40 protein-coding genes and 4 tRNA genes (1 of these 44 running past the window's edge) are annotated in these 57,671 nt (G+C 68.4%); 36 read left to right on the top strand and 8 right to left on the bottom strand.

What is annotated here, in order from left to right:
• Positions 1-6: the final stretch of a hypothetical protein gene (locus tag TU34_RS23935; RefSeq protein ID WP_160298532.1), read on the top strand. 1,383 nt of this gene lie to the left of the window's left edge; 6 of the gene's 1,389 nt are visible here — the last part of the coding sequence; its start codon lies off the left edge, out of view; the stop codon is at positions 4-6.
• Positions 3-923 carry a glycosyltransferase family 2 protein gene (locus tag TU34_RS23080; RefSeq protein ID WP_160298531.1) on the top strand — a complete coding sequence of 307 codons (921 nt, stop codon included), beginning with the start codon at positions 3-5 and terminating at the stop codon, positions 921-923. The genes TU34_RS23935 and TU34_RS23080 overlap by 4 nt, the downstream gene beginning before the upstream one ends.
• 12 nt (positions 924-935) lie before the next feature.
• Here TU34_RS23080 and TU34_RS23075 read toward each other — a convergent pair whose 3' ends face one another.
• Complete coding sequence (locus tag TU34_RS23075; protein ID WP_203225478.1) at positions 936-1,364, bottom strand: acyltransferase; 429 nt, start codon at positions 1,362-1,364, stop codon at positions 936-938.
• 1,047 nt (positions 1,365-2,411) lie between these two features.
• Here TU34_RS23075 and TU34_RS15900 point away from each other — a divergent pair.
• From TU34_RS15900 to TU34_RS15885, 4 genes are read left to right on the top strand one after another with little or no spacing between them, the layout of a single operon-like run.
• On the top strand, positions 2,412-3,563 hold the full coding sequence (locus TU34_RS15900; protein WP_045823879.1) for a glycosyltransferase: 1,152 nt from the start codon (positions 2,412-2,414) through the stop codon (positions 3,561-3,563).
• Positions 3,541-5,034, top strand: a complete 1,494-nt coding sequence (locus TU34_RS15895) for a tyrosine-protein kinase domain-containing protein (protein WP_338063008.1) — start codon at positions 3,541-3,543, stop codon at positions 5,032-5,034. Before TU34_RS15900 ends, TU34_RS15895 begins: the two co-directional genes overlap by 23 nt.
• A gap of 11 nt (positions 5,035-5,045) precedes the next feature.
• On the top strand, positions 5,046-22,943 hold the full coding sequence (locus TU34_RS15890) for a non-ribosomal peptide synthetase (RefSeq protein ID WP_045823878.1): 17,898 nt from the start codon (positions 5,046-5,048) through the stop codon (positions 22,941-22,943).
• Positions 22,940-24,724, top strand: coding sequence for a DUF4012 domain-containing protein (locus TU34_RS15885; protein ID WP_045823877.1), 1,785 nt, complete (start codon positions 22,940-22,942; stop codon positions 24,722-24,724). Before TU34_RS15890 ends, TU34_RS15885 begins: the two co-directional genes overlap by 4 nt.
• A 20-nt stretch (positions 24,725-24,744) precedes the next feature.
• Here the strand turns inward: TU34_RS15885 and TU34_RS15880 are convergent, their stop codons facing one another.
• Positions 24,745-25,287, bottom strand: coding sequence for a YdcF family protein (locus tag TU34_RS15880; RefSeq protein WP_052688971.1), 543 nt, complete (start codon positions 25,285-25,287; stop codon positions 24,745-24,747).
• 56 nt (positions 25,288-25,343) lie between these two features.
• On the opposite strand from TU34_RS15880, the gene TU34_RS15875 reads away from it, so the two are divergent.
• The 4 genes from TU34_RS15875 (at position 25,344) to TU34_RS15860 (ending at position 29,336) form a co-directional block, all read left to right on the top strand.
• The gene (locus tag TU34_RS15875; RefSeq protein WP_238981343.1) at positions 25,344-26,321 is read left to right on the top strand and encodes an ABC transporter ATP-binding protein; all 978 of its coding nucleotides are present in this window, start codon (positions 25,344-25,346) and stop codon (positions 26,319-26,321) included.
• On the top strand, positions 26,318-27,163 hold the full coding sequence (locus TU34_RS15870) for an ABC transporter permease (RefSeq protein WP_045823876.1): 846 nt from the start codon (positions 26,318-26,320) through the stop codon (positions 27,161-27,163). The genes TU34_RS15875 and TU34_RS15870 overlap by 4 nt, the downstream gene beginning before the upstream one ends.
• Positions 27,164-27,259: 96 nt before the next feature.
• The gene (locus TU34_RS15865) at positions 27,260-28,789 is read left to right on the top strand and encodes a sugar transferase (RefSeq protein WP_338063007.1); all 1,530 of its coding nucleotides are present in this window, start codon (positions 27,260-27,262) and stop codon (positions 28,787-28,789) included.
• A gap of 28 nt (positions 28,790-28,817) precedes the next feature.
• Positions 28,818-29,336 carry an arsenate-mycothiol transferase ArsC gene (locus TU34_RS15860; RefSeq protein ID WP_045823875.1) on the top strand — a complete coding sequence of 173 codons (519 nt, stop codon included), beginning with the start codon at positions 28,818-28,820 and terminating at the stop codon, positions 29,334-29,336.
• Positions 29,337-29,660: 324 nt separating this feature from the next.
• Here the strand turns inward: TU34_RS15860 and TU34_RS15850 are convergent, their stop codons facing one another.
• A complete protein-coding gene (locus TU34_RS15850; protein WP_045823873.1) occupies positions 29,661-30,596 on the bottom strand; it encodes a 1,4-dihydroxy-2-naphthoyl-CoA synthase in 936 nt (311 codons plus the stop codon).
• 63 nt (positions 30,597-30,659) lie between these two features.
• Here TU34_RS15850 and TU34_RS15845 point away from each other — a divergent pair, with 63 nt between their 5' ends.
• Together TU34_RS15845 and TU34_RS15840 are read left to right on the top strand one after the other, a co-directional pair.
• Complete coding sequence (locus TU34_RS15845; RefSeq protein ID WP_045823872.1) at positions 30,660-31,295, top strand: PaaI family thioesterase; 636 nt, start codon at positions 30,660-30,662, stop codon at positions 31,293-31,295.
• A 209-nt stretch (positions 31,296-31,504) separates the two neighbouring features.
• Entirely contained in the window at positions 31,505-32,932 is a 1,428-nt protein-coding gene (locus tag TU34_RS15840; protein WP_052688985.1) for a sugar transferase, read from the top strand.
• A gap of 15 nt (positions 32,933-32,947) precedes the next feature.
• Here TU34_RS15840 and TU34_RS15835 read toward each other — a convergent pair whose 3' ends face one another.
• Both TU34_RS15835 and TU34_RS15830 read right to left on the bottom strand, forming a co-directional pair.
• On the bottom strand, positions 32,948-34,204 hold the full coding sequence (locus TU34_RS15835) for a saccharopine dehydrogenase family protein (protein WP_045823871.1): 1,257 nt from the start codon (positions 34,202-34,204) through the stop codon (positions 32,948-32,950).
• On the bottom strand, positions 34,201-35,361 hold the full coding sequence (locus tag TU34_RS15830; RefSeq protein WP_082080361.1) for an AbrB family transcriptional regulator: 1,161 nt from the start codon (positions 35,359-35,361) through the stop codon (positions 34,201-34,203). Before TU34_RS15830 ends, TU34_RS15835 begins: the two co-directional genes overlap by 4 nt.
• Before the next feature lie 78 nt (positions 35,362-35,439).
• Between TU34_RS15830 and TU34_RS15825 the strand changes: the two genes are divergently transcribed.
• From TU34_RS15825 to TU34_RS23070, 9 genes are all read left to right on the top strand, one after another.
• Positions 35,440-35,877, top strand: a complete 438-nt coding sequence (locus tag TU34_RS15825) for a MarR family winged helix-turn-helix transcriptional regulator (protein WP_045823870.1) — start codon at positions 35,440-35,442, stop codon at positions 35,875-35,877.
• 77 nt (positions 35,878-35,954) lie between these two features.
• On the top strand, positions 35,955-36,146 hold the full coding sequence (locus tag TU34_RS15820; protein ID WP_045823869.1) for a hypothetical protein: 192 nt from the start codon (positions 35,955-35,957) through the stop codon (positions 36,144-36,146).
• Between the two features lie 7 nt (positions 36,147-36,153).
• On the top strand, positions 36,154-36,855 hold the full coding sequence (locus TU34_RS15815) for a molybdopterin-dependent oxidoreductase (protein ID WP_150116565.1): 702 nt from the start codon (positions 36,154-36,156) through the stop codon (positions 36,853-36,855).
• Positions 36,827-37,465, top strand: a complete 639-nt coding sequence (locus tag TU34_RS15810; RefSeq protein WP_045823867.1) for a cytochrome b/b6 domain-containing protein — start codon at positions 36,827-36,829, stop codon at positions 37,463-37,465. Before TU34_RS15815 ends, TU34_RS15810 begins: the two co-directional genes overlap by 29 nt.
• Positions 37,466-37,600: 135 nt before the next feature.
• Entirely contained in the window at positions 37,601-39,244 is a 1,644-nt protein-coding gene (menD, locus tag TU34_RS15805; protein ID WP_045823866.1) for a 2-succinyl-5-enolpyruvyl-6-hydroxy-3-cyclohexene-1-carboxylic-acid synthase, read from the top strand.
• 57 nt (positions 39,245-39,301) lie between these two features.
• A complete protein-coding gene (locus tag TU34_RS15800) occupies positions 39,302-39,784 on the top strand; it encodes a DUF3592 domain-containing protein (protein WP_045823865.1) in 483 nt (160 codons plus the stop codon).
• An 82-nt stretch (positions 39,785-39,866) separates the two neighbouring features.
• Positions 39,867-41,012 carry a glycosyltransferase family 4 protein gene (locus TU34_RS15795; RefSeq protein ID WP_045823864.1) on the top strand — a complete coding sequence of 382 codons (1,146 nt, stop codon included), beginning with the start codon at positions 39,867-39,869 and terminating at the stop codon, positions 41,010-41,012.
• A gap of 75 nt (positions 41,013-41,087) precedes the next feature.
• Positions 41,088-41,777 carry a demethylmenaquinone methyltransferase gene (locus TU34_RS15790; protein ID WP_045823863.1) on the top strand — a complete coding sequence of 230 codons (690 nt, stop codon included), beginning with the start codon at positions 41,088-41,090 and terminating at the stop codon, positions 41,775-41,777.
• Between the two features lie 537 nt (positions 41,778-42,314).
• Positions 42,315-43,664 carry a glycosyltransferase family 4 protein gene (locus TU34_RS23070; RefSeq protein WP_082080340.1) on the top strand — a complete coding sequence of 450 codons (1,350 nt, stop codon included), beginning with the start codon at positions 42,315-42,317 and terminating at the stop codon, positions 43,662-43,664.
• Positions 43,665-43,875: 211 nt separating this feature from the next.
• Here the strand turns inward: TU34_RS23070 and TU34_RS15780 are convergent, their stop codons facing one another.
• Positions 43,876-45,150 carry a geranylgeranyl reductase family protein gene (locus TU34_RS15780; protein WP_275041760.1) on the bottom strand — a complete coding sequence of 425 codons (1,275 nt, stop codon included), beginning with the start codon at positions 45,148-45,150 and terminating at the stop codon, positions 43,876-43,878.
• 130 nt (positions 45,151-45,280) lie between these two features.
• Here TU34_RS15780 and TU34_RS15775 point away from each other — a divergent pair, with 130 nt between their 5' ends.
• Together TU34_RS15775 and htpX are read left to right on the top strand one after the other, a co-directional pair.
• Positions 45,281-46,297 carry a polyprenyl synthetase family protein gene (locus TU34_RS15775; protein ID WP_045823861.1) on the top strand — a complete coding sequence of 339 codons (1,017 nt, stop codon included), beginning with the start codon at positions 45,281-45,283 and terminating at the stop codon, positions 46,295-46,297.
• A gap of 84 nt (positions 46,298-46,381) precedes the next feature.
• Positions 46,382-47,248: a zinc metalloprotease HtpX gene (gene htpX, locus TU34_RS15770; RefSeq protein ID WP_045823860.1), complete on the top strand. Its 867-nt coding sequence runs from the start codon at positions 46,382-46,384 to the stop codon at positions 47,246-47,248.
• 3 nt (positions 47,249-47,251) lie between these two features.
• Here the strand turns inward: htpX and TU34_RS15765 are convergent, their stop codons facing one another.
• Complete coding sequence (locus TU34_RS15765) at positions 47,252-47,743, bottom strand: YajQ family cyclic di-GMP-binding protein (protein WP_045823859.1); 492 nt, start codon at positions 47,741-47,743, stop codon at positions 47,252-47,254.
• Positions 47,744-47,992: 249 nt separating this feature from the next.
• Between TU34_RS15765 and TU34_RS15760 the strand changes: the two genes are divergently transcribed.
• The 13 genes from TU34_RS15760 (at position 47,993) to TU34_RS15700 (ending at position 55,642) form a co-directional block, all read left to right on the top strand.
• A complete protein-coding gene (locus TU34_RS15760; protein ID WP_150116564.1) occupies positions 47,993-48,847 on the top strand; it encodes a type IV toxin-antitoxin system AbiEi family antitoxin domain-containing protein in 855 nt (284 codons plus the stop codon).
• A 291-nt stretch (positions 48,848-49,138) separates the two neighbouring features.
• Positions 49,139-49,222, top strand: a tRNA-Tyr gene (locus TU34_RS15755).
• 153 nt (positions 49,223-49,375) lie between these two features.
• A tRNA-Thr gene (locus TU34_RS15750) sits at positions 49,376-49,448 on the top strand.
• A 38-nt stretch (positions 49,449-49,486) separates the two neighbouring features.
• Positions 49,487-49,560, top strand: a tRNA-Met gene (locus TU34_RS15745).
• A gap of 83 nt (positions 49,561-49,643) precedes the next feature.
• A complete protein-coding gene (rpmG, locus tag TU34_RS15740; RefSeq protein WP_045823858.1) occupies positions 49,644-49,811 on the top strand; it encodes a 50S ribosomal protein L33 in 168 nt (55 codons plus the stop codon).
• Between the two features lie 165 nt (positions 49,812-49,976).
• The gene (locus TU34_RS15735) at positions 49,977-51,062 is read left to right on the top strand and encodes a fused (3R)-hydroxyacyl-ACP dehydratase subunits HadA/HadB (RefSeq protein ID WP_045823857.1); all 1,086 of its coding nucleotides are present in this window, start codon (positions 49,977-49,979) and stop codon (positions 51,060-51,062) included.
• 227 nt (positions 51,063-51,289) lie between these two features.
• Positions 51,290-51,362, top strand: a tRNA-Trp gene (locus tag TU34_RS15730).
• Positions 51,363-51,459: 97 nt separating this feature from the next.
• On the top strand, positions 51,460-51,906 hold the full coding sequence (gene secE / locus TU34_RS15725; protein ID WP_045823940.1) for a preprotein translocase subunit SecE: 447 nt from the start codon (positions 51,460-51,462) through the stop codon (positions 51,904-51,906).
• 102 nt (positions 51,907-52,008) lie between these two features.
• Positions 52,009-52,833 carry a transcription termination/antitermination protein NusG gene (gene nusG, locus TU34_RS15720; protein WP_045823856.1) on the top strand — a complete coding sequence of 275 codons (825 nt, stop codon included), beginning with the start codon at positions 52,009-52,011 and terminating at the stop codon, positions 52,831-52,833.
• A gap of 102 nt (positions 52,834-52,935) precedes the next feature.
• Positions 52,936-53,367 (top strand): 50S ribosomal protein L11, encoded by a 432-nt coding sequence (gene rplK, locus TU34_RS15715; RefSeq protein ID WP_045823855.1) that lies wholly within the window; start codon positions 52,936-52,938, stop codon positions 53,365-53,367.
• Positions 53,368-53,491: 124 nt separating this feature from the next.
• On the top strand, positions 53,492-54,214 hold the full coding sequence (gene rplA / locus TU34_RS15710) for a 50S ribosomal protein L1 (RefSeq protein WP_045823854.1): 723 nt from the start codon (positions 53,492-53,494) through the stop codon (positions 54,212-54,214).
• A 106-nt stretch (positions 54,215-54,320) separates the two neighbouring features.
• A complete protein-coding gene (locus TU34_RS15705) occupies positions 54,321-55,142 on the top strand; it encodes a DUF2786 domain-containing protein (RefSeq protein ID WP_045823853.1) in 822 nt (273 codons plus the stop codon).
• Positions 55,139-55,642, top strand: coding sequence for a TIGR04338 family metallohydrolase (locus TU34_RS15700; protein ID WP_045823852.1), 504 nt, complete (start codon positions 55,139-55,141; stop codon positions 55,640-55,642). Before TU34_RS15705 ends, TU34_RS15700 begins: the two co-directional genes overlap by 4 nt.
• 84 nt (positions 55,643-55,726) lie before the next feature.
• Here TU34_RS15700 and TU34_RS15695 read toward each other — a convergent pair.
• Positions 55,727-57,671: CocE/NonD family hydrolase (locus TU34_RS15695; protein ID WP_045823851.1), on the bottom strand; the 1,945-nt coding region annotated here is incomplete at its 5' end.

Genomic DNA, 57,671 nt, shown 5'->3' with positions numbered 1-57,671 from the left:
GAGTGAAGGTACTTGCGGCGGTTGTCAACTACAACAGCACCTCTGACCTAATTGAATGCGTCCGGTCGCTCGCGGCGTCGGGTGTCACCTATATCAGGATTCTTGATAATCACTCGGCCGAATGGTTGAAGTGCCCTATTCAAGCTCTCGCTTTTACTGAGGAGATCATCGCAGTCGCGCCAGAAATCATTTCGGTACGTAGCGCTTTAAGGAACATCGGTTTTGGGCCGGGTGTCAATCTTCTGCTGGAAGACACTGAGTCTTATGACTACGTGTGGATCGTCAATCCAGATGTTGTTGTTTCGCGCGCCGCTGTAGATGAGTTGCTGGCGGTGGCGGTGGCTAGCGCTGCCGACCTCATTTCACCAATAATATCAACAAACGACGGCTCGAGTATTTGGTTTGCGGGCGGCAACCTCAAGTCCGTCGTCGGTCTAACGGAACATCTCACCAATATTACCCAAACAGAGAACTCTCAGCTGTCGAAGGTCTCCGGATTTAGTACTTGCACTTTCTTGACCGGGGCGGCGCTGCTGGTTCGCGAAGAATCCTGGAGAAAACTGGGCGGGTTTAGAGAAGACCTTTTTCTCTACTGGGAGGATGCAGATCTGTGTCTTAGAGCGATGGAATTGGGAATGGTGCTAGGTGTCGCAGAGCCAGCGAGGGTCTGGCACCGCGTTGGCGGATCTGCTGGTGGCGAAAAATCTGCCGTTTACTACTTTTATATGAATCGAAACCGACTTGCGGTATGCGGTGGCAAACGTCTTTGGCGTCGAGTCGACATTCTCGCGGTACGCGGTTTAAGATTTACGCTCCGCCTGCTTCGGATGTGCAGTCGCGAGAAACATGACGTCCGGGCAAAGATGACCGCGTCCTTTCGTGGCATTCAGCAGGGCCTAAGAGGTCAGATGCAACAATTTTAGGTCAGAAACTATTTATTGGAACGGCTGATGAAACTTTAGCTTGTACGTTAAATCCCTGGTTCGCTCGCCAATTTTCTTTGCGGGTATACCGCCGACTATCGTGTAGGGTTCAACATTCTTCGACACGACTGCGCCTGCGGCGACGACAGCCCCTTCGCCGATCTCAATCCCGGGTAGAATAGTCGTTCGCGAGGCGAGGTAGACGTAGTCATGGATTGATACTTTTCCGTCCCGTGTTGCGAATGTAGGTGAAGCCGGGTCATGGTCGCGCGTAAATATTTGTACATGTCCGGAAATATTTACGTTGTTCCCGATAGACAGCCCCCCACGCCCATCGAAAAAGGCATCATTACCGATGATGGTGTTTAATCCAATCGTGATTCCTGACGGCTCGAAGAAGGCGGCACGCCAATGGAAAGAAGAGTCCTTTCCAATAGTCATTCGGAGTGCGTGGCGATAAAAGAATAATCGGAATCTATGATTGGGTACGCGTCCTACTAAAAATGCCACGTAGAGACGCATTCCCCGAAGCTGGCGAAGAAGAGGCTTTCCAAGACGGCGCTTCAAATGTATCGGTCCTCTCTGCACACACGTCGATCGCGCTGCTTGTAGCTCGTGGTCGGATCCCGGCTTGCGTCCGCGCCTTGTGGTCGTTCTGTGCGCCGTTCAAAAGCTACCAGCGAGACACGGCGCGCGCGATTCGACGTTAAGCTCTGGTGGTCAGAGTAAACGTACTACCCTGGCAGTGGCTTGATAACTGACATCACTGATAGGTCGGATCGGTGCGTAAAGGCGAACGCGTGGATCAGTGAACATTCTCTGACCACCCGTTGTCTCGAGGGATTGTCTCGGAGCGCCGTGGTGGGTCCCACTGAACGGTCCGCTCGGCGACTTGGCGTGTTTGGATCTCGAATCGCCGTCAACGCTGGCAAATCTGAAATGTAATGACCTCGTTCACTTAAGCAGTTTCGATGAGATTTGAGGATTGCTAATTCATCTGAACGTGCGACTTGCGTTGAGGTTCTCGTCAGAGTAAGTAGCACTTCGTGTTGCGGTGGCGGACCGTTGTGTTAATATCATATATGCGAAGATGCGTTTTAGCGCACAAGCGTGATTTGTTGATTGTTTGATTTAGCAGATTACTGTCCGTCGCGTGTTTCGCCGTTGTGCATTACTGTAGGCGTGGCCGGCTCTCGTTTGGCTGGGGGCATTTCGCAATTTCGGTATACGTCGAGTTCGTCTGCTCGGAGGTCCGATGACTTTGCTGTCTAGTCGTGAGTGCGCGGAGGAAGCAATCCCTCGCTCGGCGTCGCCGCGCAGCTGGTCGGGTTCGCGATTGGTGTTGGCGACCGTGAACATAGACTTGGGTTGCCCCGACGGCGATCCGCCCAGAGCTGGGTGTACTTCGTGAAAGCAGGCAGCGACAAGGCTGCCGGCCCGTCCGTGGCACGAGCAGTTCCGTCCGACAGTGGGCGGAGTGGGCGTGCTGTGATTATCGGCACCCGTGGCTACCCCAGCTATTACGGCGGTTTCGAGACGCTGGTACGGCGGCTAGGTCCCTACCTCGTGGATAATCAATGGGATCTTACTGTTTATGGTCGCCCAGGGGCCATGAGGGCCGACGATCCGGACCGCGACTGGCGAGTAACGGTAAGAACGACTCGCGGGCTCGAGAGCAAGTCGCTGAGTACTATCTCCTATGGTCTGAGTGCCGCGATCGACGCTGCTCTAGCTGGTGTCGATGTCGCGCTCATCATGAATGTCGCAAACGGCTTCTGGTTGCCAATTCTCAAGGCGCGAGGAATTCGTACCGTGGTTAATGTTGACGGGATCGAGTGGGAGCGCGCGAAATGGGGTCGGTCAGCTCGCCGGGTGTTCCGGCTAGGCGCCAAGATGACGGCTCGCTACGCCGATGAGCTGGTGTTCGACGCCGAGGCCATCAAGGATTACTGGATTCGAGAGTTTGGGCGATCGGGCACGTTCATCCCCTACGGTGGCGAGCCTGACTACCCGACGTTGGATGCGCCGAAATTCGAGCCCGGGACCTACGCGCTCATGGTGGCCCGCTTCGTTCCCGAAAATTCGATTCGTGAGTTCATCCACGCGGTGGAGATGCTGGAAGACCAGCCTGTCGTGGTGGTGGGGTCGTCGGGATACGGCGGGGAGTTCGACGAGGCACTCAAGCGGTTGCACGAGAGCCGCGACAATGTGCACTGGCTCGGCCATGTGAAAGACGATGCCTTGTTGTTCTCTCTCTGGGAGAACTGCGGGGTCTACTTTCACGGGCACAGTGTGGGCGGAACCAACCCTGCTCTCGTGCAGGCGATGGCATGTGGAGCTCCCACCATCGCTCGCGACACCTCTTACAATCGCGAAGTCTTGGGCGACGCCGGACGATTTGTGCAACCCTCACCGCGTGCGATTGCAGACTCGATCGCTGAGTTGATTGCAGACCATGCCGCGCAAAGTGCGATGGCCGAAGCATCTCGGGAACGCGCGAAGCGTCACTACAGCTGGGAATCGGTGTGCCGCAGCTACAGCGATCTGATGTTCGGGGTGCCGACTAGTACCCCCGCCCACAACGAAAGTGCAGACAGTCTGCGCACCGGTGACGAGGATGGTTCCATTAGCTATGACTGATTCGGTGGCCTTGTCGGACTCTCGATCATCGACAGCCGAAGGTGAGTCCGTACGGGACGTTCTCGGCGCACTGCGTCGTGGATGGCTCGCAATCGTGGCATGCGCGGTCGTCGTCGGCCTCCTTGCGTTGGGTTATTGCCTTCTGCAGACACCGATCTATCAGGCGACCGCCACGCTGTATGTGACGTCGGGGACGGACGACAACTCCCAGACCGCCTATCAAGGCTCTCTGGCGTCGCAGCAGAGGGTCACCTCGTATACCAAGCTGGTGAACTCGGATGCGGTCGTGCGTCAAGCGCTACAGACCGCGAACCTCGACCTCAGCGTTGGGGACGCCAAGGCTGATGTGTCTGCCACATCGACAACGGAAACAGTTCTCCTCAACATCTCGGCGGTGAACAAGGATCGGGCCGAAGCGGAAAAGCTGGCCAATGCGATTTCGACCGCCATGACGAGCTACGTGTCCCGTCTCGAGACACCCAGTGGGGGTGGCCAGCCGTTGGCCAAGCTCACACTCGTGACGCCGGCCGATGCCAGCGATTCGCCCGTCACACCGAAAACCACTCGTAACGTGTGTGTCGGCGTCGTGGTCGGTTTGCTGCTGGGTGTCTTCGGGGTTTTAGCGCGGGCGCGATTCAGCAACAAGATCCGCGATGAGTCGGATATCGCGGGCGTGAGCGATACCCCTGTCCTGGGCTCGATTCCCACCGATGAGCTGTTGAAGAAGCGCGGGTTGATCGATTTCAAGGGCGGGGCCACGCCATCGGCCGAGGCCTTCCGCAAGATCCGCACGAATCTCGCGTTCGCCAACGTGGACAGTCCGCCGAAGATCATCCTCGTCACGAGCCCGATCGCTGTGGAGGGCAAGACCACCACGGCGATGAATCTCGCGGCAGCCCTGGTGGAGGCCGGCAACCGAGTCGTACTGGTCGACGCGGATCTGCGCCGTCCTCAGGTCGACACCCGCAGCGGGCTTCTCGGCGACATCGGTCTCACGAACGCTCTTCGTGGCGACGGCGATCTCTCCGACCTCGTCCAGCCCAGTGCCGTGGACGGGTTGTGGGTCCTCGCGTCCGGCCCGCGCCCGCCTAACCCGGCAGAACTACTTGCCTCGAAGCGAGCCGGCACGACGCTCTCGGAACTCGCCACCTCGTTCGATTACGTGATCGTCGATTCCGCGCCGGTGCTGCCGGTCACCGATGCCGCCGTTCTCGCCCAATGGGTGGACGGCATCCTGCTTGTCGCCCGTTCGGGGAGCACCAGGTTCGGTGACCTGTCCGACGCCCACGATCAGCTCACCAACAGCGGCACGGCGGTCATCGGTTTCGTCCTCACCGAAGCGCCCACTTCGAAGGGGCGATACGGCTACTACGCCGTGAACCCGGCGCAGAAGAAGTCGCTGTTCGGCAGGAACCGGGAGCCGAAGGCGATCGAGCAGGTTCTCGAACCGAAACGCAAGCCCAAGCACTGAGGAGAACGAGTGTGCCTGGCGCGCAGCGGCAACCGCTGACCCGGGCCCAGCAGGCGCTGTGGGATCTGCAGGGGGCGTTGCCTGACGGGTCGGTCAACGTCGCTTACTACCTCGATCTCGTCGGCCCGTTGGACGCCGGGCTTCTCGATGACGTCGGCCGTGCCTTCGTCGCTCGGGTACCGACGCTGTATCTGCGCTTCGATACCACGGGCGAGTCGGTGGAATCGGTGTACGACCCCACTCTGACCGACGCCAAGGTCGACCTCGATCTCCGTGCCGAACCCGACCCCATTTCCGCCGCGCAGAACTGGATGGCCACCGACGCGGCAACCCCCATCGACCCCGCCCGCGACCGCACCGCCCTGTTCGCGGTCCTGCGGATCGCCGACGACCGCCACCTCATCTACATGCGCGGCCACCACCTCGTCGCCGACGGCGCTGCCGCACTACGACTCCTCGCCGAGTGGGGGCAGTGCTACACCGACGCCGTCGAGGGCCGCACCCCCGACTATCCGCCTGCCGAGGACTTCGGCCCCGCGCTGCGCGCCGACGCCGACTACCTGACATCCACACGGCGCGAGCGTGATCGCAGCTACTGGCTCGACACCCTCGCCGGCGCACCACCACCGCCGACCCTCAGCCGCCGAGCCGGCGCGATGTCGACGCGCACTCATCACCTCACCGAGGTCGTCGCACCCGGTACCTCCGAACTCCTCCGGCAGGTGCAAGCCGCACACACCACCACCATGCCCGCGGTCGTCGGAACCGCACTCGCGATCTACCTCGCCCGGATGACGGGCCACCACGACATCCAGTTCGCGCTCCCGGTCGCCGCCCGCGCCGTCGCGGCGCTCCGACACACCCGTCTTCCGGTCTCGAACGTGGTCCCCATCCGCACCCACCTGACCCGCACCGCGACGGCCCGCGACACACTGCACGCGACACAGTCGGCGATGCTCGGCGCCCTCCGTCACCAGCGCTACCGATACGAGGACATCCGGCGCGACCTCGCCGCCGCCGGCACCCCTGTGCCCACCACCCCCGGTGTCACCGGCCCGGTCCTGAACCTCATGCTCGCCGAGCCGACCATCCGCTTCGGTGACGCCGTCGGCGGCGTGCAGATCGTGAGCGCCGGCCCCGTCGACGATCTCGCGTTCACCGTCTATCCGCGCGTCGCAGCCGACGGCTCGGTCGCCACCCAGATCGACCTCGACGCGAACCCGCACCGCTACACCCTCGCCGAGGCCCGCGACCACCACGCGCGGTTCCTCCGCCTTCTCGACACGGTCTGCCGAGAACTGCTCGACGCCCCCGACACCCTCGTCGGCGACATCCCCCTGCTCACCGACACCGAACACGCCGCTCTCGCATCAGTATCGGGCCCGACGTGGGCGCCCGAGCCTGCGCCCGCCATCGACACCTCGCCACCCCCGGGTGGCGTCGCGCGACTCGGCGAGACCATCGCCATCGAGATCCCACGCGGCGCCGGACTGAGCCGCGCCATCCGCGCGGGCCTGTCGAGCCCGGCGACGATGCTCATCCTCGATCCCGACCTTCCCGCGACCCGGCGACAGCAGATCCTCGACCGGGTTCGCCCGCGGACCATCGTCACCGCGGACGAGATGACACCCTCGGTCGAATCCGGAGTCGGCCCCTCGGCGGCCCCGCTCGACGCACCGGCCTACATCGTGTTCACCTCCGGCACCACGGGTGAGCCGAAAGGCGTGGTGGTGCCGAGGCGGGGGATCGGGGCCCTGAGCGCCGACCTGCGGTCGCGCTTCAGGATCGACACCGCAGCGCGCGTGGCGCAACTCGCTGCCGCATCATTCGACGCGTCGATCTTCGAGCACATCCTCGCCGACGCCATCGGCGGAACGATCGTGCCCGCACCACCCGGCACGCTTGTCGGCGCGCACCTCACCCGATTCCTCAACGACCACAGCATCACCCACGCCGTCATCACCCCGAGCGTGCTCGCGACGATCGATCCCGACCACCTCGAACACGGTGTGCTGGCCACCCTGATGACCGCCGGCGAGCCCCTCCCCGGGGGCCTGGCTGCTCGGTGGGCCACAGGGCGCACCCTGCACAACCTGTACGGCCCGGCCGAGACCACCATCATGGCCACCGCCGCGTGCATCGAGCCCTCCGCCGACACCGCGCTCGCGCCGCCGATCGGTGCGCCCATCACCGGAACCCGCGTGCACGTCCTCGACGCCCGGCTGCGTCCCGTGCCGCCGGGTGCACCCGGCGAGCTGTACGTGTCGGGCCCGTCGCTGGCGCTGGGATACCTCGCCGACACCCCCTCGACCGCCGCGCGATTCGTCGCCGACCCGACCGCGCCCGGCGAACGGATGTACCGCACGGGCGACCTCGTCGCATGGGACCACGACCTGACCGGCCTCACCTACCTCGGTCGCGGCGACGACCAGGTCCAGATCCGCGGCGTCCGTGTCGAACTCGCCGAGATCGAATCGGTGGCGTCGTTGATCGACGCGGTCGACGGAGCGGTCGCCGTCGTCGACGACGGCACGCTCGAGCTCGCGGTGGTCACCTCCGATCCCGTCACCGTGCGACCCGCGCTACGCCGCCTGTTCGCCGAACGCTTGCCACCGGCGATGTGGCCGTCACGGATCTCCATCGTTGATCACCTCCCGCTCACCCCGACCGGCAAGATCGATCGCGACGCCGTCGCCGCCCTTCCGCGGCTCGACCCCGACGTGCCGTACGTCGCGCCCAGTACACCGGCGGAACTCGTGGTGGCCTCCGTGGTCAGCGACGTGCTCGGGGTCGACGCGCCGTCGGTGGCCGCCGACATCGTCGACCTCGGGGCGACATCGCTGAACGCGGTGGAGGTCGCGGCCGCGCTGGTGCAGCGCACGGGTGTGTCGGTGACCGTGCGCGACGTGCTGACGTCGGTGTCGTTGCGGGAGTTGGCTGCCCGCATCGATTCGGCGTTGGCGGCGAGCGATGTGCCCGAGCGGCCCGACCATCCGCCTGCCTCCGCCCAGCAGACGGCGATGGTCGTCTCCGCGCGGCTCGACCCCACCTCGACGGCCGAGGTGCTGGTCGGATCGGTCACGCTGCGCGGCGCCGCCGGCAACGCGGGTGCGGTGCGCGCGGCCATCGCCGATGTGGTGGAGCGCCACGAGATCCTGCGCACCGTGGTGCGGGTCGGGGTGTCCGGTGAGCTCTGGCAGGACGTGCTCCCCACCGACGACGTGATCGCGGGAATCCTGGTGGAGATGGTCCTGCCCGACCCGCGTGCGGTGACCGACCCGACCACGTCTGTGCCGGCACAGATCTCGGTGCGGGAGCACGCGGACGCACTCGTCTTCGCGATCGCGGTCCATCACGCACTGATCGACGATGCGTCGATCGACGTGCTCGCCACCGACCTCGCCACCGCATGCGCAGCGCGACTCCGCGGCGCGGCACCGGACTGGACCGAGAACCCGATCCAGTACGCCGACGCCACGGCGATGATCGCCGCTGCGTTGGGCAGCCCATCCGACCCGGGGTCGACATACGCTGCGCAACTCCAGTTCTGGCGTGATGAGCTGCGTGACCTCCCGCCGCGGCCGCGGCTGCCGTCGCCCTCGGCGAGCCGCGCGACGGGCGCCCGCGAGGTCTCGGCGACGGTGGCGACCACCGACCTCGCGGGGGACACCTACGCCGTCGCGCACACGATCGTCGCCGCGGTGATCGCCCGCTTCACCGGGAGCCTCGACCTCACGCTGGCCACCGTGCACTCCGGCCGCGACCTGTTGCCCGCACGACCTGCCGCCGGGATGTTCGTCAACCCCGTCGCCATCCGTACGCGGCTCGACCCCGGCGCCCCGTTCTCCACCGTGCTCGAGGCAACCGAGACCACGGTCCGGAACGCCCTGCTGCACAGTGACCTCCCCGTCGCCGATGTCGCCCGCATCTGCGAACCCCGGCGTTCGCCGACCATCGCCCCGCTGTCGGATGTGCTGATCAGCTACCGCGCCACCGACCGCGCGCACGGTGCCGCCGAAACATTCGGGCTCGACATCGAGGTGTCCGAGGAGCCGGCACGTCACGCGCGGGTCCCGCTGCAGTGGAACCTCGATCGGACCACCGACGGGCTACGGGTGGCGCTCACCCACGACGCCGCGCTGATCGACGACGAGACCGCCGCCGCCATGGTCGACGCCGTGGTCGGGGCCTTCGGTCGTGCGGCAGCGAACCCGGAGTCGCCTCTGCACGAGCTCGTTCCGGGATCGGGCGCTGGTTTCGAGGTCATACCTGCTTCCGTGGACGAGCGGACCGTCGTCGACGTGGTGGCGGCCACCGCCGACGCGTTCCGCACTGCGCCGGCGCTGATCGACGGCGACACGCGCTACAGCTACGACGAACTGATGACGCAGGCGCGCGCGATCGGTGCAGACCTGGCTTCCCGCGGTGTGCGTGCCGGCGATCGGGTCGCTATCGCTCTCCCGCGCGGCGCCCGCGCAGTGATCGCGCAGCTGGGAACCCAGATGGCCGGTGCGGCCTACATCCCCATCGACATCGCGCTTCCGGCGGCGCGGGTCGCAGCGATTCTCGACACGGCTGTGCCCGCCCTCGTGGTGGTCGACGGCGACACTCCCGACCTCGGTGCGCATACGACGGTGTCGCTCGACGAGCTGGAGGCCGACGGTTCCGCGTGGACTCCGGTACGTGTTCCCGCCGGCGCGGAGGCGTACGTCATTTTCACCTCGGGATCGACCGGCCGACCCAAAGGGGTGTCGGTGAGTCACGGCGCGGTGGTCGCGATGCTCGACGGCGTGGCCGGGAGCTACACGCGCGACGATGTGTTCAGCTGCGTGCACTCGCTCGCCTTCGATTTCTCGGTGTTCGAGATCCTCGCGCCGTGGCGTGTCGGGGCGAGCGTGGTGCTCGCCGACGTCGACACCGTGCGCGACCCGACTGCTCTGTGGCGTTTCGTGCAGGACAGGCGGATCTCTGTGCTGTCGCAGACGCCGGCGGCGTTCGCGGCGCTGGCGGCCGAGGCGATCCGCGTGGGCGAGGGCACGACCGCTCTCGGGCGGGTGGTGTTCGGCGGTTCGGCGCTCTACTTCGACCGTTTCTGGCGCTTCGCCGCGACCGTCGGCAACACCACTGCGTTCACCAACATGTGGGGGATCACCGAAGGGGCAGTGCACGTCACCTCGACACCGGTGGCGGTGACGTCGGAACGTCGCTCGCTGATCGGTGACCCGTTGCCGGGGATGGCGATCAGCGTCCTCGACACCACCCTGGCGCCGGTCCCCACCGGCGTGTGGGGCGAGTTGTACATCGCCGGTGCGCATCTCGCCGACGGCTACCTCGGGCCCGCCGCGCAGACCGCGGAGCGATTCGTGGCGGCGCCCGGCGGCGTGCGGATGTACCGCACCGGAGACATGGTCCGACGCACCCACGACGGCGAGCTCGAGTACCTCGGACGATCCGACGACCAGGTGCAACTGCGGGGGTTCCGGGTGGAGACCGGCGAGGTGGCCGCCGCCCTGCGCGCGGTGCCCGGCGTCACCGACGCCGTCGTGTCCGTGGCCGATCGCGATCGCGTCGATGGCGGCACGCTGGTCGCCCACGTGATCGCGGCAGGCGACGACATCACCCCCGCGTCCCTGCGCGCCGCGGTGTCCGAGACGCTGCCCGCGCACGCGGTGCCGACGCGCGTGGTTCTCGTCGACGCGTGGCCACTGACGCCGTCGGGGAAGATCGACATCGCTGCCCTCCCGCAGCCGACGTCCGGGCAGGCGGTCGACACCGGCCGAGACGTCGACGGATACCTCCCGGCGGTCCGAGCAGTCGTCGCCGGCGTGCTGGGGCTGGCCGAGAGCGACCTCGACACCGGTCTGTCGCTGCTCGACCTGGGCGCACATTCGTTGTCGTACATGCACATCGCGGTCGGGCTCGCCGCGGCAACCGGCCGCCAACCCGCGGTGCGCGACATCGTCGCCGCGCCGACGGTGGCCGCGTTGAGCCGGGTGGTCGCCCGATCACCCGTTGCCCTCTCACCCGTCGCAGCGATCGACGGTGGCGGTGACGATCCGGTCGAGTACATCCCCACTGCGCAACAGCGTGGGCTGTGGTTCCTGCATCGGGTGTCGCCGGCCTCGACGGTCTATCACCTCCCCTTGCGCATCGACCTGAATGCTGCTGTGGGCGTCGATGTTCTGCGTTTTGCGGCCATCGATGTGATCGCCCGGCACGAGATCCTGCGGACCGTTCTCGTCGACTCGGACGGGACGCCGAGGGCTCGTGTGCTGTCGGTCGCCGATGTCACCGCGTTCGTCGACCGAGCGATCAGCGGTTCTCAGCAGGTGTCCGATGTGGACGCCGCCGCGACTCTCGCCGCCCGCAGCCCGTTCGACCTCGGGACCGCGCCCGGCTGGCGCATGCATCTCTTCGATGCGCGTGGGCAGGAGGGTTCGGGCCGTAGAGACGCCGACGAGCCGGACCGGGTCCTGGTGATCGTCGCCCACCACGCCGTCGCCGACGGGTGGTCGGTACAGATCCTCGGGCGTGACGTGCTGACCGCGATCACCGCTCGGATGCAGGGTGTCGCACCGGTGTGGCCGGCGCCGGCCGAACCGTACAGCGTGTTCGCCCGTCGGCGTGCCGCCCGCGGTGCCGTGGCCGACGCGGTGATCGATCACTGGCGCGGGGTGCTCGACGGTGCGCCCACACAGATGTCGCTGCCGGAACCGGCCGTCGGTGTCGACGGATCGGGTCCCGAGCCCGCAGCCCATCTCGAGACCACGTTGTCGCCGACAGTGCGTGATCGGGTGGTCGCGCTCGCCGACGCGTGCGGGGCCACACCGTTCCACGTGGTGCACGTCGCGGTGAACCGGGTGATCGCCTCGATCGCCGGAACAGACGATGTGGTGATCGCGGTGCCCACCGCCGGTCGCGACACCGCCGCCGACCTCGCCGGCGTCGGCATGTACGTCCGGATGGTCGTGCTGCGCAGCCCCGTCGGCACCGACGTGTCGGTGCCGGACGCGGTGTCGGCGAGTGCACGGGCGCTGACCGGGGCGACCGGCGATCTCGCGATCGAGTACGAGGATCTCGTCGCGGCGGTCGCACCCACGAACGGTGGTGACCGGCAACCGTTCCTCGACGTGATCGCGGCCTACGCCGAGGACACCCTCGACGCCGAGTCGCTACCCACCGGCGACAGCGAGATCGTGCACGCACTGACCCCGATCCGGGTGCCGCACGCCCGCGTGCCGCTCGAGTTCACCGTCACCGACCGCCGCGACGGCGGGCTGGAGCTGGTCCTCACCGTCGGTACACGAACCGTGGACACAACGGCCGCGGAGCAGATTCTCGACCGCGTGGCCTCGATGCTCGAGACACTGGCCGAGGGCGGTCCGGATCGCATGGTTCGGGAGGCGCTCCCACCGGCCGATCGCGCCGCGCTCGTCGGGCCGCCGCGTGCACCGCTCCGTGACCCGGGACGCGCCTTCACCGAACACGCACGGCGCTCGCCGGATTCGGTGGCCGTCATCGACGCGGGTCGCTCGGTCACCTACGGCGAGCTGTTCGCCGCGGTGGATCAGCTGACGCGCTCGCTGTCCGACGGTGGTGTCGGTGCCGGGACCCGTGTGGTGGTGACCGCGGGCCGATCGGCGGCGCTGCTCGCGGTGACGGTGGCGCTGCACGACCTGGGCGCGACGTACGTGCCGATCGATCCGTCCTATCCGGCGGAGCGTGCCGCGGCGATCCTCGACGCGGTGTGGCCGGCCGTCCCGATCACCATCGAGCCCGCGACCGACTACGACGGCGACACCATCCTCGGGTCGCGGGTGCTGACCTACACCGCCATCGGTGCGGGCCCGGCTGTGGTGCGGTCGCTGCCCGGTGATCTGCCGGCGTACATCGTGCACACCTCGGGGTCCACCGGGACGCCGAAAGGCGTTGTGGTCACGCGCGACAATCTCGCGTCGATGCTGTCGGCGACGCTTCCGCGGATCGCCCCCCGCCCGGCCGATGTGTGGACGTGGTCGCACTCGCCGGCTTTCGACTTCTCGGTGTGGGAGACGTGGGGGCCGCTGACCACGGGCGGTGCGATCGTCATCGTCGACACCGACACCTCGCGGGATCCGACGGTGCTGGCACGGCTTCTCGACGACACCGGCGTCACGATCCTGAGCCAGACACCGACCGCGTTCGCGCGTATCGCGGACAGCGCCGCCCTGCATCCCGCTCTGCGATGGGTGGTGTTCGGCGGTGAGGCGGTGGCGCCCGCGACCCTGGCGGCCTGGGCTGCACGCCATCCGGCGACGCAGCTGGTGAACCTGTACGGGATCACCGAGACCACCGTGCATCTCACCCAGCAGATCCTCGACGTCGCCGATCAGCGCAGTGTGATCGGCCAACCGCTGCCGGGGATGTCGCTGCGGGTGCTCGACTCGCGCCTGCGGCCCGTGCCCGTCGGCGCACGCGGCGAGGTGTACGTCCTCGGCCCGCAACTCGCGGCCGGGTATCTCGACCAACCGGGCCGCACCGCGGAACGGTTCGTCGCCGCCCCCGACGGCGCCCGTATGTACCGCACCGGCGATCACGTGCGTCGCATCGACGCCGACCGCCTCGTCTACCTGGGACGCACGGATGACCAGGTGCAGATCCGGGGATTCCGTGTCGAACTCGGCGAGGTCGTCTCCGCCCTGCGCGCCCTTCCCGGCGTGCGTGATGCCCGGGTGGTGGTGCGACCTGGACCCCTCGCGGGCGACGAGACGCTGCTCGGCTTCGTGATCGGTGATGACGTGGACACCGACGCACTGCGAACCCGCTGCGCTGCAGTGCTCCCCGCGCAGTCGGTGCCGTCGTCGATCCTGGCGGTACCCGGCTGGCCGCTGACCCCGACCCGCAAGGTCGACACCGCAGCTCTGCTGGCAACCGCGGACACGGCCTCGACGGTGTCGCGGCCGCTGACGCCGCAGGAGCAGGTGGTCGCCGCCGTCGTCGCGGAGGTGACCGGAACCGATAACGCGCGCATCGGCGCGGGCGCGAACTTCTTCGCGCTCGGTGGATCATCCCTGTCGGCAACACGTCTGGCGGCTGCCCTGTCCGACGTCGCCGGCGCGGCCATCACGGTGCGGTCGGTGTTCGACCACCCCACCGTCGCGATGCTGGCCGCGGTGGTCGACGCCGCGCATGACGTGGGTGTGACCGTGCCCGGTCCCGTCGCCATGCCCCGCCCCGACCGACTGCCGCTCACCCCGCAGCAGGAAGAGATCTGGCTCGAGTGGACGCTGCATCCCGAGGACACCGGCTATCACCTCGTGACCGCGGTACCCGTCGACGAGGGTGTCGCAACGATGCTGCGGGATCCCGATTCCCGTGAGCGGATCGCCCGACAGGCCCGGGCACTCATCGAACGCCACGACGCCCTGCGCACCTGCTACCCGGTCGACGACCTCGGACCACGCCAGGAACTCGTCGACCTCGACTCCATCACCATCGATCTGACCCCGGTGGTGGTCGACGATGCGGCAGCGATCGTCGCGGATCTGCTCGCCCCGTTCGATCTCGCCGCGCAGCCACCGTGGCGGGTCCGCGTCGCCGACACCCCGTACGGCATGGTGATCGGCGCCGCCGGGCACCACATCGCCGCCGACGGACGCTCGATCGCGGTACTGGAGAGGGAGATCGCGACGTTCATCGACGGCGCGACGCCTCCGATGGCGCCGTCACTCGACTTCGCCTCGTACACCCAGTGGTACCGCTCGATGCTCACCGCGCGCGATGCGGATCTGCAGAGCTTCTGGCGCGGTGTGTTCGCGGAACCGGTGCAGCCCATCCGGCTTCCCGGTGTCGCGGCGACGGTGGGAGAACGGGCGCCCGAACCCGCGGTGGTGGCCGTCGCGCTCCTGCCCGCCGAGACGGTGACGCGCTTGGCGGCGTGGGTGATCGAGCGGCACACCACGGTGTTCATCACCGTGCACGCCGCGCTCGCCTCGGTGCTCGCGCGGCGCGGCGCCACCCGCGACATCATCGTCGGGACGGCGACGTCGGGCCGCAACGCCGCGGCGCTCGCCGACACCGTGGGGATGTTCGCGCGAACGGTGCCGTTGCGCAACGACATCGACGTGGACGCACCGTTCACCGACGTACTCGCCGCGGTGACCGCCACCGACCTCGACGCCTTCGCCCACGCGGACCTCCCCGCCGCCGCCATCACCGCCATCGCCGATCCCGACCGCACCACCGCCGGGCGTGCACTCACCACGGTCGTGCTGTCGGACCTGCTGACCGATAGGCCGGGCAGCGCCGCGCTCTCCACCGATGTCGACGCGCTCGCGGCATCGGGATTGTTGCGCACCGTCTTCGGGCTCGACTTCTCGGTCTCGCGGCACGGCGACGACCTGCGGATCGCACTGGTGTACCGGCCCTCAACGGTCGACGCGGCCGTCGCGCAGGGGATGGTCGACGACGTCGCCACCGTGATCGACGCGGTTCTCTCGCGGCCCGATGTGGCCGTCGGGGACGTTCTGGTCGACACGTCGGCACGCTCGACGGAAACTGTGGCACGGTCGGCGGGGGAGGGGCGGGGCGAGCCCCGAGTGGCCGACGGCACGGTAGGCGGGATCCTGGCCGTCGCCGCGCGACGGCACGCCGATCGGATCGCGCTGATCGACGGAGACGAGCGGATCACCTACGCCGAGGCCGATGCCCACGCGCGGGCCATCGCCGGTGCGCTCCGGGCGGCCGGGGTCGGGCGCGGCGACATCGTGGTCTCGCATGCGCCGCGGTCGCGGTGGTCGGTCCTCGCGACGTGGGGGATCAGCTATGCCGGTGCGGCGTTCCTCGCGGTGAACCCCACCGATCCACCTACCCGACGCGCCCGCGTCCTCGCCGACGCGGCGCCCGCGGCGATCCTCACCGCACCCGGACACCCGGTCACCGACATCCCCCTGGACGCGCCGGTGCTGGCCCTCACCGACGCGATGACGCACGACCCGATCGTCGCGCCGGTCGCGGTGGGTCTCGACGATCTCGCCTACGTCGTCTTCACCTCGGGATCCACCGGTACGCCGAAAGGTGTTGCCGTGTCGCATCGGGGCGTGGGGCCGATGCTCGCGACACTGCTGAACGGTCTGTCGGTGGACGAGTCGTCGGTGATGCTGCACAACTACGCGCCGTCGTTCGACGCCCACATCCTCGAGGTGATGATGGCCGTCGCCGCCGGCGCGCAGATGGTGATCTGCCCGCCCGAGGTGATCGGCGGAGACGAACTGCGCGACATCATAACCCGCCACGGCGTGAACACCGTCTACAGCACACCCGCGGTGCTGGGGACCATGGATCCGGCTGCTCTGCCACACGTCACGCGGATGACGGTCGGTGGGGAGGCGATACCGCCCGCCATCGCGGCCGCCTGGTCACCGCGACGGCAGCTCGCGAACCTGTACGGGCCCACCGAGACCACGATCGTCGTGACCGCATCACTGCGGATGGACACCGGCCCGGTGCACATCGGGACGGCCGTCGCCGGATCGTCGGTCGCCGTGCTCGACGCGCGGCTGCGGCCAGTCCCCGACGACACCGTCGGCGAGTTGTACATCCGCGGTGAGTCACTCGCCCGCGGATACCTCGGACGCCCCGACCTCACCGCCGAACGCTTCGTCGCCGACCCGAACACCCCGGGCGGACGGATGTACCGCAGCGGAGACCTCGCGCACCGCCGCTCCGACGGCACCGTCGTCACCCACGGCCGCACCGACAGCCAGCTCGCCGTCCGCGGCCTGCGTGTGGAACCGGCCGAGGTCGATGCCGCGCTGGTCGCGATCCCCGGTGTGCGCGACGCGGTCTGCGACCTGTATGCGACGCCATCGGGTGTCGATGTGCTCGCCGCATGGGTGGTCCTCGAGACTGCGGATGACCCGATGGATGCCGACGACCTCCGCCGTGCCACACGAGAGGTGTTGCCGCGTGGCATGGTCCCCGCGCTGATCACCGTGGTCGACGAGCTGCCTCGCACGGCGAACGGCAAACTCGATCGACGCGCACTGCCGGTCCCGGCCACGCCGTCGGGTCGACCCGCGCAGACACCCACCGAGCTCGCGATCGTCGCGGTATGGGCCCAGGTGATCGGCGTCGACGCCGAGACCATCGACACCGCATCGGACTTCTTCTCCCTCGGCGGGACATCGTTCAGCGCCACGCGGGTGGTGGGGCGGCTTCGGGAGTCCACCGGCCGCGACGTCGCCGTGCGACAGCTGTTCGATGCGCGGACCGTCGCCGACCTCGCGGCCGATCTCGACGCGATGCCCGCCACCGACGTACGCGGGGTGCGCCCGGTGCACCTGCCGACGCCGGCGAGCGTCCCGCTGGCCTACCCGCAGCGTCGCATGTGGTTCCTCAACCGACTCGATCCGGAGTCGACGGCCTACACGGTGCCGGTAATCGCGTGGATCTCGGGACCGGTCGACGTCGAACGGATCCGGCGTGCGGTGCGCCGGGTCGCGCAGCGGCACGAGAGCCTGCGCACCGTGTACCCCGACACCCCCGACGGGCCCCGACAGGTGGTGCTGCCGTCCTCCGACGTCGCGGTGCCGGCGCTGATCCGCGTCGACACCGGTGACGCGGAGCACGCGGTCCGCGACTTCGTCACCACCCGGATCGATCTCACCGCCGCGACGGCGTTCCGGGCCGCGGTGTTCGAGGTGGTCACCCCCGACGGTCCGCGATGGTTGTTGGCCGTGGCGATGCACCACGTGGCGGTCGACGGGTGGTCGTTGCGCACGCTGCTCGCCGACCTCGCGACCGCGTACACCTCCGACACCGACCTGCCGGTGCCGGAGCTGACATACATCGACGTGACCCGCTGGCAGCTCGGGCGTCTCGGCGACGCGGGCGATCCACAGTCGGAGTACGCACGCCAGATGGCCTTCTGGGGTGAGGAATTGGCCGGGCTCGGGGAACCGCCGCGTCTGCCCGGCCACGGCTCGGGCTCCATCGGAGGGCGGGTGACCGCGGTGCTGCCGGCCGACCTCGCGGCGTCGGTCACCGCGATCGCCCATGACGCCGGCGCGACCGTCTTCCACGCCGTGCACGCTGTCGTCGCCACGGTGCTGGCCCGGTGGACCGGCCGCACCGACGTCGTGGTCGGGGCACCAGTGCTGGGCCGCCCCGATCCGGCGTTCGAACCGATCGTCGGCATGTTCGTCAACACGGTGGTGCTCCGGACTGCGCTCGACCCTGCAGCGACGGTGCACGATTCGTTGCGCACCGTCCGTGACACCGACCTCGCCGCGATGGCGCACGACGGCGTTCCCTACGACGCGGTGGCCCGCGCGGTGCGCCCCGACCACCGCGGCCGCCACGACCCGCTGGTGTCGGTGCTGGTCGTGACGCAGGAGGCGCGCGCCGTGCTCGATCCGGCGCTCGGCGACCCCGACGATCCCTCGGGTGGGATATCGCTGGGCGACAGCCGAATCGAGCCGATCGGCGACATCGATCACCTGGTGTCCGCGAAGTTCGACCTCGAGGTCGTCATCGCCCCGGCCCCCGGCGGCGCGCTCGAACTGATCGTCCTGCACGCACCGGCGATACCCGGGGCCACCGCACAGGCCATGGCCGATCAGCTCCTGATTCTGCTGACCGCGGCGACAGGCGCCCCGCACGAGCCGTTCCCGCTGATCGACGACGGCCTCCGGGCCGAGACGCCCGCACCCGAGACCACCGCAGAGACCACAGAGACCGCGGCGAACGCGGTCGCCGATCTCGACGTCGACGTCGACGCGGTGCGCACCGTCTTCGCCGAGGTCCTCGACATCGCGGTCGACCACATCGGCGCCGACGACGACTTCTTCGGCCTCGGCGGAACGTCGTTGGCCACCACCCAGGTCGTCGCCGCACTCGCGCGCCGTACCGGCCGCCGGGTACCGGTGGCCGAGGTGTTCGCCCACCCCACCGCCGCGGGACTCGCGACGAGTCTCGGCGCTGTCACCGCATCGACCGCAGATCCGATGACCGACGCGCTGGCCCGCGTGATGGCCGAGGGGCCCGCGGGTACGCGGTCGGCGCGGATCCCTCTGACCACCGCGCAGCGTCGAATCTGGTTCGCCGACCGGCTCTCCCGGGATCGATCGGCGACCGCGATGTACGCCGTGCCGGTGGTGGTGCCGCTCGAAGGCGACGTGTCGGAAACCGCCGTGGCCGCAGCGGTGCGCGCCGTGGTCGATCGCCACGCTCCGCTGCGCACCGTCTATCCCGCCGACGCCGGCCAGCCGTATCAGCACGTGCTGCCGTCATGTCGGCCTTCGGTGTTGGCGGTGGACCTCGGTGACCGATCGTGGGCCGACGCCCTGGCCGACCCGCCTGCGGCGCTCCGGGGCCATCTCGCCGCGCCCGTCGACATCACCACCGAGCCCCCGGTGCGCGCGGTGTCGGTGCGGGGGCGCGACGGACGGTTCCTCCTGCTGCTGGTCCACCACATCTCGCTCGACGGCCAGTCGGTCCCGCTGATCGCCGCCGACCTCACCGCCGCGCTCGCCGGGGACTGGTTGGCGCCGCTCGACGTGACCTACCCGCAGTGGGCGCTGGCCGAGAACGCCGTGCCCGCCGCGCAGTGGGCGACCGAACGCGCCCGCGTCGTCGCCGCGGTCGAGGGATACTCCGGCATCCTCGACATCCCGACCGACCGCGCGCGCACCGCGACGCGATCCCTGGCCACCGGCGCGGTGCCGGTGGCGCCGCCCCCGGTCGTGGTCGCCGCCATCGGTGCCCGGGCCCGTGCGGCCGCGGTGACACCGTTCCATGTGTGGCATGCGGCGCTGGTGCTGGTCCTCGCCGGTGCCGCCGACACCGACGACGTCGCCGTGGGAACGCCGGTGTCGGTGCGGTCGCTCCCGGAGATCGATTCCGTCGCAGGCATGTTCGTCTCGACCGCGGTGCTGCGCACGCACCTGGGTGCGCGCGGCGACGATCCGATGACCATCGACGCGCTGCTGGCGACGGTCCGTGACGTCGACATCGCGGCGATCGGGGCCAGGCTCGTGGGCCTCGACGACGTGATCGCCGCGATCCGCCCGGCGCGCGAGGCCGGACGCCATCCGCTCGTGCAGGTACTGCTGTCGTGGGCGGCCGACACCCTGCCACCCGCGCCGTGGACCGGCGCAGAATCCGCAGAGCATCAGCTCAGTGCGCCATCGGAATTCGATCTGCAGTTCACCGTCTCGCCCGACGGTGCCGCGACGGTGACCTACTCGACCGATCTGTTCGACGCCCACACCCCGCGCGGGCTGGGAGAACGGTGGATCCGCGCGGTGACGGCGCTGGTCACTCTCGACGGCGACACACCGCTGGGCGCACTCGACCTGCGCGACCCGGCCGAGGCGGCACGGGACGCGGTGGAGCGGTCGGTGCTGGCAAGCCGGTCGATGATGACGCTCGGCGAGGTGTTCTCCCGCGCAGCCGGGGTGTTCGCCGACGACGTCGCGATCGACGACGGGACTCAGGTACTCACCTACGCCGAGCTGGATCGGCGATCGGCGCAGGTCGCGACGCGTCTCGTTGACACCGGAGTCCGCCCGGGCGACAGGGTCGCCATGATGCTGCCGAGATCGGTGGAGTCGGTGATCGCGACGTGGGCGATCGTGCGCGTCGGGGCGGTGCTCGTTCCCGTCGATCCGGGCTACCCGGCCGATCGGGTCGCACGCATGTTGGCGATGACCGGCGTGCCCGTGGCGATCGGCGCGGAGAGTGCGCCCGGGGTCACGGTGATCGGGGTGGGGGATCCGAGCGCCGAGGACAGTCCCGACATCGGGTGGGCGACGATGCTGATCGACGCGCCCGCCTACATCATCTTCACCTCGGGGAGCACCGGGACACCGAATGCCGTCACCGTCACCCACCGCGGGGTGTCGTTGTTCGCCGACGCGGTCGCCTCGCGGCTGATGGCCGCCGACCGCGTCGCCCATCACTCCTCGCCGAGCTTCGACGCCTCGATCATGGAGCTCGTGCGCGCAGCCGGGGCGGGCGCACGGTTGGCGGTCATCGCACCCGACCGTGTGGGTGGTGGCGAGGGAACGGCCGAGCTCGCCCGCCTCGGCGTGACGACCCTGTTCACGTCGCCGACGGTGCTCGCGACGTTGGACCCCTCCGCGCTGCCCGCCCTGCGTCTGGTCGAGGTGGGCGGTGAGGCGGTCGCACCGGAAGTGTTGCAGCCCTGGGCGACCGGCCGTGATGTCGCCACGGTCTACGGGCCCACCGAGGCGACGATCATGGTGTGCTGGGCGTGGTTCGACGCCGGCACCGCGGTGGGACCGATGCTGGGTCGGCAGGCCGACAGCGTGGGGGTCGCCGTTCTCGACCGTCGGATGCGGCCCGTTCCCGACGGATGTGTGGGCGAGCTGTACCTCTTCGGCCCGGTTCTCGCGCAGGGCTACGGCGAGGCCGCGCTGACGGCGAGTCGTTTCGTCGCCGCCGACGACGGCGAGCGCATGTACCGCACCGGTGACCTGGTGCGACGAACGCCATCGGGACTCACCTTCGTGGGTCGCGGCGACCGTCAGGTCCAGATTCGCGGTGTGCGCGTGGAGCCCGGCGAGGTCGACGCCGCTGCGCGGGCGGTCGGTGCGGTGCACGCGGCGACGGCGGTGGTAGCCGGGCCGGCCGGCGACACCCTGATCACCTATGCCGTCAGCGACCGGCCGGGCGCCGACATCCGCGCCGCGATGGCCGACCGTCTGCCCGCGCACCTTGTGCCGGCGCAGGTGATCCTGGTCGACGAACTGCCGGTGACGCCGGTCGGCAAGCTCGACATCGCCGCCCTGCCCACCCCCACCTGGGACGGGGCAGGAGACGCCGCGCTGACCCGGATCGAGGAGACCGTTCTCGGCGCGTTCCGTGCCGCGACCGGGCAGACGTCGATCGGGATACACGACGACTTCTTCGCCGTCGGCGGTACCTCGCTGCAGCTGATCCCGCTGGTCACGGCCCTGCGGGAGGAGGCCGGCGTCGACATCGGACTCGCGGTGGTGCTCACCCACCCGACGGCGGGGTCGCTGGCCGCGGTGATCGACGCCGGTGACACGGCGGGCACCACGATCCCGGAGGAGATCGCCGCCCTGCTGACCCACGTCATCGACCTCACCCCCGTCGACCGTGCAGAAAACGCCGTCGATCGTGCAGATAACGCCGTCGATCGTGCAGGTAACGCCGTCGAGCGGGCAGAAACGCCGCTGTGGATGGTGCACCCGGCGAGCGGGGTGGCGTCGATGTACCGACCGCTCGCCGAGGCGCTCACCGGGACCGCGCCGGTGTTCGGACTGCAACTGCCCGACCTGCTCGACACGACGCCCACTTCACCCGGGACGGTGTCGGCGCTCGCCGCGGCGCACCTCGATGCCGTTCGGTCACGACAACCACACGGACCGTACCGATTCGGCGGCTGGTCGGTGGGAGGGCAGATCGCGCACGAGATGGCCCATCTGGCCACCGCGGCCGGCGAGTCCGTCGACATCGTGGTGTTGCTCGACGCGCGCGTCGGTGTCGACGTGGCCGAGGCCGGTGCGGAGGCACTGACCATCGATCCCGACACCGCCGAGGCGTTGCGCGCCGCCGACGCAAGACGGTTCGCCGAGTACACCCGCCGTGTCGAGGAGATCGCCGCCTCGGCGGCAGCATTCGCTCCGCAGCCCGCACCGATCGCCGACCTCGTGATGGTCGCGGCGTCGAACACGACCGACGCGGCGATCGACCGATGGCGCACCGGTCCGGGCCGGGTCACCGTCGAGCGGGTCGACGCCGTACACGCCGATATGGGCAAGCCCGCGACGATGCGCGCCATCGGTGGGATGCTCTCGATGGCCATGTCCGAGATCGCCGCCGCCGCAGATCGCCCGGGCGGACCGACCGACGAACCGACCGCGAACAGGGGACACCGATGACCGCACCAGCTGCCGACGCACCCGCTCGCCCGCGGCGACGGCGCCGCCGGATCCTGTGGGTCATCGCGGTGGTCATCGCGCTGCTCGTGGTCGTGGGTCTCTACCTCGGCTACCTCGCCTACAAGGCCAAGGGCGACCTCGAGACCGCGCGCACGCAGGCGACCGCGGCCCGCGCCGCGGTGCTCGACGGCGACATCACGAAGGCGAAGGCCGCTGCCGCGCAGGCGCAGTCGTCGTCGGCGTCGGCGCGGTCGAAGACACACAACATCGTGTGGTCGGCCGCGGCGGCGATCCCGTGGCTGGGCGATCCGCTCGATTCGGTGTCACAGATCTCCGACGTGGTGGCTGACCTGTCGCGTGAGGTGCTCAGCCCCATCGCCGATCTCGCGACCACGCTCGACCCGACGACTCTGCGCGCGGGCGACAAAGGCATCAACACCATGCTGCTCGCCCAGAACGAGGCGAAGCTGGGCACCATCGCCGACGCCGCCGAACGCATCGACACCCGCGCCGCGGCCATCGATGGCTCGTGGTTCTCCACCGTCTCCGACGCACGTGACCAGCTCGTCGGCCAGACTACCAAGACGAGCCGGTTCATCCGCGGCACCGACACCGCCGCGAAACTGCTGCCGCCGATGCTGGGCAACGACGGCGTCCGCCGCTACTTCTTCGCCTTCCAGACGCCCGCCGAATCCCGTTCCACCGGTGGGCTTCTGGGCGCTTTCGCTGTCATCAGCGCGCGTGATGGCCGGGTGAACGTCGACAATCTCGGTCCCAACTCGACGTTGAAAGCGCCGTCGCGACCGATCGACCTCGGCGCCGAGTTCGACAGCAACTACGCGATCAACCGACCGTATGTCGACGATCGGAACAGCAACGTGAGCCCGCACTTCCCGTACGCGGCGCAGATCTGGATGTCGATGTGGCGCCAGCAGACCGGGGCGCGGCTCGACGGGGCCCTGGCCACCGACCCCATCGCGTTGAGCTACCTGCTGAAGGCGACCGGACCGATCACGCTGGCCGACGGCGAACAGATCACCGGCGACAACGTCGTCGACGTCACGCTGTCGAGTTCGTACAAGCGCTTCGGCGGCGACAACCCCGCCCGCAAGGCCTACCTGCAGGAGATCGCCAGTAGGGCGATCACCACCCTGACGACCGCCCGCGGCAACACCGGCGGCGTGCTGGAGGCGCTGGGTCGCGCGGTCCACGAGCGCCGACTCATGGTGTACAGCACCCGCGCCGACGAGCAGGCACTCCTCGTGAAATCTGGCCTCGCCCACGAGGTGCAGCAGACCGACGCCCCGTACGCCGAGGTGACCGTCGGCAACCTTGCCGGCAACAAGATCGACTACTACCTGCGCCGGGAGGTGCGCTACGAATCGGGAGCGTGCACCGGCGACATGCGCCAGAGCACGCTGACGGTGTCGCTCACCAACACCGCGACCGATCTCTCGCTCCCGGCGTACGTGATCGGCGGACTCGGCAACCCCGACAAGCGGATCAAGCCGGGCACGAACTACGCGAACCTCACCGCCAACCTCACCAATGGTGCGGTGCTGCAGACGATCACGGTCGACGGCGAGGCCCCGCTGTACGGCACGGGCACCGAGCTGGGGCATCTGCACGTGATGACGCAGCTGCGGATCAAGCCCGGTGCCACCGCCGTGGTGAAGTACACCTTCCTGGAGCCGACCTCGGCCCGCGGAGCCGCCGTGGTCCCGGTGCAACCGCTCGTCGATCAACCGGCCGTGACCGTGAACGTGCCCCAGTGCCGTTGATCGGCACGGGAATCACGCCGTCAGCAGCCGTCCTGGGCGACGGCGCGGATGAAACCGCCGGTCTGGTAGAGGTACATGTACGCCCAGTAGAACAGCGGGATGTGCGGTTGGTAGTCGACCATCACCAGGTCGCCGGTGAAGCAGCGCGAGATGATGTAGTCCGATCTCGTGACGTGTGGCGTGAAGGTGATGACCATCGCCGAACGCCACCCGTTGGCTTTCGCCTGATCGCGCAGGAACCGTGCCTCACCCCGCGTGGTCTTGGGCGACGGACGGAAGCAGATCACCCGAACCCGATGCGGCGCATCGCAGATCGCGTCCATGTAGTCATCGGGCTCGTCGTACGGGTTGGACACGAGGACGGTCGAGGCCAAGCCACGCTCGGCCAGCGAGATACCGTAGTCCTCGCGCCCGTCCTGCCGACCGCCCAGGACCATGATGACGTCGACCTTGCGGGGGCTCTGGGCGTCCTGCGGGAAGACGTAGACGGGCAGACCCGCACCGCCGATCACCACCATCAGAACGATCAGGCACAGCACGATCCTGCGCCACCGTCGCCTCATGGGCCGAGCGTATCGACTCCTCCGACCCCTCGCCGCGGGCATGACCGGTGTCACAGGTGAGCACCGACGGCGCCCCGCCGACCGGTTCCGGGGGCATCGAGGTGCGTGACCTCGTGATGCGTTTCGGTGCGGTCGAGGCGTTGCGGTCGATCGATCTCGACGTCGCGCCGGGGACGGTGATGGCCCTGCTCGGCCCCAACGGCGCGGGCAAGACCACCGCTGTCCGGATCATCTCGACCCTGCTGACCCCGACCTCGGGGACGGTGACCGTCGCCGGGGTCGACGCCGCCACTGATCCGCACCGGTTGCGTGGACTCCTCGGGCTCTCCGGTCAGTTCGCCGCCGTCGACCCGGTCCTGACGGGCGTCGAGAACCTCACCATGGTGGCTCGTCTCGCCGGCTACACCCGCCGCGCCGCCCGCCGACGTGCCCTCGACCTGCTCGAACAGTTCGACATCGCCGACGCCGGTGGTCGACGGGTCGCGGGCTACTCCGGCGGGATGCGACGACGCCTCGACCTCGCGGGCGCCCTGGTCGCGAACCCGCCGGTGGTGATCCTCGACGAACCGACCGCCGGGCTCGACCCCACGAGCAGGATCGGGCTGTGGGCCGCGGTGCGTGACCTCGTCGCCGCAGGTAGCACCGTGCTCCTCACGACGCAGTACCTCGAGGAGGCCGATCAGCTCGCCGACGCCGCCACGGTCATCGACCGGGGAACGGTCATCGCGCGCGGCACGCCCACGCAACTGAAGGCCGACTTCGCCACCGCGACGGTGACGGTGGTGCTGGCGAACCCCGCCGAGCGCGACCGTGCGCAACAGGTACTCGCCGACCGCGGGATCGTGCTGCACGGCCCGGAGGCGGACCCGACCTGTGTCACCGTCGCCACCGACGACCCCGGCCCGGTGACGGCGCAGCTCGTCGGTGCGTTGGCGGTCGCGGGTATCGACGTCGTCGACACCCGCACGGCCACCCCGTCGCTGGACGACGTGTTCGTCCACCTCACCGGCGCCGGCGAGCAGGCGGCCTCGTGACCGCCACAGCCCAGGCGCGGCCGCTGCCTCCGCGCGGCCGGGGCCCGATCCCGTTCGCCGTGGACTGCGAGGTGATGATCCGGCGGAACCTGACGACACTGCTGCGCACCCCGCAGATGCTTCTCGGCGCGGTGGTGCAGCCGCTGATGTTCGTCCTGCTGTTCTCGTATGTGTTCGGTGATGCCCTCGGCGGCGACCGCTACCGCGAGTTCCTCATCGGCGGGATCATGGCGCAGACGGTGGTGTTCAACGCGGGCTTCACCGCCCTGGGGCTCAACGCCGACCTCAACTCCGGTATGGCCGAACGCTTTCGAGCTCTGCCGATGTCGCGGCTGGGTCTGATCGTCGGCCGTACCATCTCCGATCTCACCATCAACCTCATCGGCCTGACGGTGATGTCGCTGGCGGGCCTGGTGGTCGGCTGGCGGATCTCCGACGGCGCCTGGTTCGCGCTCGGCTCGTACGCGACCGCGCTGGTGTTCGGGTACGCGTTGTCGTGGGCGGCGGTGATCATCGGCCTGGTCACCACCACCGCCGAGGCGGCCCAGAGTCTGCTCACCACCATCGTGTTCCCGTTGTGCTTCGTGTCGTCGGCGTTCATCCCGTCGCGCCTGCTGCCCGGTCCGCTGGAGGTGATCGCGAGTTGGAACCCGGTGTCGGCGGTGGCGCGAAGCTTCCGGCAGGGGTTCGGCAACCCGATCTCGGTGAACCCCCTCGTCGGGGAGCCGGTCACGTGGGCGTCGCAGCACGCCCAGGCCTACACGCTGATCTGCTCGGCGATGATCGTGGCGGTGATGGTGCCGGTGACCGCCCGACTGCTGCGACGGGCGGCCGCTCGATGAGAGTCCAGCAGCGCGAAAGTCGTTGAAAGCTCTCATCTCGCGCCGCCGGCGGGCCTATCCTGGGCTGACGGATGGGGGCACCGACCGGAGGTACGCGTGTCACAGGGCAGGGTCGAGATCGCGCCCGTCCCCGTGAAGGGCCGCGCCCGCGCACGACGCAACGCCCGGGCGCGTGTCGCCCGCAGCGCCGCCCGTCAGACGCCGTGGATCGACGGCTACATCCGGCGCGTCATGATCACCGACGCGCTGATCGTGGTGATCGTCGTGTTCGGCGCGCAGGTGCTGCGCTACGGCCCCATCTCGTTCGACGATCGCGTCGGGCGCGCGCACGTGCCCGTCGGGCTCGTGAGCCTCGGGATCGTCGCGGCGTGGCTGGTGATGCTGCGGATGCGCCAGTGTCTCGACCGTCGCGTGATCGCGGCCGGGCCCACCGAATACAGCCGCATCGTCTCGGCGTGCTTCCTCACCTTCGCCACGCTGGCGATCGTCGATCTCCTGTTCGTGTTGAACATCGCGCGGTCGTTCGTCGCGCTCGCATTTCCCGTCGGGACCCTGTTGCTGCTCGCGTCGCACTGGCTGTGGCGATCGCGGCTCACCCATCGTCGGCGTCGCCGACTCGATCTCGATCGGGTGCTGGTGATCGGCGGGCTCGCCACCGCGCAGCCGCTCATCGAGCACCTCGACCGCAACCCCGAACTCGGGTACGACGTGATCGGGGTGTGCGTGCCGCCCACGCAGTCGATGGTGATCGGCCCCGTCGCTGTCAACGCGCGGTCGGTGCCGATCCTCGGGGAGTTCGCCGACGCCCGCGCCGTCGTGGAGCTCTCGGGGGCGAGCACCGTCGCGGTCACCTCCGCCGAGGCGCTGGGACATTCGGCGATGCGCGAACTCTCGTGGGATCTCGAGGGTCTCGACGTCAGCATGGTCGTTGCGCCGGGCCTGCTCGACGTCGCCGGGCCGCGCATGAGCATGCGGCCGGTCGCGGGTCTGCCGCTGCTGCACATCGACAAGCCGGGCTACAAGGGCGCCAATCGGCTCGCGAAGGGCATGCTCGACCGGGTCGGCGCCGCGCTGCTGGTGGTCCTCACCGCACCGATACTGCTGATCTGCGCGATCGCGATCCGCGTCGACTCCCGTGGCCCGGTGTTCTATCGCGCCGAACGCATCGGGCTCGGCAACGAACCGTTCCTGATGTGGACGTTCCGGTCGATGGTGACCGGCGCCGATCGAATGAAGGCCGACCTGGCCGGCCTCGACGAAGGGGCAGGTGCGCTGTTCAAGATCCGCGACGACCCGCGCGTCACCCGGGTCGGGAAGGTGATCCGGCGGTTCAGCATCGACGAACTGCCCCAGCTGTTCAACGTCATCGGCGGGTCGATGAGCCTCGTCGGTCCTCGACCGCCGCTGGCCGAGGAGGTGGAGCGGTACCACGGTGCGATCGCCCGCCGGATGCTGGTGCGGCCCGGCATGACCGGCCTCTGGCAGGTGTCGGGCCGCTCGGACCTCACCTGGGAGGAATCGGTGCGACTGGACCTGAGCTACGTCGAGAACTGGTCGGCGATGAGCGACGCGATGATCCTGTGGCGGACGTTACGTGCGGTGGTGAGCCGCTCGGGCGCGTACTGAGTGCGGTGCGACGGCTACTGTCGCGGGCATGAGCGCGCCGGTGGTCCCGACCCGAATCCTGTTCGTCTGCACCGGCAACATCTGCCGGTCACCTATGGCCCAGTACTTCCTTACCGACCGTCTGGGCGCCGGATTCTCGGTGACGAGCGCCGGAACCGCGGCCCTGACCGACTATCCGATGCACGTCCAGACCGAGCGGGTACTGCGCGAGCGCGGGATCGCGTCGCTCGACGACTTCCGCGCCCGCTATCTCACGGCCGACCTCGTGGCCGGCGCCGACCTCGTGATCGGGCTGTCGCGCGAACACCGCGACCACGCGTCGGCCTCGGCGCCGATGTCGTGGCGCCGCGTGGTGACTCTGCGCGAGCTCGACACCTACATCGCCGGCGGGGGAGCGCTCACCTCCACCCCGCAGATCGCCGCCGACCGCAACCGCGACGACCTCGACATCGCCGATCCCATGCATCAACCCCCGGCAGCCTTCGACACCCTCGCCGCCGAACTCGATCCACTGATCGACCGATTGGCGGGGTGGTTGCGCGGCTGATCGGCGTCGGGGTCGCCGCGCCTATCGGCTTCCCGGACCTCGATGGCAGCGTTCGCGGGGCGAATCGGTGAACGCGGGCGCCCGGGAACCCGCGTTCGCCGGATCACCCCGCGTTCACGGAGCGTCGAAGCGGCGCTCGTGGGGGACATCGTCGAACTCCGCGAGATGGGGCCGGGCGTCGGCAGCCAGTTTGATGACGTCGTTGGTTCTGAAAGACCGCTGACCGTGCCGAAAGCCACGCCGAGTGTGCGCCGTCACGCCGTCGGTGTCCGGGGTGCTGTCAGCACACTCGACGGCCGTTTCCACACAGTCGGCGCGAGCTCGTCAGTAGTAGTAGGGGAACGGGTCCCAGTTCGGGTCGCGCTTCTCGAGGAAGGCGTCGCGGCCCTCGACGGCCTCGTCGGTCATGTAGGCGAGGCGGGTGGCCTCGCCGGCGAACACCTGCTGGCCCATCAGACCGTCGTCGGTGAGGTTGAACGCGAACTTCAGCATGCGTTGTGCCGTGGGCGATTTGGCGTTGATCGCCCTTGCGAACTCGATCGCGGTGTCCTCGAGGTCGGCGTGGTCGACGACCTCGTTGACCGCACCCATGCGCTGCATCGTCTCCGCGTCGTAGGCGCGGCCGAGGAAGAAGATCTCGCGCGCGAATTTCTGACCGACCTGCTTGGCGAGGTAGGCGCTGCCGTAGCCGGCGTCGAACGAGCCGACGTCGGCGTCGGTCTGCTTGAACCGCGCGTGCTGGCGCGAGGCGATGGTGAGGTCGCACACCACGTGCAGCGAGTGACCGCCACCGGCGGCCCAGCCGTTGACCACGGCGATGACGACCTTCGGCATGGTGCGGATGAGTCGCTGCACCTCGAGGATGTGCAGCCGACCGCCCTCGGCCTGCACGCGGGCGGTGTCGACGGTGTCGGTGGTCTCGCCCCCGGCGTACTGGTAGCCCGACCGGCCCCGGATGCGCTGGTCGCCGCCGCTGCAGAACGCCCATCCGCCGTCCTTGGCGCTCGGGCCGTTGCCGGTGAGAAGGATGGTGCCCACGTCGGGGCTGCGGCGCGCGTGATCGAGGGTGCGGTACAGCTCGTCGACCGAGTGCGGTCGGAACGCGTTGCGCACCTCGGGGCGGTCGAAAGCGATTCGTACGATGCCGTTCTCGCGACCCGGACCGACATGGCGGTGATAGGTGATGTCGGTGAGGTCCTCGAAGCCGCTCACCACGCTCCAGTGCTCAGGGGTGAAAGGGTTCACGGCGTCATCGCTCATGGGTTCCGAGCTTAGTGGTGGCCCGTGTCCGGTTCTCTCACCTGGGTCGATAACGTTGCGCAGATGACCGTTGAACAGCCGGGTACCGATGAGCAGCACGAGGGCGGTTTCCGCACCGACATGGCGATCAGCGTCGACAAGGGCGGACCCCGCTACGGCGAGTTCGTGGAGTCGGCGCGTCTGTTCATGGACCGTGTGCGGGCGGCGATGCCGACCGAGGAGCTGGTCGACGACCTCATCGACGAGCTGGCGGCGATCAACGCCAAGCTCGAGGCGGTCGCCATCGACGAGTGGAATTCGCCCTCGGGCACGCGGATCGACCTGCCCGCCCGCGGGAACATCACGCTGCCGCCGTATCTGGTGAACCGTGCCGACGCGACGGGAGTCGATGCGACACTGCGGTTCACGCGTTTCCACCTCGGCGGCAACAACGCGGCGCACGGTGGTTACATCGGCACCGCCTTCGACGACCTGCTCGGCATGACCGGTGCCCTGGCGACCGGAAAGGTCACCCGCACCGCCTATCTCACGGTCAACTACCGGTCGATCACACCGCTCTACACTGATCTCTCGGTGACGACGCAGGTGACGAAGGTCGACGGCCGCAAGATCTTCGTCGCCGCCCAGATGCACGACGGCGACCGGCTCTGCGCCGAGGCCGACGGGTTGTTCATCGCCCTCAACCCCGGCCAACCCTGACCTTCATCCGATCGTTCCAATCGACATTCGTCGACGCGACATCGGCGGCCCGGTGAAATACCGTGGTCGGTGAATTGCGTGGGACAAGCGATTCGCGCGAGCGGGTGTCTGGGGGGAGACAAGTGACGTCGGACGTGAAGACGGGATCCGAACGAGCACGGTCGACGGCGCACATCGGGTCCCGCGAGCGGATGCAGACTCGTCAACGGATGCAGACATGGGCCGATAGGCATCGGACCCGCCTGTTGTGGGCCGACGCCGTCGTCGTCGTGATCGCGGTGGTGGCCGCCCAGGTGATCCGCTTCGGCATCAGCCCGACCGTGCCCGTCGCGTCGACGCAGGCACCGGTCTTCATGGTCTCGGGGCTGGTGAGCTTCCTCTGGATCGCCACGCTCAACGTGTGTCGCGTCGCCGACCTCCGCATCCTCGGATCCGGGCCCGCGGAGTTCAGCCGGGTGATCAAGGCCAGCTTCCTGGTGTTCGGTGTGTTGGCGATCATCGATCTGCTCTTCAAGCTCAACATCGCCCGCGGGTTCATCGCCATCGCGTTCCCGCTCGGCACCTGTCTGTTGCTGCTGACCCATCTCCTGCTGCGTGTCGCCCTGATGCGCGAGCGTCGCCACCACAAGTGCATGAGCCACGTGGTGGTGGTCGGCAGTGCCGTCTCGGCGCGTCCGCTGATCGCCCACCTCGACCGGAACCCGTCGCTGGGGTTCGAGGTGGTCGGAGTGTGCGTGTCGCCCGAGGAGACCTCGCGGTACGAGACCATCGACGTGGGCGAGCGCAGCGTGCCGGTGCTCGGTGAGTTCACCGACGCGCGCCGAGCGGTCGTGGAGTCGCGTGCCACCACCGTCGCGGTCACCTCGGCCGAGGTGCTCGGACACTCCGCCATGCGCGAATTGTCCTGGGAACTCGAGGGTCTCCACGTCGACATGCTGGTCGCCCCGGGCGTGATGGACGTCGCCGGACCGCGGATGTTGGTGCGACCGGTCGCGGGACTGCCGCTCCTGCACGTCGACAAGCCCAGCTATCACGGCGCGAACCGACTCGCCAAGGTACTCGTCGACAAGGCCGGTGCGCTCACCGCCCTGGTGCTCGCCGCGCCGGTGATGCTGGCCTGCGCGGTCGCGGTGAAGCTCGACTCCCGCGGGCCGGTGTTCTACAAGGCCGAGCGCATCGGCATCAACAACGTGCCGTTCCGCATGTGGAAGTTCCGGTCGATGGAGGTGGGCGCCGACACACGCCTCGCCGACCTCTCGGTGCTCAACGAGGGCGAGGGTCTGCTGTTCAAGATCCGCGACGACCCGCGGGTGACCCGCGTCGGCAAGGTGATCCGTCGCTTCAGCCTCGACGAGCTGCCGCAGCTGTTCAACGTGCTCGGCGGATCGATGAGCCTGGTGGGCCCGCGGCCGCCGCTGCCCGCCGAGGTGGAGCGGTACGAGGGACCGGTGGTCCGCCGCATGCTGGTGAAACCGGGGATCACCGGACTCTGGCAGGTGTCGGGACGATCGGACCTGTCGTGGGAGGAGTCGGTACGGCTCGATCTCACCTACGTCGAGAACTGGTCGGCCATGACCGACGCGATGATCGTGTGGCGGACCGTGCGCGCGGTGATCGGTCGCTCGGGCGCGTACTGACCACCGCGCGCCGTCTCAGGCGAGCGGACCGGCCTCGAGGGTGAGGCCCGCGTCGCGGAGTCGGTCGACGAGGGCGTCACCCATGGCCGCGGCCGGGGTGAGCACACCGGTGCGGTTCGGCAGCTTGTCGCGGTCGAGGGCCAGGGTGAGTGCGCTCTCGCCGAGCATGACCGCGGTCGCCTTGTAGCCGGGGTCGCCCTTCGCCTTCACGCGGGACTTGAATCGCTTGCCGGTGGTGGTGCGGGTGTAGACGTCGACGGTGAAATGGCCGTTCTCGCGGGTCTTCTCGCTCGGTCCGTCACCCGCCTTGGGCAGGATGCGGTCGAGGACCTTACGGGTCGGGGCCATCGCCATGAGGCCGAGGAACCCGCCGAGCCCGACGCTGACCAGACCTGCGGTCGCAGCGGACAGCACCGGGTTCTTGCCGACCGCCATGGCCTCGCCGTAGCGGAAATTCGCCCCGTAGGCGTTGCCGAGCAGTGCGTTGGTGCGGCGCACGATGCGGGTGTTGTGTGCGGCCATCACGAACGGCGCCAGCGTGCCCCTGATCGACGGGTCGATGCTCGAGCCCTTGACGAGCATGGCGTCGCTGGGCTGCTTGACCGCGGTGCGCAGTCGGTGCTCGCCCGGCCCGGTGGACAGCGCCTGGGGATCGAGCAGGATGCGGCGCGTCTCGGGGTTGCGGGCCTCGGTGGCGATCACGCGCATGGAGTCGACGGTGCCGCCGGAGACGCCGCCCGCGAACGAGCTGACGACCAGGGTGGTGTCGGTGAGCTCGCCCTCGCCGGCCTCGGACACCGCCTTGTGGAGCAGGTAGACGCCGATGTCGGACGGCACCGAATCGAACCCGCACGAGTGCACGATGCGCGCACCGTTCGCCTCGGCCTGCTCGCCGAACTTGTCGATGGAGTACCGCACGAACGGCACCTCGCCGGTGAGGTCGACGTAATCGGATCCGGCGTTCACCGTGGCGGCCAGCACCAGCTCGCCGTACTTCAGGTACGGGCCGACGGTGGTGCAGACGACGCGGGTGCGGGCGGCCATCGCATCGAGCGACGATGCGGAATCGGCGTCGGCGACGATCAGCGGCCAGTCCTGCGCCGAGGCGGGCAGGGTGCTGCGTGCCTTCGTCAACTTGTCCTGGCTGCGACCGGCCAGCGCGATGCGGGTGCCTGCGGGAGCGTGCCGGGCCAGGTAATCGGCGGTGAGGACGCCCACGAAACCAGTGGCACCGAACACGACGACATCGAACTCACGAGAAGAATCGGTCATGACACACGAGGGTAGACCGGCTGGTCGGCCGCAGGCACCGGTGCGGGCTGCCCGGGTCCGCGTAGGCGCCGGCGGTTGTCGCGTCGGAGCCGCCAGCGGTTGTACAGCCGCGCGGCGAACGGGGCGACGAACAACATCAGCAGCACGCGCACGATCTGCGATGCGAGCACGAAGGTGATGTTGGATCCCGACGCCGCGGCCGCGGCCAGCACGGCGTAGATGCCACCGGGTGTCGTCGCGAGGTACCCGTCGAACATCGACTCGCCGGTCCAGACGCTCAGTGCCGCACCGAGTCCCGCGCTGCCGACGCCGATGAGGACGATGAGGACGACGGCGTGGGGGAGGACGCGACCGGTTGCGCGCAGGCTCTCCTGGGTGAAACCGAGACCGGCCTGCCACCCGATGACCGCGTACCCGGCCGTCACCAGCACGACCGGGACCGCCGCGCTGCCCGCGACGCCGGTCAGCTCGGCGACGACGGTGACGATCAGCGGCCCGAGCAGACCGGCGGCCGGCAGCCGGATCAGACGACCCACGGTGATGCCGACGGCCATCGCACCCGCACAGAGGAGCAGGCCCCAGAGTTGATCGCCCGCCGACGCCGAGTGCGTGGACGTCGCCGAACCGGTGTGCGCCCCGAACACGGTGGTCGCCACGATCGGCAGGCTCACGGTGACCAGACCGACGCGGACGTACTGCACGACGGCGACCATCCGCTCGTCGCCGCCGAGTTCTCGGGTGAGCGCGACCAGACCGGATGCGCCGCCCGCGACGAGGGCCAGCGACCCGGTGAGCGGGTCGACGCGGCGGTGCAGGCCGAGCAGCGCCCCGCCCGCGACCGACAACACCAGTGTCCCCAGTGCGATCACGATCACCGGGAGCCATGAGTCGGCGAGGCCGGCCAGCACCGACGGCTGCACCATCGTGCCGATGTAGACGCCGAGCACGCCCTGCCCGGCGATGCCGATAGGGCGGGGGAGCGGCGGCTTCGTCCCCGCGCCGTCGGAGAGGTGTCGTTCGCGCGGGGCGAGACCCGCGAGCGCGAGGGCGGCGGCCACCACGAGCCCCGCGAACAGGGCCGCCGACGGCACCGACAGTTCGTCCAGAACCACGGTCGCCGCCGCGGTCACCACGATCAGTCCGAGCCAGCGCCACATCATGATGCCAAGACTAAGCTTGGTAATACCGCGATGTAAACCCGTGACTGTCGGGTAAATGTCAACTATTGTCTTGCCATGACCACGATCGACGTCGCCGCGGCGACCCGTCTGCGCGAGGCGATCATGTCCGTTGCGCGCGCCGCGCGAACCCATCGACCCGACCACGGCCTCCCGCTCACACAGATCACCGTGCTGGGCTATCTCGATCGATCGGGCACCACCACCGTCGCCGAACTCGCCGACCGCATGCACGTCCGCGTGCAGTCGCTCACGGTGAGCATGAACAAACTCGACGACGGCGGTCTCATCGTCCGTCGCACCGATCCCGTCGACCGTCGGCGGCAGCTCGTCGAACTCACCGAGGCTGGCCGCGCCCTGATCCTCGACGACCGCGCCCAGCGCGACGCCTGGCTGGCGCAGTCTTTCGCCGACAACTTCGACGACACCGAACGGGGCCTGATGATGCTCTGCGTCCCCCTCTTCGAACGCCTTGCCAGCGACCGCGGTCGCTGACGCCCGACCCCACCCCGCCAGTTGGGCCGTCGTTCACATCGGTTGAGCCCCTGCGGCGCACGCGTACCCTCGACGACATGCGCAAACCCATCGTCGCCGTCGTCGGAGTGGTCCTCGCGCTCTTCGGACTCGTGTTCGCCCTGCAGGGCTTCGGCGTGCTCGAGGGCAGCGCCATGAGCGACACCGTGCTGTGGTCGGTGCTCGGGCCCATCATCGTGATCGTGGGTCTCGCGCTCGTGGTGGTCGGTGTGCGCGGCAAGCTCCGGTAGCGACGTCGTGGACTCGCCCGATCGGGACACCCGCACCACCGGCACGCCGGTGGGTCGCCGGGTGATCCTCGGGCTGATCGGACTCGGCGGACTGGGCATCGTCGCCGGACCCGCCGCCCAGGGTGGACTGTCGAAACTGCTTGCCCCGGCACAGGTTCGCGACCCCACCGGCCTGCTCGCGCTGCTGCCGCTGGGCAACAACTTCCGCTTCTACTCCGTCGTCGGATCGGTGCAGGAGAAGTCGGCGACCGACTATCGGCTGAGCGTCGGCGGCGAGGTGGCGACACCGGCCGAGTACACGATGGCGCAACTCGCGCAGCTGCCACAGACGGCGTTCACCCAGACCTTCCACTGCGTGACCGGCTGGACCGTGCCCGACGTCGCCTGGAGTGGCGTGCGGCTGTCGACGCTGCTCGACCGAGCCGACCCGAAGCGGACGGCGACCGCGGTGCGCTTCCGCTCGTTCGACGGGACGTACACCGAGAGCCTGCCGATCGACAAAGCGCGCGGCGACGACGTGATCGTCGCGCTGCGGATGCTCGACGCCCCCGTCACGCACGACCACGGCGGCCCGGTGCGCATGTACGTCGGCGGGCAGTACGGCTACAAGAGCACGAAGTGGTTGTCGGGCATCGAGTTGACGACCCAGGAGATCCCCGGCTACTGGGAAAGGCGCGGGTATGACCTCGACGGCACCATCGACGACTGACATACCCCGCTTCGGCCCGACCGCCCGCTGGGTGCACCGCACGGTCGCGGTGCTGATGATCGCGTGCATCGTGACCGCGGCGATCCTCTACGTCTCGTCGTTGGCGGTGCTCGTCGGGCACCGACAGATCGTCGAGATCGTGCACGTCTACGCGGGTTTCGCGTTGCCGGTGCCGATCCTGGTGGGCTTGGCGTCGAGGTCGTATCGCGACGACCTGCGTCGGCTGAACCGCTTCGCGCCGACCGACCGTCGGTGGTTGCGGTCGAAGACGCGTCGGGACGGCACCATCCCGGTGGGGAAGTTCAACGCCGGTCAGAAGCTCAACGGCGCGCTGTCGGCCGGGTCGATCATCGTGCTGTTCGTGACCGGGGTGCTGATGTACTTCCCGTCGTTGGTGGGTCTCTCGTATCGCACCGGGGCGACCTTCGCCCACGACTGGTTCGCGTTCGGCGTCGGACTGCTCGTCCTCGGACACATGGCCTTCGCCTTCGGCGACCCCGAGGCGCGTCGTGGCATGCGCACCGGTCGCGTCTCGGCGAGCTGGGCCCGCAAGGAACACGGCGAGTGGGCCGACGAGATGGGCGTCGGGAACGGACCGGATCGGACGTAGCCGCCCGGCGGGCGAACAACGGCCCAGGTGGCGCGAACAAAGGCCCAACCGGCGGGAACGACGGCCCAACTGGCGAGGCGGGGGGTGTGGCCGACATCGCGTCGACCACCGGTGATCTGTCGTTAACCTGGTGTGATGAACCCGTCCACCGTGCAGGCCCGCGTGATCGTCGACGAGATGATCCGAGGCGGCGTACGCGAGGCGGTCCTGTGCCCCGGGTCGCGCAACGCGCCCCTCGCCTTCGCGCTGCACGCCGCCGACTCCGCAGGGCGGATCCGCCTGCACGTCCGGATCGACGAGCGGACCGCGGGTTTCCTCGCGCTGGGACTGGCCGTGGCGTCCGGGCAGCCGGTACCGATCGTGATGACCAGCGGCACCGCCGTCGCCAACGTGAGCCCGGCGGTCTTCGAGGCCAACTACGCGCGCGTCCCGTTGGTCGTGGTGAGTGCCAATAGGCCGTACGAGCTTCTCGGATCGGGTGCGAACCAGACCATCGAGCAGTTCGGCATCTTCGGCACGCAGGTCCGACTCGCCATCAGCCTCGGGCTCGCCGAGCAGGACCTCGACACGAACAGCCAGTGGCGGTCGGGCGTCGGTCGCGCCCTGGCCGCCGCACGCGGTGCTCGCACCGGCAACCCCGGGCCGGTCCAGTTCGACATCCCGCTGCGCGAGCCGCTGGTCCCCGAGGCGGGGGTGGGACCCGATGACCCGCTCGACGGATTCGCCGGCCGCGACAACGGCGCGCCGTGGACCACGGCCGCCCTCGGTCACCTCGACGTCCCGATCGAGATCGACCTGACCGAACCGACCGTCGTGGTGTCGGGGCACGGCGCCGGCGTACGCCCCGAGCTCGCCGGCATCCCGACGGTCGCCGAACCGACCGCGCCGGCGCCCGAGACCGCGCTGCACCCGCTCGCGCTGGGACTCGTGCGTCCGACGCAGGCGATCATCTGCGGTCGTCCGACGCTGCACCGCGGGGTGTCGCGGCTGCTGGCCGACCCGACAGTGCGGGTGTACGCACTGACGACCGGACCGCGCTGGCCCGACGTCTCGGGCAACGTGCTCGCGACCGGTACCCGCGCGGTGGTGTCGGGCACGCCGTCGGAGCAGTGGCTGAAGGACTGCGCCGACGCCCACCAGCGCGCGGTCGGCTCCGTCGACGCCGAACTCGACGGGCCCGGCCCGGTCACCGGTCTGCACGTGGCGCGGGTCGTGAGTGCATCGATGCATCCGGGCGAGCAGCTCGTCGTCGGGGCGTCGAACCCCATCCGCGACGTCGCGTTGGCCGGGCGCGTGTCGCCGGAGGTCCGGGTGCTGTCGAATCGGGGTGTGGCCGGTATCGACGGCACCGTCTCGACCGCGATCGGTGCCGCGCTGAGCGCCGACGATCGCCGCACGGTCGCGTTCATGGGCGACCTCACCTTCGTGCACGACGCGACCGGGCTGCTGATCGGACCGGCCGAACCGCGTCCGCGCGACCTCACGATCGTCGTCGCCAACGACGACGGCGGCGGCATCTTCGCGCTGCTCGAGCAGGCCGAACGTCGATTCAGCGGACCCGAGTACGACGGCGCCTACGAACGCGTCTTCGGCACCCCGCACCGCACCGACCTCGCCGCGGTGTGCGCCGGGTTCTCCGTGCCGCACCGGAAGGTGTCGGTGGCGGAGCTGCCGTCGGCCCTGGCGGCCGATTCCGACGGCGGGGTCCGGGTGATCGAGGTGTCGACCGACCGCGATCGGCTCCGCGACCTCCACGCCGCCATCGGCGCAGGCCTGTGACCCTGCCCGTCGCGCGTGTGGCCGCCGTGCGCCGGCGGCGTCGGTAGTCTGGCCCGCATGTCCGCCACCGCCCTGCGACGCACGCAGATCACGCTGCTGCTGATCGGTGCGATCGTGACGATCATGATGATCGTGGTGGTGGCCGGCTGTTACCGCGACGACTCCTCGATCGACGCCCACAGGGCGACCGCCACCGCCGACGTCGTGACCGCGGGCGCCACGAAGTCGACGGTGCGGTTCTACACCGAGAGCGGCGAACTCCGCAGCCCTCGCCTCGGCATCTTCTACCCGACGGAACTCACTGCCGGACAACGGATCAGCGTCGAGTACGACAGCACGAACCCCGATCTCGTGCGTGTCGCCGGACGCGACGCGAGCCTGGCGATCATCCCGGCGGTGTCGATCGTGGGCTACACCTGGCTGCTCATCGTGGTGGTGATGGTGTTGCTCGCCGAGATCACGCGCCGTCGCGGACGGGTCGTCGGTGCCGCCGCCGCACCGGATTCCGTGCGAGCACCCGACGAACAACCGGTGAACTGACCCGCGCGACGTTCACCGGGCATTACGGCCGGCGTCACGTCGAGGTGCCGCAGGAGACAGGTGCGCTACACACACTGAATGCGTGCGATTGGCGATAGTGGCAGAGAGCTTCCTGCCCAACATGAACGGTGTCGTGAACTCGGTGTTGCGCGTCTGCGAGCACCTCACGGCGCACGGGCACGAGGCGATGATCTTCGCCCCGGACACCCCTCGCGGGATGCCGGCGGCTCCCCGCGAGATCGACGGTGTGCCGGTACATCTCGTACCGTCGCTGATGGTGCCGAAGGTGTCGAGCCTGCCGGTCGGCGTGCCGCATCGCTCGCTGTACCGCGCTATGGCCGATTTCGCGCCCGACGTGGTCCACCTCGCCTCGCCGTTCGTGATCGGCGCCGTCGCTGCCCACGCCGCGCGCCGACTCGGCATCCCCACCGTCGCGGTGTTCCAGACCGACGTCGCCGGATTCGCCGCCAGCTACGGCATCGGGATCGGGACGCGTGCCGCGTGGTCGTGGACCCGTCGCCTCCACGCCGCGTGCGACCGCACCCTCGCGCCGTCGACGGTGTCGGTGAAAGCGCTGCAGGACCATGGGGTTCCGCGCGTGTTCCGCTGGGGTCGCGGTGTCGACGCGGAGCGCTTCCACCCCGACCGTCGCGACCACGACCTGCGTGCGCAGTGGAGCCCGAACGGTGTGCCGATCGTCGGGTTCGTCGGACGGCTCGCGCCGGAGAAGCACGTCGAGCGCCTCGCGGTGCTCTCGGGCCGGCGCGACCGGCAACTCGTCATCGTCGGTGGCGGCCCCGAGCGCGCCCGCCTCGAGAAACTGATGCCCGATGCGGTATTCACCGGCGAACTCGGCGGTCTCGAACTCGCCCGCGCCTACGCCAGCATGGACGTCTTCGTGCACCCCGGAGAGCACGAGACCTTCTGCCAGGCGGTGCAGGAGGCGCAGGCCAGCGGCATCCCGGTGATCGGCCCCGACGCCGGCGGCCCGAAGGACCTCATCGCGAACTTCCGCACCGGCTACCTGCTGGACGTGCCGACCTTCTCGCAGCGCCTGCCCGATGCCGTCGACACCCTCGTCGACTCGTCCGTGGGCACCGAGTTCGGTGCGGCCGCGCGGCGCGGTGTCGCGGGCAAGACGTGGCCGTCGATCTGCGATCAGCTTCTCGGCCACTACGACGCCGTTCTCGGCCGCGCCGGCAGCCTCGGCGTGCGTCGTTCTGCCTGATCCACGGGCTGCGTGGCCCGTCTGTGGTGGGCCTCTCGGTGCGTTCGGCGCCGATGGCCACGTAACGTTGACGCCATGACCTCGACCCGCGCCGGCCTCGACAAAGCACCCGCCGATGTCGCCGCGATGTTCGACGGCGTCGCGCGCCGCTACGACATCACCAACACCGTGCTCTCCTTCGGTCAGGACCGTGGGTGGCGCACCGCGACCCGCCACGCGCTCGGTCTCGGACCGGGTGATGTCGTGCTCGACCTCGCCGCCGGTACGGCCGTCTCGACCGAGGAACTCGCCCAGTCGGGTGCGCACTGCATCGCCGCCGATTTCTCGCTGGGGATGCTCAAGGCCGGATACAAGCGGCCGGTGCCGAAGGTCGCGGCCGACGCCCTGACCCTCCCGTTCGCCGACGAGAGCTTCGACGCGGCCACGATCTCGTTCGGTCTGCGCAATGTCGCCTCGGTCGACACGGCACTCGCCGAGCTGTACCGCGTGCTGAAACCTGCTGGGCGACTGGTGATCTGCGAGTTCTCGACGCCGGTGTTCGGACCGTTCCGCACGGTGTACATGGAGTACCTGATGAAGGCGCTGCCGTCGGTCGCGACGAAGGTGTCGAGCAACCCTGAGGCGTACGTCTACCTCGCCGAGTCGATTCGCGCCTGGCCCGATCAGGCGGGTCTGGCGGCCAAGATCGCCTCGGCCGGATTCGACAGCGTCCGCTGGCGCAACCTCACCGGCGGCATCGCCGCGCTCCACCGCGCCGTCAAGTAGCCGCCCCGTCGATCGGGCACTTAATCGCGTCGATCGGGCACCTCCACGAATCCCGGCAGCAGATGCACGCTCGTTCCGAGAAGCTGGCCACTCGATACAGATAAGTGCCCGATCGAGAGTGTTGACACTCTGCTCAGAGCGGCGCCGGCATCCCACTTGGCACTCGACGTCGTCGGATCCGGGCGGCGAGGAACAGGCGCTGAGGCGTCTTGCAGATGATCTCGACGCCGACGCCGACGTCTCGTTCATTGGTAACCTTCCGTATCAGAGTATCGAACCGTACACGGACAGGGCTTTGCTTTTGTGGCTCCTTCTGTTGGGCGCGAGGTGCGTCCCTTCGTGATTGACGAGGCCCTTCGGGCGCGGGCCTCCTGTCGCTCGGAACGGACGTCGGGGGTGTCACGGACTTGCTGAAAAGTTCTCGGAGCACTGTGGTCCCCCATGACGACGCACAGATGCTGAAACAGGCTCAGCTGAGTGTGGCGAGACATCGACAGTTGAGAGACAAAGTTTCAGAGTCGGCCCTCGAGTTCGCGGATGATCATCTCAATGACAAGAAGTGGTCTGAGGCTCCAGGGGACTGCATCGGCGACGCCGTTCGCGTCGGAAGAACCAACAACAGGCTGGCCGTGGCGGATCATGAACCATAAAAGAACTCTGGTGACGGTGGGCATGTACGCGCCATCATCACGTCTGGAGACCGCTGGGGGCCTGTACTACTACCGCTTTTCGCTGGCTACGAGCAAGGTTTTGTCGGTGGTTTCCTTCGCCGATGGTTTTCATGTCAGCCCTGACGCGGCAAGGGCGAATCTTAATGAGCCATTCGAATCACGTATCATTCCGCGAGCGCATTGGAGTCGCACGCTCGTGGGCGATTTTGTTCAGACGCGGTTGCGCGAGCTCAGTCTGATTTCTCTCGACCGAGGATTTATTCATGGTATCCGCTCCGACTCCGACTTCGTGTCCACGATCAGAAGCGCGTCAATCGTAGAACTTCAATGGACTGAGTACTTTGGTTTGGCGCCCCTTGTCAGAAACATGAATCGACAGGCTGCTGTGGTGGGTGTTGTTCACGACGTGGTTCTGCAACGAATCGAGCGCGAGGTGGCGAGGAGGGGATTTCTTTACAGATGTAGTGCGGGTCATGTGAGAGTAAAAATGTATAGCCGGCGTGAAAGGCGTCTCCTCTCATATCTTGATCATGTAGTGGTGTTCAGTGAGAAAGACCAATCGCTGGTTTCGGATATTTGCAAAGACGCTGTATGCCACATAATTCCTCCGGAGGTTCCGAGTTACGCAGTTTCGCCCACCGAGAAGTATATTGTCTTGTTCGAGGGTGCCCTCTCCCGACCGGAGAATGTGGACGCCGTGCGCTTCCTGGTCGGAACCATCTGGCCCGATGTCCTGCGAGCGAGACCCGACGCGATTTTGCGAGTTGCCGGCTCGGGAGCACCGGAAGACCTGAATGATCTTCTTGAAGCTCACCCGTCAATTCATGCAACTGGCCGCCTGGCAAATATGGCAGACGCCTATGCCGGAATCTCCTTGTGTGTTGCGCCTCTGCAACTCGGGGCCGGCCTCAAGTTCAAGTCTGCTTCCGCGATTCTGTCGGGAGTGCCCCTTGTCAGTACGACATGCGGGATAGAAGGAATACCTTTTGCAGGCGACATCTGGTGTGTCGCGGACGACGCGGCAAAGTTCGCTTCTGCAATTGTTTCCGCGCTCAATGAACGCGGTCGGGCGTGGGCCGAGGCCGAACAACTGAAAGCAGCGGCAAGTCGTGAGTTTGGTTCGGATGCCTTGCAGGCACGTGTCGCGCAACTCTACAACGAGATTCTGCAGGGTATGGAGGACGACGCGAATGGTGCTTCTCGGTCAGAGCGCTGATGGGATGAGGCGAAGAAAACCCATGGTTGCGAACGGCTGCAAGTGATCGTGTTCGTGACACGAGGGACGAGGATGGTCCACGGCGACTTGTTCGGCCCGGACCTGGACTGACGTTGAATCAACCGTGTCCGATGGACCCGGTTCGGTCCGGACAGGGCGTCGCCGCATTCGGCGGGCAGTTCGGCACGGTGGGCAGCGGTTATCGGCACGGTCAGCGGAAGGGTGGTCGGGAGTCGATCGTCGTCGATGCGCGACCGGCCGTGCGCCACAGGCGTGCGACGAGGTCGGTGTCGTCGGGGGTGATCAGGTTGCCCATCACGCGCACCACCATCGACATCAATGCCGCCGAGCGGATGCCCGGCCGTCCCAGCACCGGCACCGCCTTCGGCACGGTGAGCACCCCGGCGAGGCGACGGGCCGCGGAGAAAGAGGCGCCGTAGTGGTCGGCGAGCAGGGCGGGCCAGTCGGCGGTGTGATCGCGTTCGCCGAGGCGCGCCGCGGCGAAGCGGCCGGTCTCCATGGCGTAGTCGATGCCCTCGCCGTTGAGCGGGTTCACACACGCTGCGCAGTCGCCCACGAGCATCCAGTTGCGACCGGCCACCCCCGACACCGCGCCACCCATCGGCAGCAGCGCCGAGGTGACCCGCATCGGTGCGCCGTGCAGCCCCCAGCGCTCGCGCTGTGCATTCGTGTAGTGCTCGACGATCGGCCGTAACGCCATGTGCGCCGGTCGTTTCGCGGTCGCCAACGCGCCGACACCGATGTTCACCAGCCCGTCGTCGGCACCCAGGGGGAACACCCATCCGTATCCGGGGAGCAGTCCGCCGTCGCCGTCGTGGAGTTCGAGATCGGACCCCATCCACTCGTCGCCCGCGCGGTCGGATCGCACATAGGCGCGTGCCGCGACGCCATAGGCGGTGTCGCGGTGCCACTCTCGGCCGAGTTCGCGTCCGAGCGGTGAGCGCACGCCGTCGGCGACGATGAGCTGACCGACCGTGATCTGCGCCGGACCATCTGGTCCGACGACCTCGACCGCGCTCACGCGATCACCGTCGCGGACCACGCCGACCGCCTTGACGCCCTGCACCATCGTCGCGCCGCGATCGAGTGCGGCGACGCGGATGCGATCGTCGAGTTCGGTTCGGGCAACCGCACTTCCGTGTGCGGGGAAGCGGCCGGACGGCCAGCGGATCTGCTGCGAGGCGCCCCACCCGCGCATCGACAGTCCCACGATCTTCGGCCGCGACGACAGGTAGGCGCCGAGGCCCAGGTGCTCCATCTCGGCGATCGCGCGCGGGGTCAGTCCGTCACCGCAGGTCTTGTCGCGCGGGAACACGGCGTTGTCGAGCAGCACGACCTGATGGCCCGCCGCGGCGGCGTGCGCGGCGGTGGCCGAACCGCCCGGCCCGGCGCCCACCACCAGCACGTCGGCGTGGGTCGGGAGGGGCGCGGGGGACGGCTGGTCCGCGTCGGCGATAGAGGTCACCTGATCCAGTATCACCGAACGTTCGACGCAACGATTACGCTCGGTCGTAGACGGTCCGGTGACATCAGTCGGGGACCCAGTGGGAAGTGGAGCGCCGAGTCGTGCGGACGAGGTTCACGGGAGTCGCGTCGTGAAGACGACGTTCATGGGGCTGGACATGGGCTCCGAGCAGTTCTCGGACGAGATCGGCGGTTCACTCGCCCGCATCGAGGAGCTGCTCCTCGCCGAACTCTCCTCGGGGGAGGACTTCCTCACCGAGGCGGCCACGCACCTCGCCAAGGCCGGTGGCAAACGTTTCCGCCCGCTGTTCGCGCTGCTCGCCGCGCAGTTCGGGCCGCGCCCCGACGCGACCGAGGTCATCACCGCGGCCACCGTCGTCGAGCTGATCCACCTCGCGACGCTCTACCACGACGACGTCATGGACGAGGCCGACATGCGGCGCGGCACGGTGAGCGCCAACTCGCGGTGGGGCAACAGCGTCGCCATCCTCGCCGGCGACTTCCTCTTCGCCCGCGCCTCGCGTCTCGTCTCGACCCTGGGCCCCGAGTCGGTACGCATCATCGCGGACACCTTCGCCGAACTGGTCACCGGTCAGATGCGCGAGACCATCGGCAACCAGGCCGGCACCGACCCCGTCGACCACTACCTGCGTGTGGTGTGGGAGAAGACGGCGTCGCTGATCGCCGCGGCCGGACGATTCGGCGGCATGACCTCGGGCGCCGCCTCCGAGGACATCGAACGGCTCTCGCGCCTCGGCGACGCCATCGGCACCGCGTTCCAGGTCTCCGACGACATCATCGACATCAGCTCGCAGTCCGACGACTCCGGCAAGAACCCGGGCACCGACCTCCGTGAGGGCGTCCACACGCTGCCCGTGCTGTACGCGCTGCGCGACTCCGGTCCCGACGCGGACCGGTTGCGCGCCCTGCTCGTCAGCGACTCCGGTGAGCGCATCCCGCTCGTCGACGACGCCGACGTCACCGAGGCGCTCACCCTTCTCAACGCCTCGCCGGGTATGGATCGCGCACGCGAGACGCTGCGCGGTTACGCCGACAAGGCGTTCGCCGAGCTCGCCGCGCTGCCGGCCAGCCCGTCGACCGACGCGCTCACGTCGCTGGTGACCTACACCGTCGACCGCATCGGCTGAGCCCTCCGACCGTCGGAACTCACGAGGCCACCTCGACCGTTGAGCAGGTGAATCCCGCCGCTCACCCCGAGGAGAACGACCACCATGCACGGGCACGCAAACGGCTTGAAGACGGTGCTGTTGCTGGGCGCCATGTCGGCGATCATCGTCGCCATCGGCGCCGCCTTCCGGAGCCCGGCGATCCTGCTGGTCGCGGTCCTGTTCGCGGTCGGCATGAACGCCTACGTCTATTTCAACAGCGCGAAGATGGCGCTCAAAGCGATGCACGCGCAGCCCGTCACCGAGGTGCAGGCGCCGGTCATCTATCGCATCGTGCGTGAGCTCGCGACCACCGCGCGCCAGCCGATGCCGCAGCTCTACATCAGCCCCACCGAGGCGCCGAACGCCTTCGCGACCGGTCGCAACCCGAAGAACGCCGCGGTCTGCTGCACGCAGGGCATCCTGCAGATCCTCGACGAGTGGGAGCTGCGCGCGGTGCTCGGACACGAGCTGAGCCACGTCTACAACCGGGACATCCTAATCTCCTCGATCGCCGGCGCCATGGCCGCCGTGGTCAGCGGTCTGGCCAACTTCGCGATGTTCGCCGGGATGTTCGGCGGCAACCGCGACAACGGCCCCAACCCGTTCGCGCTCATCCTCATCTCGCTGCTGGGCCCGATCGCGGCGACCGTGGTGAAGCTCGCGGTGTCGCGGTCGCGAGAGTTCCAAGCCGATGCGTCGGGCGCCGAGCTCACCGGCGACCCGCTCGCACTCGCCTCGGCGCTGCGCAAGATCTCCGGCGGGGTGCAGGCCGCGCCGCTGCCGCCTCAGACCGACATCGCCGCGCAGAGCCACCTGATGATCGCCAACCCGTTCCGCGGCGGCGAGCGCATCGGTCGGATGTTCTCGACGCATCCGCCGATGGAGGAGCGCATCGCGCGCCTCGAGGAGATGGCCCGCGGCCCGCGCTAGCCGCTACCGGTAGTTCACGAACTGCAGGGCGATCTCGAAGTCCTTGCCCTTGAGCAGCGAGATGACCTCCTGCAGGTCGTCGCGCTTCTTGCTCGACACCCGCAATTCGTCGCCCTGGATGAGCGCCTTGACGCCCTTGGGTCCCTCGTCGCGGATGGCCTTGGTGATCTTCTTGGCCTTCTCGGAGTCGATGCCCTGGACCAGGGTGCCGGACAGGCGGTAGCCCTTGCCCGACGACGCCGGCTCGCCCGCGTCGAACGCCTTGAGCGAGATGTCGCGTCGGATCAACTTCTCCTTGAACACCTCGAGCGCGGCCTCGGTGCGCTCCTCGGTGTCGGAGGTGATCACGATGGTCTCGTCGCCCGACCAGTCGATCTTGGTGTTGGTGCCACGGAAGTCGTAGCGCTGCGAGAGTTCCTTCGCGGCCTGGTTGAGAGCGTTGTCGACCTCTTGTCGATCGATCTTGCTGACCACGTCGAATGATGAATCTGCCATGTCGCCAGGGTAGTCAGCCCCGCGCGGATTTCCGATTCGGTTCGCTTCGCCTCGTGTCGTTCGCACGCCGTCGAACCTCTCGCATGCCGCCTCCCGGCTCGCGTGCCGTCGCCAGCGTGCGAACAGTGCGCGGACTCGCGAACGGTGCGCGGGCCGCCCGAGGTGGGGATGGTGCGCCACCTGTGGACAGGTGCCGTCGGGCCCCTGTTGGCCGCGACCTCCGTCACCCGCCGGTCCCAGGGTGGACGGATGGACCTGTCGAACCTGACAACGGTGGCCACACGTCGCGACCTCGAGCGGATGGGGGTGTCGCGCGACCGGATCACCGCGGCGCTGCGAAGCGGCTCGCTGGTGTCGGTGGCGCCGGGCTACTACATGCGGCCCGCATCGATCGGTGCGTTCCCCGCGCACGAACACCTCGCTCTCGCCCGGGCGGTGTTGGCCGGGATGTCGCCGGGTACCGCGCTCGCCGAGGTCGCGGCCGCGATCAACCACGGACTGCCCGTGGTCGGCGCCGACCTGTCACGTGTGCGATTGGTGCGCCCGGGCGGCACCGCATCGGGCACGCAGCGCACCTCGGTCAGCGTGCTGACCCGCAACGTCACCGACGACGAGCTCGTCTTCGTCGACGGTTGCCTCACGACGACCGTCCCTCGCACGGTCGTCGATCTCGCCCGGCGTGACTCGGTCCGTACCGCGGTGGTCGTCGGCGATGCGGCCCTGCATCGCGGGCTGGCCACGCTTCATGAGCTCGAGCATCGGCTCGCCGCCGCGGGACCGATGCGCGGTGCACGCCGGGCGCGGGAGATCGTTGCGATGCTCGACGGCCGCGCCGAGAGCCCGCTGGAATCGTGGAGCAGGCTCGTCGTCGGCCGCTCGAATCTCCCGAGCCCCGAGCTCCAGCACGAGATCCGCGATCGCGGCCGGCTCGTCGCGCGGGTGGATTTCTGGTGGGAGGAGTTCGGCGTCGTCGGCGAGTGCGACGGGATGGGGAAGTACTTCGGCGAGTACTCGGAGAAATCGCTGCGTGAGGTCCTCGACGAGGAGAAGTTCCGTGCGCAGGAACTCGTCGACCTCGGGTACATCGTGGTGCGGTGGAGCTAGGATGAGCTCCTCCGGCGGCCCGATGTCGTGCTCGCCCGCATCGAGCGCGCGATCAACCGGGCCCGAGCCCTACGGCGTGTGAGCTGATCGAGGCGACCGGCATGCTCGGTGACGATCCGCATGCTCTCGGCGGCACGCGCGAGGTGATCGAGCATGCGCACGGTGATCAGGCCTGCGGACGAGGGGCGGCAGGCCTCGAACAGCCCGTGACCACCGGTTTTCGCAACCGTGGGGGTGACGTTGTAATCTTCATCGCGTCGCCAAATCGCGCTGAGCGCGGGTCCGACACACGGCACGTTGCCCGAGCGGCCAATGGGAGCGGACTGTAAATCCGTCGCGAAAGCTACGTAGGTTCGAATCCTACACGTGCCACCACTCATCAAGGACTTCTGAAAGTCCTTGTGAGCTGCGCTTATACGGGCTCGACCAGCCCGCAGAGCGCATCGGACCCCAGCGATTTGGCGACACTCGGGGCTGCTGTGTAACCTCGACAAGGCTCTCGGGGCGTCGAACAACGCCTCGGGTCCCGCCCCCTTAGCTCAGTCGGTAGAGCGTTTCCATGGTAAGGAAAAGGTCAACGGTTCGATTCCGTTAGGGGGCTCGCTGGACTCCCAGACCGTCACCGGCCTGGGCGGCCATGGCGGTGTAGCTCAGTTGGTTAGAGCGAACGACTCATAATCGTTAGGTCGCCGGTTCGAGTCCGGCCATCGCTACTGCGAGAGACAAGCTCAGCGGACGCGGCGCCCACCGGTGCCGGCATCCGTACCCGAGAACGATCCACCCGAAAGGCAGCCCCGTGGCCTCCTCAACAGATGTGCGCCCCAAGATCACCTTGGCCTGCGAGGTCTGCAAGCACCGCAACTACATCACCAAGAAGAACCGCCGCAACGATCCCGACCGGCTCGAGATCAAGAAGTTCTGCCCGAACTGCGGCAAGCATCAGGGCCACAAGGAATCGCGCTGACCCACCCGTCCCGCCGGTAGCACCGGCGGGACGCGCCATCTCCTGAGTCTCGATCGGGCCGCGTGCCCGACCGCCCGCGGGAGTCGGCGATCCGGCGACCACGGCGCGTGTGCCGCGACGGTCGCCCCCACGGTCGAGAACCAACACAGATCAGGTCGGTGACACATGAGTGATCAGTCCATTGCCTCGGTCGAGGAACGCCTCGCGATCATGGCCAACCAGACGAGCCTGTCGCCCGAGGAGATCGCCGAGCGCACCGCGGCTCAGGTCGGCTTCCACTACACGGTCGAGGACTACTACGAGGTGGGCCGCGAGAAGGTCCGCGAGTACGCCCGCGCAGTGCAGGACGGCAACCCCGTGCACTGGAACGAGGCCGCGGCCACCGCGAACGGACACTCGACGCTGATCGCCCCGCTGTCGTTCGTCGCGATACCCGGCATGATCGCCCAGCGCCGTCTCTTCGAGGAGATGGTGGAGGGCTGGGATCTGTGGAAGATGCTGCAGACCGACCAGCGCCTGGTGTTCCACAAGCCCGTCGAGGTCGGCGACCGCCTGATCTGCGTCGTGTCGCTCGACTCGTACCGCCAGATGGGCGGCGCGGACGTGCTCGTCACCAAGAACCAGATCCACAACCAGCACGACGTGCCGGTGATGACCACCTGGACCACGCTGGTGGCCCGCGCCGGTGAGTCCCCGGCGCCGTCGTTCATGCAGACCGTCGCCCACACGATGCTCGTCGAGGGCGCGACCTACGACCACGGTCAGACCATCCCCGACCACAGCGGCTTCTTCACCGAGCCCGATCCGGCCGTCGAGCCCAAGCCGTACGGTGCGATCAGCTTCGACAGCCTCACCGTCGGCCAGGAGCTCGAGCCGCGCACGGTGAAGCTGACCCGCGGCAACCTCATCAACTACGCCGGTGTGGCCGGCGACCCGAACCCGATCCACTTCAGCGACGAGATCGCCGACATCGTCGGCCTCGACACCGTCGTCGCCCACGGCATGCAGACCATGGGCATCAGCGCGGGCTACGTCACCGACTTCGTCGGCGACCCGGGCGCGGTCTACGAGTACAACGTGCGCTTCACCGCGCCGGTCTACGTCCCGCGTGACGGCTACGGCCAGATGGACCTCACCGCCAAGGTGAAGTCGCTCGACCCCGAGACCCGGCGCGGACAGATCGCGCTCACCGCCAAGTCGAACGGCAAGAAGATCTTCGGCCGCGCGCTGGCCGGCGTCCAGTTCTCCTGATCCGGCCCACGGCGCCGGTAGGCGTTTTCGGCCCGTGACCTCGGAGCGAATTGGAGTTCGCACGATCGGGTGTCGTACACTCGGTTGTCTGAGGTTCACCGAGCTGCGCGCTGCCCACGGGTGGCGCGTTGATTGTGTGGAACGAAGATGGAATCGACTCCTCCGGTGCGACGATGGTCGTGCACGGGCGAGTCGTGTCCACCGGGTCGGTGCAGTCACCGGCCCAGAGGGGCGTAGCTCAACTGGCAGAGCAGCGGTCTCCAAAACCGCAGGTTGCAGGTTCAAGTCCTGTCGCCCCTGCCCTCGCCGAGAACGGTGTCATCACGGCTCTCGGTGAACCGCAGGACATCACGCGGCCCGGCCACGTGACGGACACACGTTCGACGAGAGGATGAAGGTGAGCAGACGCGACAGAGCTGCCCGTGCGAAGGGGTCGGTCCCCGACGCCGAGGCAACCGACGCCGACACCACCGCCGGCGCGGACAGCGCCGACGCCACCTCCGCGGACTCCGACGCCCGGCCCAGCGGCAAGCGCTCGTCCACCCCGCGTGGCAAGCGTTCGGCCGCCGCCGACACCGACGGTGCGACCACCGCCGGCGGCGTCGCCCTGAAGGAACGGTCCACCCGGACCGACACCTCGACGGCCACCAGCCGCAACCCGTTCGTCCGACTGTGGACGTTCCTGCGACAGGTCGTCGGAGAACTGAAGAAGGTCATCTGGCCGACCCGGTCGGAGATGGTCCGCTACACGATCATCGTGTTGATCTTCGTGGTCGTGATGACAGCGTTCATCTCGGGCATCGACCTCGGCTTCGCCAAGGCCGTGCTCTGGCTGTTCGGCTGACACCGACCGGTCGGAGGACATCACGGCGGGCGTTCGCGCCAAAAATGGTGTGCGTCGCGCAGCGGCACACACGGTAAGCAATGAAAGGGAGCGTGGGCTGCAGTGAGCACCCCTGAGCACGACACCGAGAGCATCCAGGATGCCGACCTCGAGGCGATCGAGTCGGGCAGTGATGTCCTGGACGCGCCGGTCGACGTCGCCGCGACCGAAGAGCTGACCGAGGCCGTCGCCGGATCCATCGTCGACGACACCCCGAGCACCGACGAGGCAACCACCGACGAGACCCCTGCCGAGCCCGAGGAGGAGGTCGACCCGGTCGAGGAGCTGAAGAAGGAACTGCGTCGCGCACCGGGTGACTGGTACGTGATCCACTCCTACGCCGGCTACGAGAACAAGGTGAAGGCCAACCTCGAGACCCGCGTGCAGAACCTCGACGTCGGCGACTACATCTTCCAGGTGGAGGTCCCCACCGAAGAGGTCACCGAGGTCAAGAACGGCCAGCAGAAGAAGGTGCAGCGCAAGGTGCTGCCCGGCTACATCCTGGTGCGCATGGAGCTCAACGACGACTCGTGGGGCGCGGTGCGCAACACCCCCGGCGTCACCGGTTTCGTCGGCATGACCTCGAAGCCGTCGCCGCTGTCGATGAAGGAAGTCCTGCAGTTCCTGCTGCCGCGCGCCGAGGCCAAGAAGCCCGTCGCCGGCAAGACGGGCGCGACCTCCGAGGGCGGCGAGACCTCGTCGGCGTCGATCATCGAGGTCGACTTCACCGTCGGCGAGAGCGTCACCGTCATGGACGGACCGTTCGCGACGCTGCCCGCCTCGATCTCCGAGGTCAACGCCGAGCAGCGCAAGGTGAAGGTGCTGGTGTCGATCTTCGGTCGCGAGACCCCGGTCGAACTCGGCTTCGCCCAGGTCGAGAAGATCTGATTTTTTCCACGACTTCGCGTCTCCAGCGGACGCGGGACGTCCGACACCGGGTGCGACCGGGTCGTCGGACACACACGAAGACAACACGAAGGTAAAAGAGAGATGCCCCCCAAGAAGAAGAAGCTCGCCGGGATCATCAAGCTCCAGATCCAGGCCGGTGCGGCCAACCCCGCCCCGCCCGTGGGTCCGGCGCTCGGTCAGCACGGCGTGAACATCATGGAGTTCTGCAAGGCCTACAACGCCGCGACCGAGTCGCAGCGTGGCACGGTCATCCCGGTCGAGATCTCGGTCTACGAGGACCGTTCGTTCGACTTCAAGCTGAAGACCCCGCCCGCGGCCAAGCTGCTGCTCAAGGCGGCCGGTCTGCAGAAGGGCTCGGGAGAGCCGCACAGCAAGAAGGTCGGCAAGGTCACCATGGACCAGGTCCGTGAGATCGCCAAGACCAAGCAGGAAGACCTCAACGCCAACGACGTCGAGCAGGCCGCGAAGATCATCGCCGGCACCGCCCGGTCGATGGGCATCACGGTCGACTGAGCTCGCGACGTCGCACGACCCGGAGACGGCTGAGCCGTCTCCACCAATCAATCAGCAAGCGTGGGAGGACCGGCTCGGTCCGCACACCACCCATCCGCAGTAGCTGCGGAGAAGGAATGAACACATGAGCAAGAAGAGCAAGGCATATCTGGCCGCGGCCGAGAAGATCGACAAGGACAACCTGTACAGCCCGCTGGAGGCTGCAGCGTTGGCGAAGGCCACCGGTTCGTCGAAGTACGACGCCACCGTCGAGGTCGCCATCCGTCTCGGCGTCGATCCCCGCAAGGCCGACCAGATGGTCCGCGGCACCGTGAACCTGCCGCACGGCACGGGCAAGACCGCCCGCGTCATCGTGTTCGCCGTCGGCGACAAGGCCGCCGAGGCGACCGCCGCCGGTGCCGACGAGGTCGGCGCGGAGGATCTCATCGAGAAGATCCAGGGCGGCTGGCTCGAGTTCGACGCCGCGATCGCGACGCCGGATCAGATGGCGAAGGTCGGACGTATCGCACGCGTCCTCGGCCCGCGTGGTCTCATGCCCAACCCGAAGACCGGCACCGTGACCCCCGATGTCACCAAGGCCGTCAACGAGATCAAGGGCGGAAAGATCAACTTCCGTGTCGACAAGGCCTCGAACCTGCACCTGGTGATCGGCAAGGCGTCGTTCGCGCCCGAGCAGCTCGCCGAGAACTACGGCGCCGCGCTCGACGAGATCCTCCGTGCGAAGCCGTCCGCAGCCAAGGGCCGGTACCTCAAGAAGGTCACCGTCTCGACCACCTCGGGCCCCGGCATCCCGGTCGATCCGGCCGTGACCCGTAACTACGCGGTACCCGCCGACGCCCAGGCCTGATCAGGTCACAGCTGTACACGAACTCCCCGCGACGATCACGATCGTCGCGGGGAGTTCTTTCTGCGCTGCGGCGGAACCGAATCGCGGTCTCGATAGTCTGAGGGATATGCGCGACGACAAATTGCTGACCCGGATCGCCGGGTTGCTCCGCCAGGCCGAGGGCACCGACAACGAGCACGAGGCGCAGACCTTCATGCAGGCCGCGCAGCGTCTGGCGACGGCGGCGTCGATCGATCTGGCGGTCGCCCGGGCACACGATCCGGCCGCGGCCCGCACCGCGCCGGTGGCACGGCAGATCGCGATCGGGACGAAGGGCAAGCGTGGTCTGCGCACCTACGTGGCGCTGTTCGTGGCGATCGCCCACGCCAACGACGTGAAGGTCGACGTCGCGAGCAACTCGACCTTCGTCCTCGCCTACGGGTTCTCCGGCGACATCGACAGCACCGAGGCGCTCTACAGCTCGCTGGTGGTGCAGATGGTCGCCGCGAGCGATGCCTATCTGAAGGCCGGCGGCTACAAGAACGAGGTCGCGCACAAGGTGGTCACCCAGCATTCGCGGTGGCGCACCCGGCGTGTGGTCGAGCAGACGCCGCTGTCGCCGATCACCGCGCGACTCAACTTCCAGTCGGCCTTCGCCGAACGGATCGGCCTCCGCCTCACCGAGGCGCGCGACGAGGCGCGTGCCGAGGCCGTGGCGGCGACATCGGCACGGTCGTCGTCGACCCAGATCGCGTTGCGCGACAAGGAGATCGCGGTCGTCGACTTCCATCGTGCGGAGTCGACGGCGCGCGGTACGTGGCGGGGGTCCAGCGCGAGTGCCGGGTATTCCGAGGCCGCGCGGCGCGCGGGGGACTCCGCGGGGCGTCGTGCCCGACTCGGTGAGCAGGGCCACCTCGACGGGAGCCGCGGCGCACTGGAATCGGGGTGAGCCCCCCGAGGGGCCGTGACACCCAACGGTCGGCACTGTATGCCGCCGAGGCGATGGTGCTGTCGCTGTTCGCCGCGGAGCAGCCGACGGTGGAACTCGCGGGCACCTCGATCACCCTCCCGCCGGAGGGTCGATTCGGGTCGGTCGGGTCGGTGCGCGTCTACGTCGACCGGGTGCTGGCGCGCCCGTCGGTGCGGGAGCGGTTCCCGCGTGCGCATCTCCCCGTCGCGGTCCGGCCCCGTCGTGGACACCGCAGTGCGCATTACGAATCGGCGCCGGCGCCGGTGATCGCCGTCCCCGAATCAGCGGAGGGTCGCTGGGCGCTGCGGGAACTCGTCGTGTTGCACGAGGTGTCGCATCACCTGACCGAACCCGGTGTCGTTCCCCACGGACCGGAGTTCGCGACCACGCTCGTCGACCTGGTCGCGGATGTTCTCGGTCCCGAGGCGGGCTTCGTCTACCGCGTGATCCTCACCGACAGCGGCATCGCGTTGAGCTGAGGGGTCGACGCCCGGTCGAGGTGCCCAACTGGCGTCGTCACGTGCCCAAGTGGCGTCGTTACGTGCCCAACTGGCGGGGGCGGGTCACCAGCCGGGGGAGCCGATGGCCTGGAAGGTCAGGTAGCTGGGGTGCTTCGGATCGAGGACGAGGTCCTGCCTGCGACCGTGTGCGCGGATGAGGTCGGGGATCACCGTGAGGTAGCGCGGGACGCTGCCGGCGTAGACGTCGACGCGGAGTCGGTGCCCGATGTCGAGGACGGCGTCGGTGGGGACGAGGTCCACGTCGATGGGCAGGGCGACGTCGGCGGGCACCGGGAGCTTGCGCTTGCGGCTGAGGTAGTGGTGCGCCACCAGCAGCGTGCCGTCGTCGGCGTACTCCGACAGGTCGTGGTCGATCGCGCGGTTCGACACGGTCAGCGCGCCGTTGGTGAGGACACGCGAGGTGCCGTCGGGGGCGACGTCGTTGACGGTGACCGCCCAGATGCCCTCCTGTCCGGAGGTCGACACGTGCAATCGCAGGTTCATCGCACCGCTGATCTGCGTGCACTCGGTGACCGGCGGCGTGGTGAACGCGAGCGCCCCGCCCTCCTGGTGGCGGGCGTCGGTGGTGAAGTCCTTGCCGAACATCGCGGTGATACCCGCGGTCACCTGGGTCATGTCGCGTGACTTCAGCCCACGCATGTCGGGGCGGATGCCGAGCGATCGGCCTGTCGCGACCGGTGATCCACCCAGGGTGCCGTCGTGCACCGCGTGCGACGCGGTGCCCGAACGCTTGTCGTCGAGGTAGAGGCGACGCACCGTGGCGCCGGCGCGCGGGAAGCAGTCACCGGAGGTCCACGAGCCGCCCTGCTGCTCGAGGGTCACCGGGCCGTAGTTGTCGACACCGTTGTCGATCCCCTTGAGCCACTTGTCGAACCACGCGCGCTCGAGCACATCGACCCGCGGCGGATGGGTCGGTCCACCGAAGCCCGATCCGGCGTCGACGTGATAGCCGTCGGCGACGACGAGCTGCTTGCGGCCGGGCTCCATGTCCAGGTGGGAGTAGATGGAGGTGGCGCTGCGACCGAACAGGTCGTGCCATCCGCCGAAGAGGAACGTCGGTACGTCGATGCGGTCGACCACGGGATCGCGCTCGTCGAAGTACGGGTCGTCGTACACGCGGTCGTCGTGTCCGGTGAGGAAACCCCACGCGAGCGAACCGACCTCGGTCGCCGGTGAGGCCACACGGTCGGCGAACCACTTGACGGCGTTGCCGCGCAGGATGTCCCGCACCGACGTCGCCGGGTTCGGGATCCACTTGAGGACGTTGACGATCGAGAGCCACATCGGGATGAACGCCGAGGGCAGTCCGCCGGTGATGTAGATGTCGCGGACGATGTCCTCGCACCCCTCGACCGCGAACACCGCCTTGAGTCCCTCGGGTCGCTTGTCGGCGGCCTGCAGCGAGTTGATGGCCGAGTACGACCAGCCGGCCATGCCGTAGGTGCCGTCACACCACGGTTGCGCGGCCACCCACCGACAGATCTCGACCGAGTCCTGCTGCTCGCGGGCGCCGAGGATCTGCCACTTCCCATGCGACGCACCGGTTCCCCGGACGTCGACGATCACCTGGGTGTAACCGCTGCGCACCAGGTTGCGGTTGATGCCGAAGACGTCGAGAACGCCGCCGGAGAGGATGCGGGTGTCGTCGGTGGCCCCCGAGAGCGGCGTGCCGATGATGTTGACGGTGCCCGCGAGGCCGCGGACACCGCGCCCGACCACCGGCGAGTGGAGGGCGGTGTCGATCACGTCGAGCAGCGCCCGGTTGTACGGGTTGATGTTGACCACGGCCGGGTACGCCGTCGACACCGCGCGACGGTGGTGATCGGCCGGCCGGATCACCGTGGCGCGCAACAGGACGCCGTCGGACATCCGGATCTCGACGTCACGGTCGATGCTGACGTGGGGGTAGCGGAGCGGGCCGTCGACGAGGTGCTTCCACCGCAGCGCGTCGGCGCCGCCGGTGGGATCGCCAAGCGGGAGGGTGGGC

The organism is Williamsia herbipolensis, assembly GCF_000964005.1.
GTDB classification, from domain to species: domain Bacteria; phylum Actinomycetota; class Actinomycetes; order Mycobacteriales; family Mycobacteriaceae; genus Williamsia_A; species Williamsia_A herbipolensis.
Note: the sequence above shows the minus strand (reverse complement) of the source record. Positions and strands in the feature narration are given on the sequence as shown.

Excerpts from the sequence above, each read along its gene's own strand:
- TU34_RS15825 (WP_045823870.1), top strand. The coding sequence starts at position 35,440 with ATGACCACGATCGACGTCGCCGCGGCGACCCGTCTGCGCGAGGCGATC.
- TU34_RS15860 (WP_045823875.1), top strand. The coding sequence starts at position 28,818 with ATGAGCGCGCCGGTGGTCCCGACCCGAATCCTGTTCGTCTGCACCGGC.
- TU34_RS15895 (WP_338063008.1), top strand. The coding sequence starts at position 3,541 with ATGGTTCCATTAGCTATGACTGATTCGGTGGCCTTGTCGGACTCTCGA.
- TU34_RS15885 (WP_045823877.1), top strand. The coding sequence starts at position 22,940 with ATGACCGCACCAGCTGCCGACGCACCCGCTCGCCCGCGGCGACGGCGC.
- TU34_RS15810 (WP_045823867.1), top strand. The coding sequence starts at position 36,827 with ATGACCTCGACGGCACCATCGACGACTGACATACCCCGCTTCGGCCCG.
- TU34_RS15760 (WP_150116564.1), top strand. The coding sequence starts at position 47,993 with ATGGACCTGTCGAACCTGACAACGGTGGCCACACGTCGCGACCTCGAG.
- TU34_RS15830 (WP_082080361.1), bottom strand. The coding sequence starts at position 35,361 with ATGTGGCGCTGGCTCGGACTGATCGTGGTGACCGCGGCGGCGACCGTG.
- TU34_RS15705 (WP_045823853.1), top strand. The coding sequence starts at position 54,321 with ATGCGCGACGACAAATTGCTGACCCGGATCGCCGGGTTGCTCCGCCAG.
- TU34_RS23070 (WP_082080340.1), top strand. The coding sequence starts at position 42,315 with ATGATCATCTCAATGACAAGAAGTGGTCTGAGGCTCCAGGGGACTGCA.
- htpX (WP_045823860.1), top strand. The coding sequence starts at position 46,382 with ATGCACGGGCACGCAAACGGCTTGAAGACGGTGCTGTTGCTGGGCGCC.
- TU34_RS15790 (WP_045823863.1), top strand. The coding sequence starts at position 41,088 with ATGACCTCGACCCGCGCCGGCCTCGACAAAGCACCCGCCGATGTCGCC.
- TU34_RS15840 (WP_052688985.1), top strand. The coding sequence starts at position 31,505 with ATGCAGACATGGGCCGATAGGCATCGGACCCGCCTGTTGTGGGCCGAC.
- menD (WP_045823866.1), top strand. The coding sequence starts at position 37,601 with ATGAACCCGTCCACCGTGCAGGCCCGCGTGATCGTCGACGAGATGATC.
- TU34_RS15845 (WP_045823872.1), top strand. The coding sequence starts at position 30,660 with ATGACCGTTGAACAGCCGGGTACCGATGAGCAGCACGAGGGCGGTTTC.
- rplA (WP_045823854.1), top strand. The coding sequence starts at position 53,492 with ATGAGCAAGAAGAGCAAGGCATATCTGGCCGCGGCCGAGAAGATCGAC.
- TU34_RS15835 (WP_045823871.1), bottom strand. The coding sequence starts at position 34,204 with ATGACCGATTCTTCTCGTGAGTTCGATGTCGTCGTGTTCGGTGCCACT.
- rplK (WP_045823855.1), top strand. The coding sequence starts at position 52,936 with ATGCCCCCCAAGAAGAAGAAGCTCGCCGGGATCATCAAGCTCCAGATC.
- TU34_RS15735 (WP_045823857.1), top strand. The coding sequence starts at position 49,977 with ATGAGTGATCAGTCCATTGCCTCGGTCGAGGAACGCCTCGCGATCATG.
- TU34_RS15765 (WP_045823859.1), bottom strand. The coding sequence starts at position 47,743 with ATGGCAGATTCATCATTCGACGTGGTCAGCAAGATCGATCGACAAGAG.
- TU34_RS15850 (WP_045823873.1), bottom strand. The coding sequence starts at position 30,596 with ATGAGCGATGACGCCGTGAACCCTTTCACCCCTGAGCACTGGAGCGTG.
- TU34_RS23075 (WP_203225478.1), bottom strand. The coding sequence starts at position 1,364 with ATGACTATTGGAAAGGACTCTTCTTTCCATTGGCGTGCCGCCTTCTTC.
- TU34_RS15880 (WP_052688971.1), bottom strand. The coding sequence starts at position 25,287 with ATGAGGCGACGGTGGCGCAGGATCGTGCTGTGCCTGATCGTTCTGATG.
- TU34_RS15800 (WP_045823865.1), top strand. The coding sequence starts at position 39,302 with ATGTCCGCCACCGCCCTGCGACGCACGCAGATCACGCTGCTGCTGATC.
- TU34_RS15820 (WP_045823869.1), top strand. The coding sequence starts at position 35,955 with ATGCGCAAACCCATCGTCGCCGTCGTCGGAGTGGTCCTCGCGCTCTTC.